General features: G+C 70.7%; 34 protein-coding genes, 1 tRNA gene and 4 pseudogenes. 21 read left to right on the top strand and 18 right to left on the bottom strand.

Annotation, left to right across the window (positions count from 1 at the left end):
- Positions 1-160 precede the first annotated feature (160 nt).
- The gene (locus tag AB0E67_RS28985; protein ID WP_362032024.1) at positions 161-1,033 is read right to left on the bottom strand and encodes a DUF6461 domain-containing protein; all 873 of its coding nucleotides are present in this window, start codon (positions 1,031-1,033) and stop codon (positions 161-163) included.
- A gap of 210 nt (positions 1,034-1,243) precedes the next feature.
- Positions 1,244-1,507, bottom strand: a pseudogene (locus AB0E67_RS28990) (winged helix-turn-helix transcriptional regulator); the annotation flags it as partial.
- Positions 1,508-1,576: 69 nt separating this feature from the next.
- On the opposite strand from AB0E67_RS28990, the gene AB0E67_RS28995 reads away from it, so the two are divergent.
- Positions 1,577-2,353, top strand: coding sequence for a methyltransferase domain-containing protein (locus AB0E67_RS28995; protein WP_362032026.1), 777 nt, complete (start codon positions 1,577-1,579; stop codon positions 2,351-2,353).
- Here AB0E67_RS28995 and AB0E67_RS29000 read toward each other — a convergent pair.
- Both AB0E67_RS29000 and AB0E67_RS29005 read right to left on the bottom strand, forming a co-directional pair.
- Entirely contained in the window at positions 2,329-2,757 is a 429-nt protein-coding gene (locus tag AB0E67_RS29000) for a hypothetical protein (RefSeq protein ID WP_362032028.1), read from the bottom strand. The two genes, AB0E67_RS28995 and AB0E67_RS29000, sit on opposite strands and share 25 nt — an antisense overlap.
- A 31-nt stretch (positions 2,758-2,788) precedes the next feature.
- Positions 2,789-3,514: a TnsA-like heteromeric transposase endonuclease subunit gene (locus tag AB0E67_RS29005; protein ID WP_362032030.1), complete on the bottom strand. Its 726-nt coding sequence runs from the start codon at positions 3,512-3,514 to the stop codon at positions 2,789-2,791.
- A gap of 331 nt (positions 3,515-3,845) precedes the next feature.
- Between AB0E67_RS29005 and AB0E67_RS29010 the strand changes: the two genes are divergently transcribed.
- The 3 genes from AB0E67_RS29010 (at position 3,846) to AB0E67_RS29020 (ending at position 5,644) form a co-directional block, all read left to right on the top strand.
- The gene (locus tag AB0E67_RS29010; protein ID WP_362032032.1) at positions 3,846-4,298 is read left to right on the top strand and encodes a helix-turn-helix transcriptional regulator; all 453 of its coding nucleotides are present in this window, start codon (positions 3,846-3,848) and stop codon (positions 4,296-4,298) included.
- 27 nt (positions 4,299-4,325) lie between these two features.
- Entirely contained in the window at positions 4,326-5,087 is a 762-nt protein-coding gene (locus tag AB0E67_RS29015; RefSeq protein ID WP_362032033.1) for a hypothetical protein, read from the top strand.
- Between the two features lie 224 nt (positions 5,088-5,311).
- The gene (locus tag AB0E67_RS29020; protein WP_073789351.1) at positions 5,312-5,644 is read left to right on the top strand and encodes a DUF2516 family protein; all 333 of its coding nucleotides are present in this window, start codon (positions 5,312-5,314) and stop codon (positions 5,642-5,644) included.
- A 239-nt stretch (positions 5,645-5,883) separates the two neighbouring features.
- Here the strand turns inward: AB0E67_RS29020 and AB0E67_RS29025 are convergent.
- The 4 genes and pseudogenes from AB0E67_RS29025 to AB0E67_RS29040 form a co-directional block, all read right to left on the bottom strand.
- Positions 5,884-7,227, bottom strand: a pseudogene (locus AB0E67_RS29025) (SpoIIE family protein phosphatase); the annotation flags it as partial.
- Positions 7,228-7,483: 256 nt separating this feature from the next.
- Positions 7,484-7,714 (bottom strand): hypothetical protein, encoded by a 231-nt coding sequence (locus AB0E67_RS29030; protein ID WP_362032035.1) that lies wholly within the window; start codon positions 7,712-7,714, stop codon positions 7,484-7,486.
- A gap of 68 nt (positions 7,715-7,782) precedes the next feature.
- A complete protein-coding gene (locus AB0E67_RS29035) occupies positions 7,783-8,919 on the bottom strand; it encodes an NlpC/P60 family protein (protein WP_362032037.1) in 1,137 nt (378 codons plus the stop codon).
- A gap of 340 nt (positions 8,920-9,259) precedes the next feature.
- Positions 9,260-10,039, bottom strand: a complete 780-nt coding sequence (locus AB0E67_RS29040; RefSeq protein WP_362032039.1) for a class I SAM-dependent methyltransferase — start codon at positions 10,037-10,039, stop codon at positions 9,260-9,262.
- 306 nt (positions 10,040-10,345) lie between these two features.
- On the opposite strand from AB0E67_RS29040, the gene mshA reads away from it, so the two are divergent.
- A complete protein-coding gene (mshA, locus tag AB0E67_RS29045; RefSeq protein ID WP_362032041.1) occupies positions 10,346-11,698 on the top strand; it encodes a D-inositol-3-phosphate glycosyltransferase in 1,353 nt (450 codons plus the stop codon).
- A 199-nt stretch (positions 11,699-11,897) separates the two neighbouring features.
- A complete protein-coding gene (locus AB0E67_RS29050; RefSeq protein ID WP_362032108.1) occupies positions 11,898-12,398 on the top strand; it encodes a YbjN domain-containing protein in 501 nt (166 codons plus the stop codon).
- Positions 12,399-12,486: 88 nt separating this feature from the next.
- Here the strand turns inward: AB0E67_RS29050 and AB0E67_RS29055 are convergent, their stop codons facing one another.
- The gene (locus tag AB0E67_RS29055) at positions 12,487-13,647 is read right to left on the bottom strand and encodes an aminoglycoside phosphotransferase family protein (protein WP_362032043.1); all 1,161 of its coding nucleotides are present in this window, start codon (positions 13,645-13,647) and stop codon (positions 12,487-12,489) included.
- 120 nt (positions 13,648-13,767) lie between these two features.
- On the opposite strand from AB0E67_RS29055, the gene AB0E67_RS29060 reads away from it, so the two are divergent.
- A complete protein-coding gene (locus tag AB0E67_RS29060; RefSeq protein WP_362032044.1) occupies positions 13,768-14,547 on the top strand; it encodes a hypothetical protein in 780 nt (259 codons plus the stop codon).
- Between the two features lie 118 nt (positions 14,548-14,665).
- Here the strand turns inward: AB0E67_RS29060 and AB0E67_RS29065 are convergent, their stop codons facing one another.
- Positions 14,666-14,908 carry a hypothetical protein gene (locus AB0E67_RS29065; protein WP_073789288.1) on the bottom strand — a complete coding sequence of 81 codons (243 nt, stop codon included), beginning with the start codon at positions 14,906-14,908 and terminating at the stop codon, positions 14,666-14,668.
- The gene (locus AB0E67_RS29070) at positions 14,905-15,153 is read right to left on the bottom strand and encodes a hypothetical protein (protein ID WP_073789286.1); all 249 of its coding nucleotides are present in this window, start codon (positions 15,151-15,153) and stop codon (positions 14,905-14,907) included. Before AB0E67_RS29070 ends, AB0E67_RS29065 begins: the two co-directional genes overlap by 4 nt.
- Before the next feature lie 176 nt (positions 15,154-15,329).
- Here AB0E67_RS29070 and AB0E67_RS29075 point away from each other — a divergent pair, with 176 nt between their 5' ends.
- Positions 15,330-15,926, top strand: coding sequence for a hypothetical protein (locus AB0E67_RS29075; RefSeq protein WP_362032046.1), 597 nt, complete (start codon positions 15,330-15,332; stop codon positions 15,924-15,926).
- Positions 15,927-16,122: 196 nt separating this feature from the next.
- Positions 16,123-16,506 (top strand): hypothetical protein, encoded by a 384-nt coding sequence (locus AB0E67_RS29080; protein WP_362032048.1) that lies wholly within the window; start codon positions 16,123-16,125, stop codon positions 16,504-16,506.
- 141 nt (positions 16,507-16,647) lie between these two features.
- Here AB0E67_RS29080 and AB0E67_RS29085 read toward each other — a convergent pair whose 3' ends face one another.
- Positions 16,648-17,409, bottom strand: a complete 762-nt coding sequence (locus tag AB0E67_RS29085) for a phosphoglyceromutase (RefSeq protein WP_362032050.1) — start codon at positions 17,407-17,409, stop codon at positions 16,648-16,650.
- 318 nt (positions 17,410-17,727) lie between these two features.
- Between AB0E67_RS29085 and AB0E67_RS29090 the strand changes: the two genes are divergently transcribed.
- Positions 17,728-19,167, top strand: a complete 1,440-nt coding sequence (locus tag AB0E67_RS29090) for an MFS transporter (protein WP_362032052.1) — start codon at positions 17,728-17,730, stop codon at positions 19,165-19,167.
- A gap of 264 nt (positions 19,168-19,431) precedes the next feature.
- Here AB0E67_RS29090 and AB0E67_RS29095 read toward each other — a convergent pair whose 3' ends face one another.
- Both AB0E67_RS29095 and phoU read right to left on the bottom strand, forming a co-directional pair.
- Entirely contained in the window at positions 19,432-19,581 is a 150-nt protein-coding gene (locus AB0E67_RS29095) for a hypothetical protein (RefSeq protein ID WP_351628438.1), read from the bottom strand.
- 242 nt (positions 19,582-19,823) lie between these two features.
- Entirely contained in the window at positions 19,824-20,501 is a 678-nt protein-coding gene (gene phoU, locus AB0E67_RS29100) for a phosphate signaling complex protein PhoU (RefSeq protein ID WP_073789282.1), read from the bottom strand.
- Between the two features lie 198 nt (positions 20,502-20,699).
- Between phoU and AB0E67_RS29105 the strand changes: the two genes are divergently transcribed.
- The gene (locus AB0E67_RS29105; protein WP_351525225.1) at positions 20,700-21,974 is read left to right on the top strand and encodes an ATP-binding protein; all 1,275 of its coding nucleotides are present in this window, start codon (positions 20,700-20,702) and stop codon (positions 21,972-21,974) included.
- Positions 21,971-22,651, top strand: a complete 681-nt coding sequence (locus tag AB0E67_RS29110) for a response regulator transcription factor (RefSeq protein ID WP_073789279.1) — start codon at positions 21,971-21,973, stop codon at positions 22,649-22,651. The genes AB0E67_RS29105 and AB0E67_RS29110 overlap by 4 nt, the downstream gene beginning before the upstream one ends.
- Before the next feature lie 135 nt (positions 22,652-22,786).
- Here the strand turns inward: AB0E67_RS29110 and AB0E67_RS29115 are convergent, their stop codons facing one another.
- The gene (locus tag AB0E67_RS29115; RefSeq protein WP_362032055.1) at positions 22,787-23,446 is read right to left on the bottom strand and encodes a DUF461 domain-containing protein; all 660 of its coding nucleotides are present in this window, start codon (positions 23,444-23,446) and stop codon (positions 22,787-22,789) included.
- Between the two features lie 866 nt (positions 23,447-24,312).
- On the opposite strand from AB0E67_RS29115, the gene AB0E67_RS29120 reads away from it, so the two are divergent.
- The 6 genes from AB0E67_RS29120 (at position 24,313) to AB0E67_RS29145 (ending at position 31,323) form a co-directional block, all read left to right on the top strand.
- Entirely contained in the window at positions 24,313-24,795 is a 483-nt protein-coding gene (locus tag AB0E67_RS29120; protein ID WP_006380568.1) for a CarD family transcriptional regulator, read from the top strand.
- Between the two features lie 471 nt (positions 24,796-25,266).
- Complete coding sequence (gene ispD / locus AB0E67_RS29125) at positions 25,267-26,013, top strand: 2-C-methyl-D-erythritol 4-phosphate cytidylyltransferase (RefSeq protein ID WP_362032057.1); 747 nt, start codon at positions 25,267-25,269, stop codon at positions 26,011-26,013.
- Positions 26,003-26,593, top strand: a complete 591-nt coding sequence (gene ispF / locus AB0E67_RS29130; RefSeq protein WP_362032059.1) for a 2-C-methyl-D-erythritol 2,4-cyclodiphosphate synthase — start codon at positions 26,003-26,005, stop codon at positions 26,591-26,593. The genes ispD and ispF overlap by 11 nt, the downstream gene beginning before the upstream one ends.
- A gap of 287 nt (positions 26,594-26,880) precedes the next feature.
- Positions 26,881-28,284 carry a cysteine--tRNA ligase gene (gene cysS, locus AB0E67_RS29135; protein WP_362032061.1) on the top strand — a complete coding sequence of 468 codons (1,404 nt, stop codon included), beginning with the start codon at positions 26,881-26,883 and terminating at the stop codon, positions 28,282-28,284.
- Between the two features lie 118 nt (positions 28,285-28,402).
- Positions 28,403-29,359 carry a 23S rRNA (guanosine(2251)-2'-O)-methyltransferase RlmB gene (gene rlmB, locus AB0E67_RS29140; protein ID WP_362032063.1) on the top strand — a complete coding sequence of 319 codons (957 nt, stop codon included), beginning with the start codon at positions 28,403-28,405 and terminating at the stop codon, positions 29,357-29,359.
- 254 nt (positions 29,360-29,613) lie between these two features.
- A complete protein-coding gene (locus AB0E67_RS29145) occupies positions 29,614-31,323 on the top strand; it encodes a DoxX family membrane protein (protein WP_362032065.1) in 1,710 nt (569 codons plus the stop codon).
- A gap of 202 nt (positions 31,324-31,525) precedes the next feature.
- On the opposite strand, the gene AB0E67_RS29150 is transcribed toward AB0E67_RS29145, so the two are convergent.
- The 3 genes from AB0E67_RS29150 to ugpC form a co-directional block, all read right to left on the bottom strand.
- Positions 31,526-32,236, bottom strand: coding sequence for a nucleotidyltransferase family protein (locus AB0E67_RS29150; protein ID WP_073789268.1), 711 nt, complete (start codon positions 32,234-32,236; stop codon positions 31,526-31,528).
- Between the two features lie 177 nt (positions 32,237-32,413).
- On the bottom strand, positions 32,414-32,827 hold the full coding sequence (locus AB0E67_RS29155) for a hypothetical protein (protein WP_362032067.1): 414 nt from the start codon (positions 32,825-32,827) through the stop codon (positions 32,414-32,416).
- Between the two features lie 371 nt (positions 32,828-33,198).
- Positions 33,199-34,335, bottom strand: coding sequence for a sn-glycerol-3-phosphate ABC transporter ATP-binding protein UgpC (gene ugpC, locus AB0E67_RS29160; RefSeq protein WP_362032069.1), 1,137 nt, complete (start codon positions 34,333-34,335; stop codon positions 33,199-33,201).
- A 177-nt stretch (positions 34,336-34,512) separates the two neighbouring features.
- Between ugpC and AB0E67_RS29165 the strand changes: the two genes are divergently transcribed.
- The 3 genes and pseudogenes from AB0E67_RS29165 to AB0E67_RS29175 form a co-directional block, all read left to right on the top strand.
- Positions 34,513-34,586: transfer RNA gene (locus AB0E67_RS29165), tRNA-Thr, on the top strand.
- Between the two features lie 609 nt (positions 34,587-35,195).
- Positions 35,196-35,336: pseudogene (locus AB0E67_RS29170) on the top strand (IS5/IS1182 family transposase); the annotation flags it as partial.
- Between the two features lie 437 nt (positions 35,337-35,773).
- Positions 35,774-41,381 (top strand): annotated as a pseudogene (locus tag AB0E67_RS29175) (hypothetical protein); the annotation flags it as partial.

A 41,381-nucleotide genomic window follows, 5' to 3' on the forward strand; every position in this document is an offset into this window, starting at 1 on the left:
CCACGACCACCTCCAAGATCGGATCTTGGAGACAGTCTGCTAGGCGGCGAGCAGAAGATCGATTACCCGGCCAAGGCTGCGTGACGAGCCACTAGCCGACCTCATGGCCGCCGCCGTCGCGGCCACGCGTGACGCGTGAGGGGGCGAGTACCAAACGAGCTCACAACGACATCCAGCAGTAGAGCCGATCACCGGCGTCGTGAGCCCGCCTGGCGAGCAGGACGAGCGATTCGACCAACGGCCGCATGTCCTCGGCGCGGGCTCCCGCCAACTCCTCCGCCTGCACCCACCTCGCGGCGATGGCCGGTATTTCGGAGTCGCGTACCCCAGCCAGGGCGTCCCGTACCAGGGGATCGAGCTGCGACACCCACGGTCCCGTCACCCAGGGATCGTCGTCGGTCTCGGGACCCTCCGGGCCCGGTGCCGGGGAGGTCGGCCACACGGTCGTCTCGCCCACCAGGTCCACCCGCCACTCGGTCTGCTGGACGGTCGCGATCAGCTGCCCCAGGACGACGGCCGGATCCACGCGCTTGGCTTCGACCCCGTCGAACACGGAGGGTTCCGCGTAGAGCGGGGACGCACCATCCGTCTGCTCAAGCGCCTGGACGACCGATGCGGCATCCACCGCGCGGAAATAGTCGGTCAGTACACCCATTGATCTTCTCCCGCTCTTCGATTCGTCGGCGGGCGGCGGGTCGGACACTGCCCGCCGGGACGGTCCGTACCGCCGGTCGGAGCATGTGTCATCGAAGCCGCCCCATGCCGTTCTGTGTTGTGTTGCGTCTCGCCGGATGTCGAGTGCAGGTGAACCTGCTGCGTCGTTCCTCATCCTGAACTCGCGCCAGGTGTCCGCCGACCCCGCCGCGGCGGCGGGGTCATGGACGACCCGGGCGCTGCCACAGTCCTCACGCCCTTCGAGGCGGCGCAGCACCTCGGCGCGCGACAGGCCGTGCACCGAGGTGAAGCAGTACGCCTCCGTGAGTTCGGGGAAACGCTCCTCGAACCACATGCAGGCGGCGGCGGTCGTGGCCATGCCGCGATCATCGCCGATGCCACTGACATCGACGTGTCGTCACTGGCGGCGCGGTGCACCCGCGCCACGGTCACCTGCGATGCGCTCACCTGTGGCGCGGGGCACCTGGGGTGCGGTCGTCCGGGGGCGGTCGCTCGGGCTGCGGTCGTCCGGGGTGCGGAGCAGCGCCTCGGGCCCGCCCGGCAGTCGCGTACGTGAGTGATCCAGCCGTCAGGCGTCGAAGTCGCGCCGGGCGTTCTCGATGTGACCGAGGTACCGGTGGGTCCAGTCGCACATACCGGCGACCGTCGCTCGCAGGGCCCGGCCCGGCTCCGTGAGGGTGTACTCGACCCGCGGCGGCACGGTGGGATGCACGCGCCGCTCGACCAGGCCGTTGCGCTCCAGCATGCGCAGGTTCTGGGTGAGCATCTTGTGGCTGATGCCTTCGACCTCGTCGCGCAACTCGGTGGAGCGCAGAGTGCGGTCACCCACCGCGCCTTGCCCAGCCCCGTGCCATGGGATCTGCTCTGTTTGGAGGCTCGGGGGTTTGGTTGACTGCTTGCCATGACCTCAACAGCGTTCGAGACCGCCACCCCTGATCCGATCGTCTACCTCGATCGGGTCGCTGCGACCGACCTCGGCCGCTCCTACAAAGGAGGCATGCTCGCCGAACTCGACATCCGTCCGGGCCAGACGGTGCTCGACCTGGGCTGTGGCCCCGGCACCGATCTCGCCTCGCTCGCTCAAGCTGTCACCGCGACGGGCACGGTGATCGGTGTCGATCACGACGAGACCGCGGTCGAAGCTGCCAGGAAGCGCACCACCGACCAGCACGCTGTCACCGTACGACTTGGCGACATCCACGACCTGCCGCTGCCCGACCACACCGCCGACCGTGCCCGTACCGATCGCGTGTTGCAACACGTCGCCGATCCTGCCCGAGCGCTGCGGGAAATTCGCCGCGTGCTACGACCCGGCGGGCGACTCGTCATGGGTGAGCCGGACTGGGAGACCCTGACCGTCGACCATCCCGACAGCAGCCTTTCGCGCGCCTACACCCAGTTCGTCACGGACAAGGTCGTCCGCAACGCCCGCATTGGGAGGCAGCTTCCACGGCTTGCGGCAGAGGCCGGCTTCGCTGTCCCCACCGTCATCCCGATTACCCCCGCGTTCCGAGATGCCCAGGCCGCCGACAAGATCCTTGGACTGGAGCGCGTCACACGACGTGCCGTTTCTGCTGGGTATTTCACCGACGAAGAGGCAGAATGCTGGCTGGATCACCTTGCCGGCGGCCCCTTCCTTGCGGCGGTAACCTTCTACATCGTCGTAGCCGATGTATAGCCGCCAACCTCCATTCCGACAGCAGGCGGGGAGCTGAACCCGGCATCATTAAAGTGACCAGCCGAATGCGCGAGTCCAGCAGCATCAAGCCCCCGGCTCGGAGCTGCGTCGGGTGGCAGGCCTGTCAGGATTTCGATGATGTGCGACTCCCGCCAGGCCGCATCCTCAACCACCTTCCTGGGCAGCCCGTGGAACCGGGCTGCTGGCAGACGCGGAACCGTCGGTGCGGGACCGGGCTCGATCTCTGCCCGCAGCATCAGATCCTGAAGGCTGACCACGCTTGCCCCGCCGTTCTCATCGGCGAGGTGGACCAACGTTCCGGCCAAGCCGGTCACCGTATGCCTCACCCCTGCCAGCCGCACCCGGTCCCCGATGCGCAACACGCCCGGACGCGCGTGGCTCATCGAAGCTCCTCGGTGGCCGTGCTGACCAGCGTCATTCGTGTAGCACACCTGCGCGTAAATCGGCGGTCAGAACGCCGGCCCACATCAGGTGAAAGAGCACCGGCAGCATCGCGATGGGACGCCCCACCTGGGTCGCCCCTGCCGGAAGGCACTTCGGCTCGGCAAACACTTCCTCCAAGGCCCGTCCCTCCGCCTGGCGGTGCACGCGCGGGTGCCGGTATCCCGCCAGCCACCGCACATTCGCCATGAACACCTGATCGGGAACTCCGACACGCTGGAATTCCCAGCCGACCTGGCGACATGCTTCCTTGGTTGCCGCGAACGCTTCGGCATCCTTGTCCTCGATCCGGTCATCGGCCCGTACATCGATGACGACCCCGGTGCCGTCCGCACGTCGCGCGAAGAAGTCGGGGGTATGGCGCCGTACGGTGCCGTTTGCCCTCCAGCTCATCCGGAACGGCTGCGAAGCGACTCCGACGACCCGCTGATCGAAATCCAGGAGCTTCAGGTGATCCCGCTCCAGCCACGACTCGTATCCCACGTGCCGACGCACCGTCGCTGACCAGTACAGACCGGTATGGTTCCGGGATCCTTTGGCAAAGCGGAACGACCGGACAGGTTCAACGTCCTCGAACCGGACGTCCCAATGATCCGCGAGGGAGCCGGCAACCCGCCCTTCCGCGGCGCCGGTGAACTCCAGACCGAAGTCGGCTCCAGGTCGACCTGATCGATCCGCTCTGAGCGCGGCGATCCCCATCCCGTCCTCCTGTTGCACGGCAGATGGACGACCGTAGGCACCTGAACGCCGTGACAAGGCAGATTCGCTGAGATGACCACCCGAACAAGGCGACCTCCCTGAGATGTGGAAGCGCGGGCAGGTAACGGGACGCGGGCACGGAGCAGCTTCGCTGACACCACCCTTCAGATATGTCCAGGTTCAGTGACATCGGAGCAGCTCGCGTGAGACGGGACATCGGTCGCGTCCAGTCACTCGTACGCGTCACGTTGGTGCCGGTCGTGCCGGTGACACGATGCACTTTTGCAAGCGGGTGCTTGCAAAAGTTAGCGAGTGGGCGCACCATCGGGGTATGGCATCGCTCAACGTCGGCAATCTCGGTGAGTACCTGCGCGAACAGCGGCGCAACGCGCAGTTGTCGTTGCGGCAGCTCGCCGATGCCGCCGGGGTGTCCAACCCCTACCTCAGCCAGATCGAGCGCGGGCTGCGCAAGCCGAGCGCCGAGGTCCTGCAGCAGGTCGCCAAGGCGCTGCGGATCTCCGCCGAGACCCTGTACGTACGGGCCGGGATTCTGGAGGAGCGGGAGCGGGAGGAGTCGGAGACGCGGGCGTCGATCCTGTCCGATCCGTTCATCAGCGAGCGGCAGAAGAGCGTGCTGCTGCAGATCTACGACGCCTTCCGCAAGGAGAACGGCTTCGAGCCCGGACCTGGATCCGGTGACGGCACCGACGGCCCGCACACGGGCGACTACGGGGAGGACGCCGGCCCGGCTTCGAAGTCGAAACCCTCAAAACCCTCACACTGAGTCTGATGATCCGGGAGGACCACAGTCATGCCCATCACCGATGACCTGCGCAAGACCCTCACCGACCCGACCCCCCTCTACTTCGCCGCCGGTACGGCCGACCTCGCCGTCGAGCAGGCGCGCAAGGTTCCGGCGCTGATCGAGCAGCTGCGTGCCGAGGCGCCGGAGCGCATCGAGGCGATGCGCAACACCGACCCCAAGGTCGTGCAGGAGAAGATGGCGGCCCAGGCCAAGGAGGCACAGGCCACCGTGCAGGCCAAGGTCGGCGAGGTGATCGGGGCGTTCGACAGCGATCTGCGGAAGCTGGGCGAGAGCGCCCAGGACCTCGCGATGCGCAGCCTGGGCGTGGCGGCGGAGTACGCGGTGCGGGCCCGGGAGACGTACGAGAAGGTCGCCGAGCGCGGCGAGCGGACCGTGCGGAACTGGCGGGGCGAGACGGCCGACGAGATCGTCGAGATCGCCGTCGTCGTCGAGCCGCGCAAGGAGTCCAAGCCGACCGGTACCAACGCGACCGGGGCCAAGGCGAACGGCGCCAACGCCACTGCGACCGGGTCCGCGGGCGCCAAGCCGGCCGGGGCCGCATCTGCGGGGACCAGGCCCGCGGGTACCAGGTCCGCCGGGACCACGGGCACCTCACGGACGGCATCGGCCGGCCGGGCGGGACAGGCCAAGGCGGCGCCCGCCCCGAAGGCCGCGGGGGCGGAGGGCAAGGCTCCGGCCGCGTCCGCCAAGAAGGCGCCCGCGCGCAAGCCCGCTGCCAAGCGGACGCCTCCGCCGAGCGCGAAGTAGGGCCCCTGGGGGCGAGGCAGGACTTCCGGGGCGAGGCATAACCCCCGGTACGAAGCGGAACCCCGGCGTGAAACAGGACCCCCGGTGCCACGGGCCGCAGGCTGCGGTGCCGTGGCACCGCCGCGTGTACCGGCGGCCGGGGCGGGCATTTTTCGGGGTGCCCGGCACGTTGCCCCGGTACCTTGGCCGCGAGGGGCTCATCCATCGACTAGGCGGTGCACACCATGTTGCTCACAGGATTCAGCACACTCATCTGGCTGCTTTACATGGCCATGCTCGTCCTGGCCGTGGTCGCGCTGGTCATGGCGGCGATGGCCCGTGAGGACGCCTACCGGGCCGCCGACAAGCAGCAGAAGTCCTTCTGGCTCATCATCCTCGGTGTCGCCGTCGCCGTGAACCTCTTCGTGCCCATGCTGTTCCTCCAGCTCGCCGGTCTGGTCGCGTCCATCGTGTTCCTGGTGGACGTGCGGCCCGCGCTCAGGGCGGTCTCGGGTGGCGGTAGGCGCGGTGGTTCCAGCAGCGACGGGCCGTACGGGCCTTACAACGGCGGGCGCTGACCGGACGCGGCGCCCGCCGCGTTCGTGGGTGAGGCCGATCCGGGGCGGGGGCGCGGGATGTTCATGGCCCGGCCCCCGGCCCCGTTCGGGCCACCGTTCGGACTCCGGTCACCGTTCAGACTCCGGTCACCGTTCGGACTCCGGCCGTTCCGTCCGCCGCCAGGGCCGTGGTCGGAACAGAGGTCGGAGTACGGGGCCGGGCCACGGCTGGTGTACGCGCCCAGGCCGGATCCCGCGTACCGGCGGATCCGTTCCTGGTCGCGGTCGAGCAGCAGGACCGCCACGTCGTCGGTCAGCTCGTCGCCGTTCAGCTGACGCACGCGGGTGACCGCGGCCTCCAGCAGGTCCTCGCCGGTGAGTCCCTCGGCCAGCTGCTGGTTGATCATCGCGACCATGCCGTCCTGGCCGAGCCGTCGGGTGCCCTCGCCGACGCGTCCTTCGATCAGCCCGTCCGTGTACATCATCAGGCTCCAGGAGCCGCCGAGGTCCACCTGCCGACGCGGCCACCGGGCCCGAGGCAGCAGGCCCAGGGCCGGTCCGCCGTCCTCGTACGGGAGCAGATGCGCTGCTCGTCCGTGCCGGGCGAGCAGCGGGGCGGGATGGCCCGCGATGCAGAGACCGGCGCGCCGGCCGTCGGGGGCGATGTCGACGGCGCAGAGCGTCGCGAAGACCTCCTCACTCTGCCGTTCGTGCTCCAGGACCTGCTGGAGCGTGGCGAGCAGCTCGTCGCCGCAGAGTCCGGCCAAGGTCAACGCCCGCCACGCTATGCGCAGTTCGACACCGAGCGCCGCTTCGTCCGGGCCGTGGCCGCAGACGTCGCCGATCATCGCGTGGACGGTTCCGTCGGGGGTGCGGACCGTGTCGTAGAAGTCGCCGCCGAGCAGTGCGCGGCTGCGGCCGGGGCGGTAGCGGGCCGCGAAGCGCAGGTCGGAGCCCGCGAGTAGCGGGGTGGGGAGCAGGCCGCGTTCGAGACGGGCATTCTCCTGGGCGCGCAGCCGGGACTCGGTGAGCTGGTGCTGTGCGAGGTCGGCACGCTTGCGTTCGACGGCGTACCGGATGGCGCGGCTGAGCAGCCGCCCGTCGAGTTCGCCGCGGAAGAGGTAGTCCTGGGCGCCGACCCGTACCGCCTCGGCGGCCAGCTCGGTGTCGTCCCGTGCGGTCAGGGCGAGGACGGCGTGGCGCGGGGCCAGTCGCAGGACGTGCCGGAGCGTGGCGAGCGCGTCCACGCCCGCGCCCTCGGCTCCTGCGGCCTCCGCGGGTCCCGTCGCTCCCTGGGCGGACCCGGTCGTTCCGTGGACGTTCCCGGCGCGGGCGGCGCGGGCGGCGCGGGCGGCGCGTGCCTCGGCGCCGGTCGGCAGGGCCAGGTCCAGCAGGATGCAGTCCACGTCGTCCGTGAGGAGCCGGCCCGCCTCGGTCAGGTTGCGGGCGGTCCGGACACGTATCCGGGTGCTCGCCGAGGCCGGGAGCTCGGGAACGGTGAAGGTGCCCGCGGGGTCGTCCTCGATCACCAGAAGGGTGAGGCCGGTGGCGGGGGAGGTCTCCGCAGCGAGCGGGGTCTGCTCCTGCGGTTCGGGTACGGGCATCGGTTCGGGTTTCCTTCCCTCCCCCCGAGGGTGCGGCGGGACGACGAACGACGAACCGCCAGACCGGGACGATAGCGGGCCGCGGCGGGGAAACGGAATGGCGTACCGCGACCGCCCGCCGTCATGCGCCGGTCGTGTCCGGTCGTGCGCCGGGTCACGGGCCGCGTCCGCCCCGGCCATAAGCCGCGTCCCGTCACGGATCCGGCGGGGAGCGCCGGGGCGAGGGCCTGGGGAGGGCGACCGCGCATGAGAAAGCTCACGTGGGCGCGGAGGTGGCGCGCGTCACCGCGGAACATGTGAGTCGCTCGGTGGCCCAGCCCGCCACGAAGCGCGTGAGCACCCTGGTGGCGTACGTCACCCCGGTGAGATGGGTCACCGGAGCGAGGCACGCGGTCCCGGGCCGGTGGGCCGCTTCGGCGTGATGGCGCAAGCGGGCGGGGTGGTGCAAGCGGGCGGGGTGGCGCGCCTCGGGCATGACCGTGCACACGGGTGCCACCGTGCACATGGGCGGGGCGGTGCGGCGGCTCTCGTCCCTCTCCCGCCCCGGGCGGCGTCCTACTTGTCCGGGCGGACCACGCCGAGGATCCGCATCGAACCCGCGCCCGCCAGTGTGACGTCGCGGCCGGGGCGCGGGGCGTGGACGATGGCGCCGTCGCCGACGTACATCCCCACGTGGCTGGCGTCGTCGTGATAGATGATCAGGTCGCCGGGGCGCATGTCCTTGATGGCGATGCGCGGCAGCAGCCGCCACTGCTCCTGAGAGGTGCGCGGGATCGGCCGGCCGGCCGCGGCCCACGCCTGCGACGTCAGTCCCGAGCAGTCGTAGGAGTCGGGGCCCTCGGCGCCCCACACGTACGGCTTGCCGATCTGCGCGGTTGCGAAGGCCAACGCCTTCTTCCCGCTCGCGCTCGCCTCGCGGTTGATGTCCTTCAAGGCGCCGGAGCTGAGCCACGCCGTCTGCATCTTGTACGCGGCTTCCTGCTCCAGCTTGAGCAGCCGGGCCCGCTCCTCCTTCTCGAGCCGGGATTCCAGCTTCTTCGCCGCCGCTATCTGCTCCTTGATCTCTTTCTTGGCCTCGGCCTGCTTCAGGCGGTTGGCTTCGAGCTTCTCCCAGTTGGCGCTCGCGTCCTTGCTGTACGTCTCCAGGTTCTGCTGGGTCCTGGTCAGTTCACCGAGGACGCCGCGGGCGGCCTGCTGGCCCTCCCGGACCCGGTTCACCCCGTCCAGGAACAGCTGTGGATCGTCGCTCAGCATCAGCTGCGCCCCGGGCGGCAGCCCCCCGCTGCGGTACTGCTCGCGGGCCTGGGCGCCCGCCTGGTTCTTGAGCTCGGTGATCTTCGCCCGGCCCACGACGATGGCCCGGGCCAGCCTGACGATCTCGTTGGACTGCTTCTTGGCCTTCTCGGCGGCGAGGTTGTACGCGTCGGTGGCCGCACCCGCCTTGTGGTAGAGGGCCTCGATCTCCTCGCGTACCTCTTCGAGGCTCTTCTTCGGCTCCGACGCCTTCGACTGCTTCTTCGTCTTCGCCTTCGCCCCGGTCCCGGGCCCGACGGGGTTTCTGGGGTCCGACGCGTGCCGCGATGCGGCGGGGGACGGCGGGGAGGGCGCGGCGAACGCCTCGACCGGCGCGGTGAGCACGGTCAGCGCACAGACCAGAGTGATCGCGGCTGCGGCACAGTGACGTCGGTTCACGTGATCCCCCTCCGAAAGTACTTGATTAACCGTCAGTAACTTTTCGTCGACGGCGTGATCGTGCCACGCCGTCCCGAAAAGCAACAGAGGCCCACACATGCTGTTCCGACCATCACACAGATCGGGCCGAAATGTTGGCAATACGCGCACGCGCCGGGGGCGCTCGGTTGCGAATTCGGTACGCGCCGGGCCGCGGAGGCGGACCCCCGTGCATACCGGCCTGCCGGTTCAGTACATGTCTCAGTACGCGCGTCTCAAGCGCTCGCGTCTCCGTCCTCGCGTCTCAAGCGCTCGCGTTTCAGAACGCGTGTCTCAGTACGCGTGTCTCAGTACGCGTGTCTCAGTACGCGTCGGGCCGGAGCGCGGCCCACCGCACCGTGACCTCGCCCTGGCGCCAGCGCCGTACCCCGTCCGCCAGCGGCCAGTCGGCCGACAGCGCCCGTACCGCCGTGATCCAGCGCTGCCGGGCGCCGAGCGTCGCGTACGGGGCGGCCGCGGCCCACGCCCGGTCGAAGTCGCGCAGGAAGGCGTGGACCGGTTCGCCCGGCACATTGCGGTGGATCAGCGCCTTGGGCAGGCGTTCCGCGAGGTCGGAGGGGCGGTCCAGGGAGCCGAGCCTGGTCGCGAACGTCACCGTGCGCGGGCCCTCCGGCCCGAGCGCCACCCATACGTGCCGGCGCCCGATCTCGTCGCAGGTCCCCTCCACCAGCAGCCCGTCCGGCGCGAGGCGGGCGCACAGCAGCCGCCAGACCTCCGCCACCTCGCCCTCGTCGTACTGGCGCAGCACGTTCGCCGCCCGGATGAGGTCGGGGCGCCGGGTGACCGGGATCTCGAAGCCGCCGTGCAGAAAGGTGAGGCCCTCGCGTTCGTACGGCTTCGCCGCCGCGACCCGTTCCGGGGCGATCTCGATGCCGGCCACCTCGGTGCGCGGTTCGGCGGTGCGCAGGCGCCGGAGCAGTTCGACGGCCGTCCAGGGGGCGGCCCCGTACCCGAGATCGACGGCGAGAGGGGCGTCGGCGCGGCGCAGGGCCGGGCCGTGGGCGGCGGCGATCCAGCGGTCCATGCGGCGGAGCCGGTTCGGGTTGGTGGTCCCGCGGGTCGCGGTGCCGATGGGGCGCATGACAGCGAGCGTAACGACTGCCGGGCGGTGGGTGGCGGGGGAGTAAGGGGACAGCGGGTGAGCAGGGGGGCCGGGGTGGCGGGCGGCAGCGGGAGGTGCCCACGCGCCTTGAGTGCGCGGTGCGTGGCGTGAGGCGCGCGGCGCTTGGCACGAGGCGCGGGGCACGGGCATGTGAATGCGGGCCCGGGCGGCCAAGTTCGTAATGATTTGGTAAAGCGGAAATGAAAGGAGAGGTTCCGCTGTTTCCGCCCGCGGGAGGGGCTCGGTCCCTCCGTGTCGTGCTCTGAGTGAGGAGGACCGGACGACGTGAGTCAGTACGTCTCCCGGCTCGGCAGCAGTCGTGTGGCGCCGCGTCTCAGGTTCCCCGCGGCCTTCCCCGGCGGTCACCGCAAGCCGCGCCGTATCGCGATGCTCTCCGTGCACACCTCGCCCCTGCACCAGCCCGGAACGGGCGACGCGGGCGGCATGAACGTCTACATCGTGGAGCTGGCGAGGCGCCTGGCCGCGATCAACATCGAGGTCGAGATCTTCACCCGCTCCACCACCGGCGGACTGCCCCCGGTGGTCGATCTGGCGCCCGGTGTCCTGGTCCGGCACGTCGACGCGGGACCGTACGAAGGGCTCGCCAAGGAGGAGCTGCCCGCTCAGCTCTGCGCCTTCACGCATGGAGTCATGCAGGCGTGGGCCGGCCAGCGCCCCGGCTACTACGACCTGGTCCACTCCCACTACTGGCTTTCCGGCCACGTCGGCTGGCTCGCCGCCCAGCGCTGGGGCGTCCCGCTCGTCCACGCCATGCACACCATGGCCAAGGTCAAGAACGCGGCACTCGCGGAGGGCGACACACCGGAGCCGACCGCCCGCGTCATCGGCGAGACCCAGATCGTCGACGCGGCCGACCGGCTGATCGCGAACACGGCCGAGGAGGCGGAAGAACTGATCCGCTTCTACGCCGCCGATCCCGGTTCCGTCGCCGTCGTCCACCCCGGGGTCAACCTGGACTGTTTCAGCCCGGCCGACGGGCGCGCCGCGGCCCGGGCCCGTCTCGGACTGCCGCAGGAGGCCCTGATCCCGCTCTTCGCGGGCCGCATCCAGCCGCTGAAGGCCCCGGACGTGCTGCTGCGGGCCGTGGCGGTGCTGCTGGACCGGGACCCCTCGCTGCGTACCCGAATGGTCGTACCGATCGTCGGCGGTCCGAGCGGCAGCGGGCTCGCCAAGCCGGAGGGGTTGCAGAAGCTGGCGTCGCGGCTGGGCATCGCGGACGTCGTACGGTTCCACCCGCCGGTGCGGCAGCACGAGCTCGCCGACTGGTTCCGGGCCGCGTCCGTGCTGGTCATGCCCTCGCACAGCGAGTCCTTCGGGCTGGTCGCGATCGAGGCGCAGGCGGCGGGCACCCCGGTCGTCGCGGCGGCCGTGGGCGGGCTCCCGGTGGCGGTGCGGGACGGGACCACCGGCTTCCTGATACCGGGGCACGAACCGGGGGCGTACGCGGAGGCGTTGGCCCGGTTCGCGGACGCGCCGGACCTGGTCGCCCGGATGGGCGCGGCGGCGGCGGCCCACGCGCAGGGCTTCGGCTGGGACACCGCCGCGTCGGCGACCGCCGACGTGTACACGGCCGCGATGCACGCGCGCCGCCGTCGCGTACGCTCGCACCATGGCTGACGCACCCGAGGAACCGACGACGGCTGATGCGACGATGGCCGACGTGACGGCGCGGGACGGGCGGCCGCAGCAGGACGAACGGCAGGAGCGGACCGGCCGGCAGGAGCGGGCCACGCAGACCACGCCGTCGGAACGGACCGCGCGGGCCGCACAGCCGGGAGGGACCGCGCGGCTCGCGGAGGCCGCACCGGTCGCGCGGATCATCGAGGCGGCGCTGAAGGACGCCGAGCTCGAATGGGAGAGCCCGGAACCCGGAAGCTACGTCGTCAAGCTGCCCGGCACGCGCAAGCTGTCCACCACCTGTTCGCTGCGGGTCGGCAGGCACTCGCTCTCCCTCAACGCCTTCGTCGTCCGGCACCCGGACGAGAACGAGCCGGCGGTCCACCGCTGGCTGTTGGAACGCAACCTCCGCCTCTTCGGCGTGAGCTACGCGGTCGACGGGCTCGGCGACATCTACCTCGTCGGCAAACTGCCGCTCTCCGTGGTCACGCCGCAGGAGCTGGACCGGCTGCTCGGCACGGTCCTGGAGGCGGCCGACGGCTCGTTCAACACCTTGCTGGAACTGGGGTTCGCGAGCGCGATCCGCAAGGAGTACGCATGGCGGGTGTCGCGCGGCGAGTCCACGCGGAACCTGGAAGCGTTCAGGCACCTGACCGAACGTCCGGAACGCCGGCGCCCGGCGGAACGGCCGTCCGGCTGACCGCTCGACCGGCCGGCTGCCCAAATGTCCAACCGGCTGACCAATTGACCGGCCGACCGCCCGACCGGGCGGACCGGGCCCGCTGGGCTCAGGCCCCCGACCGCAGCGCCGATTCCACGTCGCCCAGGGCCCGCACGAGTTGTGGACCGACCTCCCCCCACGTCCAGTCCAGTTGCTCCCGGGGGACTCCGCGCGGGACGGTCTCCACCAGCATGATCAGGTAGAGGTAGCAACGGTAGAGCGCGAGCCGCAGTCGTGCGGACGCGTCGAACACCATCGGCTGTCCGCCGCCCTCGGTGTACCCGGTGAGGAGATCCTCGTCGTCCTCCGGGTCAGCGAAGAGGGAGAGGGACACGAAGTCGGCGACCGGGTCGCCCCAGAACATCCGCTCGCCGTCGACGATCCCGCCGAGGGAGCGGGCGCCCGGCTCGCCGTCGACGAGGAGGTTGCCCCGCCACAGGTCGAAGTGGACCGGGGCGGGCCGGGCGACATCGTCGAGGACGGGCGACGCGGCGGCGAGCAGCGCGCGAGTGTCCGCCGTCGGGCGCGGCAGCCGGGCCCGGTACGCGTCCGCGTCGGCGAGGACGGCGTCGGTCATCGCGGTGAACGCCTGCCGCCAGGTCGCGGACAGCGGGCCCAGCGCCTGCCCCGGGTAGCCGAATCCGCCGGAACCCGTGAGGGAGTGCGTACGGCCGACGATCCTGCCCAGCTCGTTCCTGAGCCGACGTTCCTCGGCGCCCGGAGCGGAGGTGCCTGGAACAGAGCCTCCCGGCGCGGCGACGCCTGGACCGGAAGCGTCCGGCGCCGCGGAGCGCGTGGCGGCAGCGTCATGGGCGGCGATGTCGTCGGCGACGTCACTCCAGGGGCGTCCCGGCAGTGCCGACACGATCAGGTACGGGCCGGTCGGCGATGCCGGGTCGAGTTGGCTGTGGAGCACGCGCGGCACCGGTGCCGTACCGGCTGTGCAGGTGTAGAACTCGATCTCGTTGACCAGTAGATCGCGCTCATGGCTCATCAAGGTCCCGTCGATCGCGGGCGGTGGGACCTTGACCACCCAGTCGTCGCCGTTGGTGAGGGTGACCCGGGTGACGGTGTTGAAGGTGCCTCCGGTGAGACGTGTGAGGGCGGAGATCCGGTCCTCCCCCAGACCGACCGCAGCACGACGGAGGTCACGTCGTCGTTCGCCATGAGTGGTTTTGCCCCCTGAGTCGTGATTTCTGTGCATCGCGGTGAGGAACAGCTCATTCACAGCGTGATCACAGCGCCGTCACGATCGCACCGCTTTCCCAGCTTGATTGATCAACAAACGAAATGTGCTTCTAAGGTGAGTCGAATCCCCAAGTTCTGCACAGAGATACGGATCCGGATCATGCGACCCACCGCCATACGCCGTACCGCCCTTGCCGCCACCGCGGTGTGTGTGGCCCTGCTCGCCACCGCGTGCGGTGGGGGCTCGGACTCCGGTTCCGGCTCCGGAGACAAGGGGGCGGACAAGGGCAAGGAGTCGGCCGCCGCGAAGCCGGCCGCCAAGGCGCTGACCGCCGCCGAACTGGAGAAGGCGGCGCTGGCCCAGGGCGACGTCGAGGGCCACAGGATCGCCAAGGCCGCGGCCAAGGACACGGTCTCCAAGAACGACGTCAAGTCCGCGAACGCCGCCTGCACCCCGCTCGCGAACGCGCTGATGGGCGCGGAGGTCGGCGAGCCCGCGGCGTTCACCAGGCGGACGGTCGTCAGTGAGCCCAAGAAGAAGGAGGGCCTGAAGCCCGAGGAGATCCTCAAGGCGGCGATGGACATCACGACCACGCAACTCGCGCTCGGCTCGTACGACGGCACGGGCGCGGCCGATTCGGTCGCCGCGCTGCGCAAGGCCGCCACCGAGTGCGCGGGCGGGTTCGAGTTCACGGCGGCCGGTACCAAGAACAAGGTCACCAAGGTCACCGAGGCGCAGGTCACCGGCGGCGAGGAAGCGGCCGCCTGGACCGTGGAGATGGCTGCTGACGGGGAGAAGATGCAGCTCAAGCTGGTGGGCATGCGTCAGGGCGCCTCGTTCGCCTCGTTCTCCTCGATGAACCTGGCCGCGATGGGCAGCGGTGGCGACTTCGAGCTGCCGACCGCGGTGGTCGAGGCGCAGGCCAAGAAGCTGGCCTAGCCGGTCGGCCCGCGGCCGGTCGAGCCGTGGCTGCTCGGGTAGTGGTCGCTCCTTCCACGGCTGCCCGGATCCGACCGGGCGGGGGGGCGGAAGGAAGGGCCGGGGCCGGTCCGGTCGTTCACGGCAGCGGGACGAGCCTCACCACCGTGACGATCAGGACCGACCCGGACACGTAATAGAGCACGATGGCCCCGGCGACCGTCGCCTCGCGGCGATCGCGCTCGCTCTTGACGGCGGTGGACCCGTGCCCGTACGGGTCCCGGCCCAAGGTGCGGGCCATCTCGTCCCGGAAGACCTCGCCGTCGCGCATCTTGGCCAGGGTGTCGTCGGCGGGCGGGGCGTAGGAGATGCGGAAACTCAAGCGACGGTCCGCCTCTCGGCCTCGTCCTGCGCCAGTCGGTCCAGGATCTTCTCGGCCTCCGGATCGGGTACGGCCTCCAGCATCCAGTGGCGCATGACCGCCTGGATCTCGCCCACCCCGGCGTCATTGATGGCGCGGTCGAACTCCTCGCGTCTCTCCTCGGGCAGCGCGGCACGGATGGCCGGAATGCTGTTGGGCACGTCGACTTCGGCGCCGCCGACGAAGGTCTTCAGGGGCTCGCCCATGGTTGCTCTCCCCGCTCTCCTTGCTCTCCGCGCACGGCCCGCCCGGGGCCCGTGTCGACCCCGCACGGCTACGACCCCGCACGGGTGGACGCCCGTCCGCACACGGACCGTTGCTCGGCCTCACGGTAGCGCCAGGCGCCGGGTAGGGCCCGGAGACCGCACGGTACGTTCGTTCCGTGACAGGAACATCATGGGACATATTGCTGATTGGCGGGGCGTCAGGCATCGGCAAGAGCCGACTGGCCGCGCGGCTCGCGGCCGAACACACGGCGTTCGTGGTCGAGTTCGACGACGTGGTCAGCGCCGTCGAGGCGATGACGACGGCCGAACACCACCCCGCCGTCCATCACTTCGATGACATCCCCGACACCTCGGGGCTCGCTGTCGACGAGGTGCTCGGCCTCCAGATCGCCACCGCCCGTGCCCTGGAACCCGCGGTGCTGGGCGTGGTCGACAACCGCCTGACCGTCGACGCCCCCGCAGTGATCGAGGGCGACTACCTCACCCCGGCCGTGGCCGCGACGGCGATCAACCGCGGCGCCGGCTCCGGTCGCCGCGTACGGGCGGTGTTCCTGCACGAGGAGGACCTGGACCGGATCACCGCCAACTACGCCTCCCGGGAGCCGGGCAACGGCGAGCAGCGGCACCGGGCTCAGGTCAGCGCCGCGTACTCGCACTGGCTCGCGGCCCAGGCGACCCACCACGGACTGCCGGTCGTCCCGTGCCGCCCCTGGAACACCCTCGCGGCGCGCGTGGGACAGGCGTTGGGATAGGAGCGAAGACCCCCGCGGCCGGGGCGCGACCACGCGGCCACCGGCCGGATCCACCACCGACGTGCCCCGCACCCCCGCCCCGGCCCTGGAACCGCTCCCGGTCCAGTAGCTGCCCCCGGCCCCGGAGCCGCCCCGGTCTCTCTCTCCGCCCGTTCGCCCGCCCGGCGTTGTCACACCCCCGTCGTACGCTCGGACCATGAGCGTTTCCGTCTACTACAGCGCCCGTCGGTCAGAGCCGTTGACCGGCCCCGAGACCGCCGCGGTCGAGCGTGTCGTCGCCGCCCGCACGGCGTCGTTCCCGTACGACGACGAGGAAGACCTCTATCTCTACGACCTGGGCGGCGACGAGGACGACGAGATCCTCGCGGGATCCACCAAGCTGCCGAGCGATCCGGACAGATGGCTGCCGGTGCTCACCCACGTGCTCGACTCCGTCACCGAGCTGCGCCGCGCCGTGGCCGGAGCGGAGTGGCACGTGCACATGGACGACGTCGACGTCCCGTGGGACGAGAACGAGGGGTACGCCCTGCCGGGCATGCGCGACGCGGAGCTCGCCGCCGAGCTCGGCGGCCTCGACTGACTCCCGGACGGGGACGGGCGGAGGTCCGACGGAGAACCGGAGGAGACGCCACGCGCGACGCCTCCCGCCCGGGCCGGCCGCGTACGACAACGAGCCCCCGCCCGCGGCGAACCACGGACGGCGGCTGTCGGAGCCCAGCGGCTACTTCTTCTTGCCCTGGTTCTTCACGGCCTCGATGGCGGCCTTCGCGGCCTCCGGGTCGAGGTAGGTGCCGCCCGGCTTCACCGGGCGGAAGTCGGCGTCCAGTTCGTAGAAGAGCGGGATGCCGGTCGGGATGTTCAGGCCCGCGATGTCGGCGTCGGAGATGCCGTCGAGGTGCTTGACGAGGGCCCGGAGGCTGTTGCCGTGGGCGGCGACCAGGACCGTGCGGCCGGCCAGGAGGTCCGGGACGATGCCGTCGTACCAGTACGGCAGCATGCGGACGACGACGTCCTTGAGGCACTCCGTGCGCGGGCGCAGCTCCGGCGGGATCGTCGCGTAACGGGCGTCGTCGCTCTGGGAGAACTCGGTGCCGTCCTCAAGGGCGGGCGGCGGGGTGTCGTACGAGCGGCGCCAGAGCATGAACTGATCCTCGCCGAACTCGGCGAGCGTCTGCGCCTTGTCCTTGCCCTGGAGGGCGCCGTAGTGGCGCTCGTTCAGGCGCCAGGAGCGGTGGACGGGGATCCAATGGCGGTCCGCGGACTCCAGCGCGAGCTGCGCGGTGCGGATGGCGCGCTTCTGGAGGGAGGTGTGCAGCACGTCGGGGAGCAGACCGGCGTCCTTCAGCAGCTCACCGCCGCGGACAGCCTCCTTCTCGCCCTTCTCCGTGAGGTTGACGTCCACCCAACCGGTGAACAGGTTCTTCGCGTTCCACTCGCTCTCGCCGTGACGGAGGAGGATCAGCTTGTACGGTGCGTCGGCCATGGCTCCGAGCGTAATCGAAGCCCCGCGAGCGCCGCGCGGACGGTCACAGGGCGGACGGCCGGGGGTGGGGCAACACCTGTCCAGGCCCCTGACCAGGGCGGACTCGGTCCCTGGCCGGGACCGGGCCGGAGTCCCTCGCCGGGTTCGGAGCCGGGGCGGACGGGGGCGGTGCGCGCTCGGGGCGGGGCGGGAGCGCGTCGATTGACGGGGCGCGTCAATCGACTGGCGATCCGGAATCCGATGACCGTAATGTTCGGATCGCTGCCGGGCCTCTTACCGGTGGTGTTCGCTCCGTCGTACTTCCCTGGGGGATTCCGTATGTCTGTCACCGGTGTCAGACGGGCTCTACAGGAGTCCGTGTCCGGGCTCCCCCGGGAGTTCTGGTGGCTGTGGACCAGCACGCTGGTCAACCGTCTGGGAGCGTTCGTCGCCACGTTCATGGCGCTCTACCTCACCCTGGAGCGGGGCTACTCTGCCTCGTACGCCGGTCTGGTGGCCGCGCTGCACGGGCTCGGCGGGGTCGTGTCCGCGCTCGGGGCCGGGGTGATGACGGACCGGCTGGGGCGTCGGCCCACCATGCTGATCGCACAGACCTCGACCGCCGTGTCCGTGGCCGTGCTCGGATTCATGGTCGATCCGGTGGCGATCGCCGCCGTCGCCTTCGTCGTCGGCATGGCCAGCAACGCCTCGCGGCCCGCCGTCCAGGCCATGATGGCCGACATCGTGCGGCCCGAGGACCGGGTGAGGGCCTTCTCGCTCAACTACTGGGCGATCAACCTCGGCTTCGCCGTCTCGTCGGCCGGGGCCGGATTCGTCGCCGAGTACAGCTATCTCGCCGGGTTCCTGGGCGAGGCCGCGATGACGCTGATCTGTGCCGTCGTCGTCTTCGTCAAGGTGCCCGAGTCGCGGCCCGGGCCCGAGACGTGGCCCGGGAAGGACGGGGCTCCCGGCCGGACGGTTGCCGGCGGGGCGGCCGCCGGGCGTGCGGGCGAGGTGAGGCTCTCCACCGTGCTGCGCGACGGCCGGTTCATGAGTGTTGTCGGGCTGTCCTTCGTCATCGCTCTGATCTTCCAGCAGGGATATGTGGGCCTGCCGGTGGCCATGGGTGCGGACGGGTTCTCCAGCTCCGACTTCGGCACCGCCATCGCCGTCAACGGTGTGCTGATCGTGGTGCTCCAGATCCCGGTCACCCGTTTCATCGAGCACCGGGACGCCCGTCGGCTGCTCGTCGTGTCCTCCCTGTTGGCGGGATACGGATTCGGGCTGACAGCGTTCGCCGGGTCCGTCGCCGTCTACGCGTTGAGCATCTGCGTCTGGACGATCGCCGAGATCGTCAACTCGCCCATCCAGACCGGCCTGGTCGTCCGGCTCTCGCCGGCCCAGGGCCGCGGCCGGTACCAGGGCATGTACACGATGTCCTGGTCCGCCGCAGCGCTGGTCGCGCCCCTGATGTCGGGCCAGGTCATCGACCGCTTCGGGGCGCAGTGGCTGTGGGGGGCGTGTGCGGTGCTGGGCACCGGTGCCGCGCTCGGGTACTGGCTGCTGATGCGGAACCTTCAGGAGGAGCCCCCGGCGACGCTCGACGGCGGGGCCGCGGCGGCGGGCGTCCGGGCGGGGAACGGCAGGAGCGGGAGCGCCGGGAGTTCCGAGCGTGTCGAGAGCGTCGGGCGTGTCGAGTGCGTCGGGAGCGAGGGAGGCGCGCGAAACGGGTCGGCCGCCCCGTCGGTGTCCGAGCACACGTCCGTGGAGAGCGGCTGAGCGCGTGCCGCACAGGGCGCGACGCGGCACATGTTTTGTGACGCATGTCCCATGACACATGCGGGGCGTGCGTACGGCCACGGCCCATGAAGTCACGGCCCACATGCCCACGGCGCACAGGCCCACAGCCATTCGCCCCCCCGGCGCACGCGGCCCCGACTCGCACGGCTGTGACACACGGTTGTGGCACACACAGCGGCGCCCCGCGCGGAGACGTAATCACTCCGCGCGGGGCGCGCGCCCGTCACTGCTGGGCGGCCTCGGTCAGCCGCAGCAGCCGCCGCACTGGCACGGAGCGCCGGACTGGCAGCCGCAGCCGCAGCCCGAGCCGCAGCCACAGGCGCCGAGCAGGGGCAGGTGCACCACGTCGGCGGGGGTTTCCTGCCGGGGGTCGGTCGTGGGGGAATCGGCCATGGTTCCTCCTCAAGGCGTACGACAAGGCCGTGCGCCGACAGCGACGACGTACGCACGGCCGGGGCGTACGGACAAGGCGCGCCGCCCCATCCCATTGGACGCCCACAGGGGCGGGCGCATCAACGGCGCACACGTGCAGAACGCGTGTGCGATCGAAATGCGACCGCGCACGCCGCCCCGCATCCGGACCTGTTCGCTCCTCGGGACTTCCGCCGGGCACCCCGTCCGGTTGCGCGCCCTCCTTACGCGCCCTCCACCGGGGCCTGCTGCTGGATCTCGTCGGCGTGCTCGCCCGTCACCAGATAGACCACACGCTTGGCGACCGACACCGCGTGGTCCGCGAAGCGCTCGTAGTAGCGGCCGAGGAGCGTCACGTCGACGGCGGTCTCGATGCCGTGCTTCCAGCGGTCGTCCATCAGGTGCTGGAACAGGGTGCGGTGCAGCAGGTCCATCTCGTCGTCGTCCTGCTCCAGCTGGAGGGCCAGATCGACGTCCTTCGTGATGATCACCTCGGCCGCCTTGGCCATCAGGCGCTGGGCCAGCTGCCCCATCTCCAGAATCGTCGCGTGCAGGTCGTGCGGCACCGGCGACTCCGGGAACCGCAGCCGGGCGAGCTTCGCGACGTGCTGGGCGAGGTCGCCCGAGCGCTCCAGGTCGGCGCTCATCCGCAGCGAGGTCACCACGATGCGCAGGTCGGTCGCCACCGGCTGCTGGCGTGCGAGCAGGGCTATGGCCCGGGCCTCCAGGTCGTGCTGGAGGTCGTCGACCTTCTGGTCCGCGGCGATCACGCTCTCCGCGAGCTTGAGATCGGCATCGAGCATGGCCGTCGTCGCCCGGCCGATCGCCGACCCGACGAGCCGGGCCATCTCGACCAGCCCTTCGCCGATCGAGTCGAGTTCCTCGTGGTAGGCGTCACGCATGGAAGTCCCTCTCCAGTCTTCTGTGCAATACCGGGGCAGGCTGTGAGCCCCACGTTGCCACCTTGGGCGGCGTACGCGTCCGCTTCCGGCCGCCCAAGTGAACCGTCCCTTGCTCCTCGGTGAACTCTGGGCGACGAGTGTTCGGACAGGCACCCGGATGGCTGGGAGAGACCTCCCGGACCCGCATAACCTTGACGTATGGACGTGAACGCGGCAGTCGCCGCAGCTGCGGCGATCGGCGGTGCGTGTACCGGCGTGATCGCCATGCTCGCGTTCCGCTGGAGCGAGCGCGACCAGAAGAAGCCGACGCGAACCTCTCTGCGGCCCGACAACAACGCGGCTCTTCCTCCCGGTGTGGACACGGTCCTGTCCGTGCTCAGTTCCTCCGCCGTCGTGCTCGACGAGAGCGACAGCGTGGTCAAGGCCAGCTCCGCCGCCTACGCGCTGGGGCTGGTCAGGGGAGGACGGCTCGCCGTCGACGCGATGCTGAACATGGCCAGGGACACCCGCAGGGACGGCGAGATAAGGCAGGTCGAGCTGGACCTGCCTCGCCGCGGCACCGGCCGCGGCGAGGCCCTCGCGGTCTCCGCCCGGGTCGCCCCGCTGGGCTCCCGGCTGGTGCTGCTGCTGGTCGAGGACCTCACCGAGGCCCGCCGCATAGAGGCGGTACGGCGCGACTTCGTCGCCAACGTCAGCCATGAGCTCAAGACCCCGGTCGGTGCGCTCTCGCTGCTCTCCGAGGCCGTGCTGGACGCCTCCGACGATCCGGAGGCGGTCGAGCGGTTCGCCGGGCGGATGCAGATCGAGGCGACCCGGCTGACCAACCTCGTGCAGGAGATCATCGACCTCTCCCGGGTGCAGAACGACGACCCGCTGGAGGACGCCGAGCCGGTACGCGTGGACGAGTTGGTGGCCGAGGCCATCGACCGCTGCCGCCAGCAGGCCGGCTCGAAGCAGATCACCATGGCCGCGGGCGGCACCGCGGAGCTCCGTATATGGGGCAACCGCGGTCAGCTCGCCGCGGCGCTCGGCAACCTCGTCGAGAACGCCGTCAACTACAGCCCCGCCCGTACCCGAGTGGGCATCGCCGCCCGGCGTGTGTCCGTACCCGGCGGGGACCAGATCGAGATCGCGGTGACCGATCAGGGCATCGGCATCTCGGAGAAGGACCGCGAGCGGGTCTTCGAACGGTTCTACCGCGTCGACCCGGCCCGCTCACGGGCCACCGGTGGCACCGGCCTCGGCCTCGCCATCGTCAAGCACGTGGCCGCCTCGCACGGCGGGGAGGTCACGGTCTGGAGCTCGGAGGGCCAGGGCTCCACCTTCACCTTGCGGCTGCCCGAAGCGGGCCCCGCACGGGAACGGGACCGCAGCTCGGGCGGACCGCTCGTCGCCGACGGCGACGAGGGCCCTTACGGACCCGCTCACCCCGACACCCTTGAACCCATCCCTGCCCCGGAGGTCCTTCCGTGACCCGAGTGCTTGTCGTCGAGGACGAGGAGTCCTTCAGCGACGCCCTGTCCTACATGCTCCGCAAGGAGGGTTTCGAAGTCGCCGTCGCGGCCACGGGACCGGACGGTCTTGACGAGTTCGAGCGCAACGGCGCCGACCTCGTACTGCTCGACCTGATGCTGCCGGGCCTGCCCGGCACCGAGGTCTGCCGTCAGCTGCGCAGCAGGTCCAACGTCCCCGTGATCATGGTCACCGCCAAGGACAGCGAGATCGACAAGGTCGTCGGCCTGGAAATAGGAGCCGACGACTACGTCACCAAGCCCTTCTCCTCGCGGGAGCTGGTCGCCCGCATCCGCGCCGTGCTGCGCCGCCGGGGCGAGCCGGAGGAGGTCACCCCGGCAGCGCTTGAGGCGGGCCCGGTCCGCATGGACGTGGACCGCCACGTCGTCACGGTCGCGGGCGGCAAGGTCGACCTGCCGCTCAAGGAGTTCGACCTGCTGGAGATGCTGCTGCGCAACGCGGGCCGTGTGCTGACCCGCATGCAGCTCATCGACCGGGTCTGGGGCGCCGACTACGTGGGCGACACCAAGACCCTCGACGTCCACGTCAAGCGCCTGCGGGCCAAGATCGAGCCGGACCCCGGCGCGCCGCGCTTCCTGGTGACGGTCCGCGGCCTGGGGTACAAGTTCGAGCCGTAGACCACGGCGGTACACGACGGCGGAGGGCGCCCCCCGATTCGGGGGGCGCCCTCCGCCGTTCACGTTCCCGTGCGACTGCCAGGGACCGGCACCCATCAGCTGCGGGTGCCGACGTGTCCCTGTGAGCCCGTCCGGTCAGTCGCCCGACGGGGCGTCGGCCTCGGCGTCGTCCTGGGCGGGCGTGTCGTTCTCGGAGTGGGCCTCGCCCGGGGCGCCCGGCGTCGTGGAGCCGGTCGGCGTGGTGGCCGGCGAGGTCGGCTTCTCCGAGGGAGCCGTCGGCAGTGAGCTCGGGCCGAAGTCCGTGAAGTAGCTGGTCGCCGGGACGACGAACACGCCGAGCGGGACCTCGCCGGTCGAGCTGAACTTGAAGACGACGTTCTGCACGCTGCCGTTCGGGGCGGCTTCGCGGCCGTTCTCGATCACGGCGGACGCGTTGCCCTTGCCGCCGATGATCACCCTGCCGCCGGCCGGGACGACGACGGGGCCGCTGCCCTCGGCGGCGTGCAGCTTCACCGTGGCGTTCGTGCCCGGGAGGGTGACCGAGTCGAGGGTCTGCTGCTTGGTGCCGTTGTTGAAGAGCGTGGCGGAGACCACGGCCGGTCCCTCCGCGTTTCGCTCGGGCTGGGTGATCAGGTTCGCGTTCTGGATGCTGATGTCACCGGAGGTGGTGGCGGCGCTGTCCGGCTTGATCTGGAGCGTGGCTGCGTCATTGCCCGCACCGCACGCGGTGAGCGAGGCGATCGAGAACACGATGGCTGTGGCGGCGAGGGCGCCGTGTCGAAGGCTGCGGCTCACGGCGGCGGCAACTCCTTGAACGATCGGACTGCGGACGGGTGGTCGAGCGACGCGGGGTCGCCCTGCGAGCGGCGTAAAGCCGCCCTAAGTGTGTGTCAGCGGCCTTAGGCTATCGAGCCGCCTCGCCCGCCCCGCACCCGACCCGCCCCTTACCCGCTCCGCACTTCCGCCCCCGGCGCTCCCGAGGCGTGTCCCCGGGCCGACGGTGCCGTTGCCGGCACCGCCCTCGGAGCGGCGCGTCCGCTCGCGGCGAGGGGAAGCCGCGAGCGGACGTACCGGGCGGCCGTGCCCGGCTGCGCGGGGCGGACGCAACCGGGCTGCGGGGCGGTCGCATCGGAACGACGGGCATCTGCGTCGGAGCAACAGGCACACACATCCGGTCGCCGCATCCGGTCATCGCGTGCCCCCGCATCCGATCACCGTGCGCGGTCCGCATGCGCCGACACATGGCGTTCACATATTGCCGGTGATCAATTCATGAGGGTGGCGCATTCCGTGCGCATAAGTGATCACGGCGCAGTGTCGATCAATTCCATTGAACGACACCACTTACCTCCGCTTACCTCCGCGCATACATCTGTACGGGTGAGCGATCTTCGAACGAAGTGGGGAAAGTTTGGCATCGAGAACCCGACAAAACGGGACGTTCGACCACTTCAGAGTGGGGTTCCGGGGTGCGTGAGGTGCACGTTTCGTCCCGCCTGCGCAGCCGCTCCGACCTGCGAATACCGGCTTCCGTGAACCTTCCGCAGCACGTACGTGTCGCTGTTGTCAAGCCCCGAGATATGCCCTGACCTGCGAAAACGCCATTCAGGAGAAGCTGTTCTCGTGTTACCCTTGATAGCCACGGAAGGGGTACCTGTCACATGACGTTCAAGGTTGGCGACACCGTGGTCTATCCCCATCACGGGGCCGCGCTGATCGAGGCTATCGAAACTCGCCAGATCAAAGGCGTGGACAAGACCTACTTGGTGCTCAAGGTCGCCCAGGGCGACTTGACGGTCCGTGTGCCGGCGGACAATGCGGAGTTCGTGGGTGTGCGCGACGTAGTCGGGCAGGAGGGGCTGGACCGGGTCTTCGAGGTGCTGCGTGCGCCGTATGCCGAAGAGCCGACGAACTGGTCCCGGCGCTACAAGGCAAATCTGGAGAAGCTCGCTTCCGGCGATGTCATCAAGGTCGCCGAAGTGGTTCGCGACCTGTGGCGTCGCGAGCGCGAGCGCGGACTCTCCGCGGGCGAGAAGCGAATGCTGGCCAAGGCCCGCCAGATTCTGGTGAGCGAGCTCGCTCTCGCGGAGAACACGAACGAGGACAAGGCCGAGGCTCTGCTCGACGAGGTACTCGCGTCCTGAACCGGCTCGTGCCGGTCATGAAAATGTGCTGCGGTGCCCGCTGACAACCGTATTCACGGTACGTCGGTCGGGCGCTGCGGCATGTCCGCATGCATGCCGATTCCGGCGCGCGGTTCCCGGTATCCGGGTGGGCGCTCCGGTATCCGGTGCGGTCGTCGGGCACGCAAGGCAGGTACGGCGAGCGCCGGGTACGGCGAAGGGCGGTGCAACCCATCTGGATTCAGCCAGGACATGGCTGAATAGCGACGATTATGTTCCGTCGCACCCTTGCGTTGGCTTCAGCGGCGATCCCCCCGGTACTTTGCTCGCGATCTTGCGCAGCCGATCCCGAGCGGCCGGTGCGGTTCGTCCGGCTTCGACCGGGTGTCACGGAAAGGGCCCGGTCGAGTCGCGGCTCGGCGCCCGACTCGCTTGTGGCCATACCCACGCCGGCCGTGGAAACAAACATGCCGAAGCTCCGGAGTGCAACCGATGTCTGATCAACCGCGCCTCTCCCGCACCGCCGCCGTGATTCCCGCGGCCGGCCGCGGTGTCCGGCTCGGCCCGGGCGCCCCCAAGGCGCTCCGAGGGCTGGGCGGGACGCCGATGCTCATCCACGCGGTACGGGCCATGGCGGCGTCCCGTTCCGTCTCGCTGGTCGTCGTCGTGGCGCCGCCGGACGGTGCCCCCGAGGTCAAGAACCTGCTGGACGAGCACGCCCTGCCCGAACGCACCGACTACCTCGTCGTGCCCGGTGGCGACACCCGCCAGGAATCGGTGGGCCTCGGCCTCGACGTCCTGCCCGAGGACGTCTCCGTCGTGCTCGTGCACGACGCGGCGCGTCCGCTGGTTCCCGTCGACACGGTGGACGCGGTGATCGAGGCGGTGCGTGACGGCGCGCCCGCCGTCGTCCCCGCGCTGCCGCTCGCCGACACCGTCAAGGAGGTGGAGCCCGGGGCGCCGGGCGAACCGGAGCCGGTGCTCGGCACGCCCGAGCGGGCCCGGCTGCGCGCCGTGCAGACCCCGCAGGGCTTCGACCGCGACACGCTCGTGCGCGCGCACCGCACCGTCGTCGTCGGCGGCGAGGGCGCCACGGACGACGCGGGCATGGTGGAACGGCTCGGGGAGCCGGTCGTGGTCGTCCCCGGGCACGAGGAGGCGTTCAAGGTGACCCGGCCGCTGGATCTGGTGCTGGCCGAGGCGGTACTCGCGCGCAGGAGGGCGAACGATGGCTTCTGAGGAAACGGTTCCCGGGACGGTGGCGGCCGGGAACGAGTCGGCGGGGCAGCGGTCCGCGGCGTCTGCCGACGGGGACGCGGCGCAGGTCCGGACGGCCGGGCCGGTGATCCCGCTCGTCGGGATCGGCACCGACATCCACGCCTTCGAGGAGGGCCGTGAGCTGTGGTGCGCGGGCCTGCTGTGGGAGGGCGAGGGCCCCGGCCTGGCCGGGCACTCGGACGCCGATGTCGTCGCGCACGCCGCGTGCAACGCGCTCTTCTCGGCCGCCGGGCTCGGCGACCTCGGGCAGCACTTCGGCACCGGGCGGCCCGAGTGGTCCGGCGCCTCCGGGGTCACGCTGCTGACCGAGGCGGCGCGGATCGTACGGGCCGCGGGCTTCGAGATCGGGAACGTCGCCGTCCAGGTCGTCGGCGTGCGGCCGAAGATCGGCAAGCGGCGCGAGGAGGCGCAGCGAGTGCTGTCGGACGCCGTGGGGGCGCCCGTCTCGCTCTCCGCCGCCACCTCCGACGGGCTCGGTTTCACCGGGCGGGGCGAGGGCATCGCCGGGATCGCGACCGCGCTGGTCCACCGCACCGGCTGACCCGCACCCGCGGCACTCCCGCACCGCCGGCGCGGGACGACCCCGGGAGCGGTGCGGGAGCGCGGGAGCTCGTCGACGAGCTGGCCGTCAGGTACACCGACGAGCCGTACGCGGAGTTCGACCCGTCGGCCCCACCGCCACCGAGCACGTGATCGTCCGGATCACGCCGCGCAAGGTCCTCTCGCGGATCTGAGGGACTCTGCCGGCGTACACCGCTTCCCGCGAAGAAGACCCCGCGACCCCCGAGGGGGCGCGGGGCACTGGTGCACGCCCACTACCCTTGAGGCGTGACTATTCGCCTGTACGACACCAGCGCCCGGCAGATCCGTGACTTCGTCCCGCTCACGGCGGGCTGTGTCTCGATCTACCTGTGTGGTGCCACCGTTCAGGCGGCCCCGCACATCGGGCACATCCGGTCCGGTCTGAACTTCGACATCATGCGCCGCTGGTTCGAGTACCGCGGCTACGACGTCACGTTCGTCCGGAACGTGACCGACATCGACGACAAGATCATCGCGAAGTCCGCCGAGCAGGGCCGGCCGTGGTGGGCCATCGGCTACGAGAACGAGCGGGCCTTCAACGCCGGGTACGACGCGCTGGGCTGCCTGCCGGTCACGTACGAGCCGCGCGCGACCGGGCACGTCACCGAGATGGTCGAGATGATGCGAGGCCTGATCGAACGTGGTCACGCCTACGCGGCGGACGGCAACGTCTATTTCGACGTGCGTTCCTTCCCGGGGTATCTGTCGCTGTCCAACCAGGACCTGGACGATCTGCGCCAGCCGTCCGGCGAGGGCGAGACCGGCAAGCGCGACCCGCGCGACTTCGCGATGTGGAAGGCGTCCAAGCCGGGCGAGCCCAGCTGGGAGACCCCGTGGGGCCGCGGCCGGCCCGGCTGGCACCTGGAGTGCTCGGCCATGGCGCACAAGTACCTCGGCCGGGCCTTCGACATCCACGGCGGCGGGATCGACCTGATCTTCCCGCACCACGAGAACGAGATCGCCCAGGCCCAGGCGTTCGGCGACGAGTTCGCGCGGTACTGGGTGCACAACGGCTGGGTCACCATGTCCGGCGAGAAGATGTCGAAGTCGCTGGGCAACTCGGTGCTGGTCAGCGAGATGGTCAAGGCGTGGCGCCCGATCGTGCTGCGCTACTACCTCGGCACCCCGCACTACCGGTCGATGATCGAGTACAGCGAGGAGGCCCTGCGCGAGGCCGAGTCCGCGTTCGCGCGGATCGAGGGCTTCGTGCAGCGGGTCGTCGAGAAGGCGGGCGGCGTGGTCGCCCCGGCCCGTGAGGTGCCGCCCGCGTTCGCGGAGGCGATGGACGACGACCTGGGCGTCCCGCAGGCGCTCGCGATCGTCCACACCACGGTCCGGCAGGGCAATTCCGCGCTGGCCGCCGACGACAAGGAGGCGGCCGTCGCCCGGCTCGCGGAGGTACGGGCGATGCTCGGCGTCCTCGGGCTCGACCCGCTGGAGGAGCACTGGGCGGGCGAGAGCGACCGCGGTGACGATCTGCACGGGGTCGTGGACACGCTCGTACGCCTGGTCCTGGACCAGCGCGAGGCGGCCCGCGCCCGGAAGGACTGGCCCGCCGCCGACGCCATCCGCGACCAGCTCAGCCAGTCCGGGCTCGTCATCGAGGACAGCCCGGCCGGACCGCGCTGGACCCTCGGCCCGCGCCCGTAGACAGCCCGTAGGCATCCCGTGTGTGCCGTCCGGAGTCCCGGACGGCACACTCATGGGGGCACACTTCATATACGTACGCAACGCACGCTCGTCCGAGCAGCAACGAAACAGGTAGGTCATGGCCGGGAACAGCCAGCGCAGGAACCGCCGCACCGCCAACAAGAAGGGCGCGCAGGTCGGCAGCGGTGGCCAGCGACGCCGTGGCCTGGAGGGCAAGGGCCCGACGCCGCCGGCCTCCGCGCGCAAGGGGCACGTGAAGAACCGGATCGCCAACGCCAAGGCCAAGCAGGCCGCGCACCGCCGCCCCGCGCCGCGCCGCGGCGGCGTCAAGGGCACGTCCGAGATGGTCGTCGGCCGCAACCCGGTCTACGAGGCCCTGCGCGACGGGGTGCCCGCGACGACCCTGTACGTCCAGCAGTACATCGACAACGACGAGCGGGTCCGCGAGGCGCTCCAGCTCGCGGGCGAGCGCGGCAACATCAACCTGATGGAGGCGCCGCGCGCCGAGCTGGACCGGATGACGAACGGTCTGAACCACCAGGGCCTCGTCCTCCAGGTCCCGCCGTACGAGTACGCGCACCCGGACGACCTGGTGGTCGCCGCGCATGACAACGGCGAGGAGCCGCTGATCGTCGCCCTCGACGGTGTCACCGATCCGCGCAACCTGGGCGCGATCGTCCGTTCCGTCTCCGCGTTCGGCGGGCACGGCGTGGTCGTGCCGGAGCGTCGCGCGGCCGGGATGACGGCCGGTGCCTGGAAGTCCTCGGCGGGCACCGCGGCCCGTACGCCGGTCGCCCGGGTGACGAACCTGACCCGGGCCCTGGAGGGCTACCAGAAAGCGGGCCTCACGGTCGTCGGCCTCGCCGCGGACGGCGAGCACACCGTCGAGGACCTGGAGGCGCTCGACGGCCCGGTCGTCGTCGTCATCGGCAGCGAGGGCAAGGGACTCGGCCGTCTCGTCGGCGAGACCTGCGACTACCGCGTCCGCATCTCGATGCCGGGCGGCGCCGAGTCGCTGAACGCCGGTGTCGCGGCCGGGATCGTCCTCTACGAGGCCGCGCGGCGCCGGGCCTGAGACACCCTCGGGCGGGGTCGGCCGTCCGGCCCGGTCCCGCCCGTCCGCCCCGGTCCCGCCCGGTTCGGCGGTCCGGCCCGGCCTCGTCCCGTCAGCCGCCCCGTCGGTAGTCCCGTCCGACCCGTCAATCGTTCCGTCCGGTCCGTTCCCGTTCCTTCCCGGAGCCTTCGTTGACGGGTCTCGGACATGATTGACGGGTCTCGGACACATCGGGCTCGTCAAGGCAGTGTCCTAAACACTCATCACTCGGTTAGATGAGTGTGGACACCAGAACGCCTCGGTTCGACGAACTACCCGCCCTGAGCATGACCAAGGTGGACTGCGACCCTGCGCAGGTCATCGTCAACCACGCCAGCTTCCGGGTGCAGCTCGCGCCCGGCCAGCGCGCCCGGCTGCGCGGGCTGGCCCCCGCGGGCGTGCCCAGGATCCCCGCCATGAGCGGGTCCCCCGGAACGGCGCGCGGCAGGCGTGCGCCCGTCGTGTGGAGCGGCAGGTCCGCCCCCGGCGACCCCGGAGCCACCGGACTCCTCCAGGCCGTGCGGAACTCGGCCGCAGGCCCTTCGACGGCCGCGTACGACGCCTACGACTCCCGTGCCCACCGCGGTGACTCCGGGCGCCCCGGCGAGTTCGACGGCGGGCTCGGCACGGGCAGCACCCAACTGATCGACTGCCTGGAGGAGACCCAGCCCAATCCCGTCGTCACCGCGCCCCAGCAGCCGGGACCGCACGGCAACGGTCCGCTGCTGCCGCCGATGCGCCAGGCGGTCGGTGCCTACGACCCCGTCGACCACGGTCCGTACGGCCGCGAGGGGTACGGCCGCGACACCGGATACGACGGGTACGTGGACGCTGCCGGTGACGAGGACGGGGCCGGGGCCGGGGCCGCGTACGACGGCATGGAGGCCCGGAGCCGCCGCCAGGCTCAGGACGCCGTGCGGCACGCGTACTACCCGGGACGCCGGATGAACCTCGGCGTGGTGCTGCTGCCCCTGCGGGTCTTCCTCGGCTTCATCTCCATCTACGCCGGCATGGGCAAGCTGTGCGACCCGGTGTACTTCGACGGCGGCGAACGCGGCTCCATGGTCACGTGGCTGAACTCGCTGCACCCCTGGGCACTGGCCGAGCCGCTGCGCGACTTCGCGCTCTCGCACCCGGTGGGCGCCGGGCTCACCGTCGCCTTCCTCCAGGTCGTCGTCGGCGTCCTCACCGTTCTCGGCCTCTGGCAGCGCGTCGCCGCGTCCGTCGGGGCCCTGCTCTCCGCCGCCCTGCTGGTCACCGTGAGCTGGCGCAGCGTCGCCGTGTACGACGCGCCCGACATCATCTACCTCGCCGCCTGGAGCCCGCTGATCATCGCGGGCGCTCCGGTCTACTCCGTCGACGGGCGGCTCGCCGGCGAGGCGTGGCGCACGCTCGGCCCGCGCTCGGCGATCTGGGACCTGCGCCGCCGGGTGCTGCGCCGGGGCGCCGCCGTCGCGACCCTCGTCGTCGGACTCACGTTCCTCGTGGGCTCCATCCTCGGCGGGGCGGTCCGCTCCTCCGGGGTCGTGACCGTGCCGGGTCCGAACGGCAACCCGACCAACCAGCTGCCCGGCTCCCCGCTCCCGGAGAAGTCCCGTACCGGCGAGGCCTCGCACACGCCCGAGGGGCGGCGCCCGTCGCCGACCCGCAGCGGCGCCCCCACCACCCCGTCCACGCGGGCGTCCACGCCTCCCTCGGACTCCGTGCGCGAGCCGGGCCGTGCGACGACCGGTGCCGGGCAGCCCAGCCAGACCCAGGGCACCGTTCAGCAGGTCCCGCGGCAGACGGCTCCGCAGCAGCCCCCGGCAAGCAGCTCCGGCCCGAGTTCCTCGGGCTCCACGGGCACCGGCGGCGGCCCCACGGGCGGCAGCGGCCCGGACGACGGCGGTTCCACCGGAGGAACGTCGGGCGCCGGGCAGAACCCGATCGGGGGCCTGCTCGGCTGAGCCGGGCGCCCGTCCGCCTCACCCCGTCCCGAGGCGGGCGGGGGAGGCGGACGGGAACGACGGACGAAGAAGGGGCGGTCACCGGTGGGATCCGGTGACCGCCCCTCCGCGTGCGCGGTGCACGCGCGGACGCGGCGACCTCAGCCGCAGGTGCTCACGGAGGTCTTTCGGAACCACCGGAGTCACCGGCCGTCGAGCGGAGTCACCCGCCGTCGAGTTCCTTGGCGGCCTCGGTCAGGTCCTTCGCCGTGTCGATGGCCCGCCAGTACGCCCCGTGCGGCAGCGGGTACCCGGCCAGCCTGCGCTCGCGCGCCAGCTTCGGGAACGTCGTCCGCTCATGGTCGCCGCGGTCCGGCAGCAGGGTGGTGAAGGCCGGCGAGAAGACGTACACACCGGCGTTGATCAGATACGGCGACGGCGGCGCCTCGATGAAGTCGGTGATGTGCCCGAACGCGTCCGTCTCCACGGCGCCCCACGGGATCCGGGGACGGGCCAGCGCCAGCGTGGCGGTCGCGTCGCGCTCGGCGTGGAAGGCGGCCATCTCACGCAGCGAGAAGCGCGTCCAGATGTCGCCGTTGGTGGCGTACCAGGGCTGGTCCGGGTCGGGCAGCCGGGCGGCGGCGTACTTCAGGCCGCCCCCCCGGCCCAGGGGCTCGGACTCCACGACGGTCGTCACGCGCAGCGGCAGCACCGCCGAGTCGAGCCATTCCTGCAGTACTTCTGCCAGATGACCGCACGACACCACGACGTCGGTCACGCCCTCGGCGGCCAGCCAGGAAAGCTGATGGCCGATGATCGGGGTCCCGGTGCCAGGGATCTCGACCATCGGCTTGGGGCGGTCGTCGGTGTACGGGCGCAGCCGCGATCCCTGGCCACCTGCCAGGACCACGGCCTGCGTCGGATACGTATGCATACCAGGCACGATATGTGGTGCCTGGTGTCGTGTTGTGCGGGGCCGATGGGTCGGCCGGTCGAGTGACGGGCCGATCGGTGCCGGGACGGTCGGTGTCGGGACGGTCGGTGTCGGACGGACCGGGTGTCGCGCCGGCCGATGTCGGGCCGACCGGTGCCGGGCCCGCGTGCCGGGGGGTCAGCTGAACTGCGCGACGCCGGAGGCGAACGACGTGTCGCAGACCGGGCGGGAGAACCGGTGGGCGCGCGTCGGTCCGTACTGCTCGACCGCCGCCCGGCCCAGCGCCTTCGCGATCGACATGCAGTGCCGGGCGAGCGTGGGCCGACCCTCGACGGAGCGCTGAAGGTCCGTCAGCGCGACGCCCGGGTCCTTCTCGCGGAGCTCCACGAGCAGACGGTCACGGAGGATGTCCTGCGGGGCACGTGCCTTGGCACGCTTCGATACGTCCTGGGCCGATGCGGCCAGGACCTGCGAATCGGAGCTGTGCGCTGCCCATGGCACGCTGGTGACGGCGAGGGTCCCGGACAGGACCATCACGACGGGCAGTACGAGAGCGAGGGAACGGCCGATACGGCGAGCGGTGTGGGTCACGCAGCGAGCGTAGCGGTCGGTAATGACATGGCGACATCTTGTCACCCTTGTGAGCGATGGTTCGAGGGCGCCTTTCGAATTCGGTGTTGACCGGGAGCGGCGAAACGCCCGGTGCGCAGCGGGGAGTCGGTGCAGCTCGGTTCAAACCCGTTCCCGCCTCCGCGACACGCGAACGGCCCCCGTACGGCTTTCCGGTGGGCTCCCAGCGGCTTCCGGCTCCCGGAGTCTCCTGGAGGAATGCCCGCGCACACGAACGGCCCCGCACGGGGAAGCGTGCGGGGCCGTCGTCGTGCGCGGGCGTGCGGGCCGTACGGGGCACGCGGGCGTGAGCGGCGTGCGAGGTACGGGTCCGTGCGCGGGCGTGCGTGGCGTCAGTCGGTGAGGCGGGCGCCCGTCGAGGTCGAGAAGACGTGCAGCTCGTCCGGGTGCGGCACGACGTGCAGCTTGGTGCCCTTCTCCGGGACGGAGCGGCCGTTGACGCGGACGACCAGGTCCTTGTCCTCGCCGCCGACCCGCGCGGAGCCGTAGACGTAGCCGTCGGCGCCGAGCTCCTCGACGACGTTGACCGAGACGGCCAGGCCGGCGGGGGAGTCGGAGCTGTCCTTCGTGAGGGACTTCGCGGCGGCGCCGCCGTGCTCGACGATGTCGAAGTGCTCGGGGCGGATGCCGACCGTGACGGTCGTGTCGCCCCTGTCCGTGGCGGCCTTGAGCGCCTCGCGCGAGACCGGGACGACGCTGTTGCCGAACTTCACGCCGCCGTCGGTGATCGGGACCTCGACCAGGTTCATGGCGGGGGAGCCGATGAAGCCGGCCACGAAGAGGTTCGCCGGCTTGTCGTACATCTTGCGCGGTGAGTCGACCTGCTGGAGCAGGCCGTCCTTGAGGACGGCGACCCGGTCGCCCATGGTGAGGGCCTCGACCTGGTCGTGCGTGACGTACACGGTCGTGATGCCCAGGCGGCGCTGGAGCGAGGCGATCTGCGTACGGGTGGAGACACGGAGCTTGGCGTCGAGGTTCGACAGCGGCTCGTCCATGAGGAAGACCTGCGGCTCACGCACGATGGCACGGCCCATCGCGACGCGCTGGCGCTGACCGCCGGAGAGCGCCTTCGGCTTGCGGTCCAGGTACTGCGTGAGGTCCAGCATCTTGGCGGCCTCTTCGACCTTCGCCCGGATGTCGGTCTTGTTGACACCGGCGATCTTGAGCGCGAAGCCCATGTTGTCCGCGACGGTCATGTGCGGGTAGAGCGCGTAGTTCTGGAACACCATGGCGATGTCCCGGTCCTTCGGCGGCAGGTGCGTGACGTCGCGGTCACCGATGCGGATGGCGCCGGCGTTGACGTCCTCGAGGCCCGCGAGCATGCGGAGGGAGGTCGACTTGCCACAACCGGAAGGACCGACGAGTACGAGGAACTCGCCGTCCGCGATGTCGATCTCCAGCTGGTCCACGGCCGGCTTCGTCGAGCCGGGGTAGATGCGGGACGCCTTGTCGAACGTGACACTGGCCATGCTGAATCTCTCCTCCACCGGCAGGAACGTGCCGGACGATCCGAGTAGGGAGTGGTCTGGTCCACTTGAGTGAATCCTGAGCGACGCTACCTGGACATGCGGAATATGTCAGTAGTTCGAGGGTCGTGAAATTCCGGGACCGTGCGCGGGGCGAGGTTGGTTACACTGCTCCGGCACGCCTCCTTAGCTCAGCTGGCCAGAGCAACGCACTTGTAATGCGTAGGTCGTCGGTTCGAATCCGACAGGGGGCTCCGCGAAGGCCCAGGTCGGACAGCGTCTGACCTGGGCCTTTACGCTTTTCAAGATCATCCTGTGGCGGCAGGTCACCCTTACTGGGGCGCCGTGAACGCCGCCGTTGGACAACCGGTGGGCAGGCGTGCAGCGAGCGTGCGGAGCGATGGACAAGCGGGTGGTTGCCGGCAGGCGATGAGTGGCTGGTGCCTGGGGCGCGCATGCGCTTCACCGAGGGCACGTGGCCGGGAGAGCTCTTGGGGAGTTCCCGTGATCCGGGCGACCCGCGGCGGCTGATGAAGGACCGGCAGGCCGGGACATTGCTGCGGAGGAAGCAGCCGTGACCGTGATGCGTTTCGACGCGGAGGCAGAGGAGTTCGTCCTCGGTGTCCGGGAGGTGAACGTACGGCCCTGGCGTTGCAGACCGGCCTTTACGCCATCCGAAACTCATACGAGCGGACATTGATCGGGCAGGCGACGGAGATGCTCCCGTCCACTCCCGAGACCGGCATCGAGCGCCCGGTCTTGAAGTTCCTCATCGTCTCGGCTCTGCTCCACGCCGGCGATGAGGCTCGCGACGGAGACCTCCGGATGAAGCCAGATTTCACCGGCACCCGCCTCATCGTCGCCGACCAGTCGTCGATATCCGCAACGACTGCGAGGCGTGGGCGGAATCCGGCGCCAAGGCCGCCGTCGGCAAGCCCCTCACGATCGCGGATGGCGTCTACCCCGGCACCGGACTCATCATCCCGCACCGCCGCAAGCGTGGCTAACTCGCCCGCCCGCTGGCGGCGGACCTCCGCAGACCGTGGGAGAAACAGGGGTGGCCTCTGCGCGCCTCGCCCCGCACCACCCTGCGGGCTGGTTCATAGCGCTTCTCACAGGAGGTGACGAAGACACGCCGACCGCCAGTCAGAAAGCTGCCTGAGGCATGACAGGTGATATCGATAGAGCGTCACATACATGTTGAATACTTGATGTTGTCGTATTTGTCCTGATACGGTCTCGCGCACCGAACCACCATCGGAATCGCAGACCAGCGGCTCGCACCACGTCGCGTGCCGCTGGTCGCCATGCTCACGGACGGGCCGAACACGGCCTGCTGGATGTGCAGTCATTGGGGCTTGACCCGGCTCGAGGCGCTGTCGACCGAAGGCTCTTCGTCAAGGCGGCCCTTCTCCTCATATGACCCTCCAAGGGGGAAACGGTGACACACCGAATAGCCGCTGTGGGGGCACTGGCCCGCCGCAGAGGCGCGCTGGCCCTTGTGGCCGCCTTCGCCATGCTGGCGGGACTTCTCGGGACGGCGACGGTAGCGGGGGCGGCCGGCAATGCCGTGCTCGATGTCTCGATCCAGCCCGTCGACTCCCTCACCGGCCAGCCGCAGACGGACGCTTCCTTCGGGGAGCACAACGACCAGCTCGCCTACAAGGTGGGGTACTCCTGCGCGGCCGCCGACTGCGCGGACGCCACCGTGGAGCTCTCTCCGGCGCCGCCGAATCCCTACGGGCTGGCGACCGAACCGATCCTGAGGTACGCGAACTGGACGGCACCGGCCGGGGTGTCGGGCGCGTCGATCAGCGGCACGGCCACCACGGGGATCACGGTCAAGCTCGGTGACCTGTCCGCCGGTACGTCGGGCACGTTCCTGGTCGTCTTCAACATTCTTCCGGACGAGACTTACACCACGCCCCGGCCGGCCCAGTTCTACCCGTCCGGTTTCCAGATCATGATGTCGGCCACCATGGACGCGACCAGCGCCACCAAGAAGGCCGTAGCCGATGCGCAGCCGGTGACCTGGACGAGCAAGGTGCCGGAGCCGAGCATCTTCGTATCGAGTCCCAAATCGGTGAAGCCCGACACGAATGTCACCTGGCAGGTGTACATGGGGTCGGGCTCGTTCCCGCGTACTGCCAGCAACCGCATCGCGGGGCTCTCGCAGTGGGTCGCGGCGGGCAGTTACACCGTTACCGAGAAGCTGGATCCGCGGGCGCAGTACGTGGCGAGTTCGGGCGGCGGTGTGTACGACGAGGCGACGCACAGTGTGAAGTGGTCGCTGGGTACCAAGGAGGCTCCGGACGTGAACGCCGCAGGCGGTTGGGGTTCCAGCAGCACGTCCGGCTGGGCCGAGCGCGGGCCCTACTACCCGCGCAAGGTCACGGTGACCTACCCGGCCGCCAAGTTCACCTCCGACCCGGGCGGTTGCAACTTCGAGGAGACCGTGACGACCGGGACCAGCGTGTCGGTCACCTACCTGGACGAGGCCCGGACCACGAAGACGGCCACGAACGAGATGGAGCACACCGTCTCGTGCTACGACCCCTTCGCCCGCGCGGACTTGGCGAAGGACAGCACCAACAACGCCTCCAGCGGTGCCGTCCGGCTGGTGAACGTCCCGCCGGATGTGACGGGCATGACCTGCCCGGCCAGTGGCCGTGACGACTGGAATCGCACCTGCACCCCGGGCGCGGCCCTCGCCCCGTTCGCGGACAACGCCTTCTACTGGGCCGTAGTGGCGCGCAACCAGTCGAACGTCGCCGGTGTCGCGGTGATCGAGGACGACACTCTCGACCTGGCGGACGCCAAGGTCAACAAGATCACGACAACGGCCACGACCCCGGCCGCCACCGTGGAGTGGACGCGCAACGACGGCGAGACGGGCACGGCGAGCGGGACGGCCACTGCCCCGGCCGGTACCTGGTTCACCAAGGCGAAGATAACGAGCGGTGCCATCGCGCCGTCGAACGTCAGGCCGAGCGACACCGGATCGACCCCGTTCAGCGCTGCCTTCCACTACAGCGTGTCGGCGGGCGCCCCGGTCGGTGAGCGGCGCACCAACACGGCGAAGGCGACGATGTCCTGGCCGGACAGCGGGCTCGACTCGATGGACCTCGGCACGGTCTCCCGCACGATCCAGTTCCGGGCGACGCCGGGGCAGCCGGGGGCGAAGCCCGCCTTCGCCGCGGCGTTCCCCTCACCTGCCGCGGTCGAGGGCGGCGGCAACGCCGTGCCGGGCAAGAAAGTGACCTTCAGCGTGAACGGGAAGACGGCGAACGTGCCGGGCGAGGCGCACATCACCCCGCAGTACGTGTTCATCGCCCCGGTCGGCTGGACGATTGACAAGGGCTCCGCGGCGTTCCCGCCCGGCAGCGTGCCGGACGGTGTGAGCTTCAACTACTCGACGAAGACCATCGGGGGCGCGTCCCGCGAGGTCGTCGTGGCGTCGTGGCCGAACACCGTCGCGTTCGGTGAGAACACCACCTGGCCGACGATGACGGTCGTGGCGCAGCCGACCTTCTCGGTCGCCGCCGGCACCACGAGCGTGGCGACGGCGTGGATGGGCGACTCCCGGAGCAACTGGGACAACACCGAAGCCGTCTACGCCGGCCCCGTCCAGAACACGCCGGACGTCAACGACGACGGCAACACGAGCGCGTGGTTCTCCAGCGTGACGCAGAACGTGGTGGTCTCCTCGGCGGACGCGCTGATCGCGGTCAAGGAGATCTGCCAGCCGACGCCGGGCGCCGCTGACGGCTGCACCTGGCTGTCCGACCCGGACGAGCTCGTCGGTGTCTCGCCGACGGCGACCGACATCAAGTACCGGATCACGCTGAAGAACACCGGCAACACGACGCTGAACAGCGTGGTGGCGTACGACGTGCTGCCGTACGCGGGTGACAAGGGCACCAGCGCCGGGACGGCGGACGTGCCGCGCGGCAGCACCTTCGACGAGTCGCTGGCCAGTGTTTCCGACGTGTCCGACAACCTGTCGCTGTCCTACTCCGCGTCGACGAACCCGAAGCGTGACGAGGTCTATCCGTCCGCGCCGGGTGCGGTGGACGACTGGGGTCAGGGCGCGGCGGGCAAGAAGGCGATCCGTGCGACGGTGCAGGGCTCGCTCGCGCCGGGCAAGTCGGCGAGCTTCACCTACTCCGCCTCGGTCGAACCGGGTTCGGCTGCGGATGCGGTCGCGTGCAACTCGGTGGCCACCCGGAGCGCGCAGACGCTGGCGGCCGAGCCGCGTCCGGTGTGCGCCACCACGCAGGAGGCGGACCTGAGCGTGGCCGTGCCGGACCGCCTGCCCCTCCAGGAGGGCCGCCCCGGTGTCGTGCCCTTCACGGTGAAGAACGGTGGTGGGTCGGAGGCGTCCCCCGCGAAGGTGTCGGTTTCGGTGCCGGCCGGTCTGACGGTGACCAGCCTGAAGCCGAAGGGCTGGGCGTGCACCGCCTCGCCCGAGAAGGCGCCGTACGAGGGGCCCCTGTCGCTGACGTGCACGCCGATGGACGGCGATGCGCCGGGCGAGATCCAGAAGGGCGTTGACGTCAAGCTCGGCATCCCGGTCGTGGCCACCGCGCAGGGCAAGGCCTGTGTGAAGGCTGCGATCACCGGGCCGATGCACGACCCTGACCTGTCCAACAACGAAGCGACCGGCTGCACGACGGTCCAGGAGGCGACGGCCGGACTGTCGCTCTCCAAGTCCGACGGGCTGACGTCCGTGGCACCGGGGCAGAAGTACACCTACACCCTGGACGTCGCGAACCTGCTGCCGTCCGAGAAGATCACCGGCGCGGTGCTGACGGATGTGCTGCCCGCCGACGTGACGTTCGTCTCGGCGACCCAGGGCGGCCAGGTCACCGGCCAGGGTGAGCCGGACGCGTACGGCAACCGGCCCGGTGGCGTGGTGACCTGGGCGCTGGACGACTTGGGCGGTGCGGCAGCGGCGTCCCCGGGTGGGGACAAGACCGACGGTGGCACCGACACCACCGCCTCCGTCAAGGTGACTGTGCTGGTCATGCCGGACGCCAAGGGCGACATCGTGAACACCGCCACGGTGACTGCCCCCGATCCGGCCGACGACACCGCGCGGTTGAGCGCGGAGGCGAAGGACACCGACGGGCTGCGCTCGCTCTCCGTCGCGAAGAAGTCGGACGCCAAGGCGGCCGGCGTGAGCGAGGGCGACACGGTGACGTACACGGTGACGGTGAAGAACACCGGCACCGCCGACTACACCGATGCCGACCCGGCCGTGGTCACCGACGACCTGGCCGGCGTGCTGGACGACGCCGACTTCGTCAAGGACTCCGCTTCCGTGACGGTCGGCGGCGGCTCCGCCACCAAGGTCGACGACCCGGCCGGCGGTCTGCTGTCGTGGGAGGGCGCGCTGAAGGCGGGCGCGACCGCGACGCTGACCTACAAGGTGACCGTCAAGGAGGGCGGTGACCACGTGCTGGCCAACACCGTCTACGGCGGCCTCGCCGGAACGGTGTGCGACAAGGAGACCGGCCGCGACGGCAGCGGCGTTCCGTGCGCCGCGACCAGTGACGGCTTCGCCCCGGAGCTGACCAAGTCGGTCCGCTCCACGAGCCAGGGCGACGACGGCCGCTGGACGGTCGAGTACGCGATCGACGTGGTCAACCCCAGTCCCGGGCACAAGGCGACCTACGACCTCTCCGATGATCTGCGCTTCGGCAAGGGCATCGACGTGGTCGACGCCGAGGTGACCACAGCACCCCAGGGGGCTGAGGGGGCCGACGCGTGGCACGGCTCCGGCACCATCGCCAGTGATGTGGAGCTGCCGGGCGGGAAGACTCACGAGTGGGTCGTGACCGTGACGGCGGACGCGCACGGCACCGCGGGGACGGAGGCCGGGCAGTGTGCCGACGGCTCCGTCGGCGGCTTCGCGAACCGGGCCGTGCTGACCCTGGCGGGCGATGTGCAGCGGACCGCCGAGGCCTGCGCGGCGCCGATCACGCCGGCGGTCGCCAAGACCGTCGACGGGGCGCCGAAGCAGAACGACGACGGCAGTTGGGACATCCCCTACCTGATCACCGTCGGTAACGCTGCCCGCACTCCGGCCGACGGCCTGAGCTACGGGCTGCGGGACGCGCTCGCGTTCCCCGAGGGCGTGGAGGTGAAGGCGATCACCGCCACCAGCAGCGGTGGCGCGGATATGAACCCGGAGTTCAATGGCGGTCTCGACCGTGTCGGCGGCAAGGCCGTCACGCCCGATGACGCCCTGCTCACGAAGAACGCCCGGGTCCCGGCGGCGACGGACGAGGGGCCGGGCACGGACACCTACCGTGTGACCGTCACGGCTCGTGCCGACCGCGCCGAGCTGGACGTGCGGGACGCGCAGTGCTCGAAGGACGGCGGCCGGGGCTGGGCGAACACGGTCACCCTGACCTCGACGGACGCGGTGATCGCGAAGGCCGACGCCTGCGCGGACATCGCCCTGCCCGAAGTGCGGTTCACGAAGTCGGTGGACAAGACGGGGCCGGTGCGTCCCGGCGACGTCCTGACCTACACGATCACGGCCGAGAACACCGGCGACGCGGACTTCACCGCGGGCGACCCGGCCGGGATCGAGGACGACATGAGCGACGTCCTCACCCACGCGACCTACCAGGACGACGCTCAGGCGAGCGCCGGCACGGTCGAGGTCGAGAAGTCCCGCCTGCTGTGGACCGTGCCGATCAAGCGCGGTGAGACGGTCACGCTCACCTACTCGGTGGTCATCGGCGAGGTCACCGACGAGGGCACCCGGATCAGCAACGGCGTCTTCGCCGCTGGAACCACGCCCAGTGGTGACCCGCAAGCCTGCCCGACGGACCCGTCCGTCGAAACGGGCAAGGCCTGCACCGTGACCACGGAGCTGGAGCCCGAGCCGGAGCCCTCGCCCTCGCCCACAGAGGAACCTTCCCCCACAGGGGAACCGACCCCGACGGTGGAGCCTTCCGAGACGGGGGAGCCTTCCCCGACGGCTTCTCCGACTGAGACGGTGACGCCGGAGCCTTCCGCGACGGTGGAGCCTTCCG

It is taken from the genome of Streptomyces sp. NPDC032161 (genome assembly GCF_040636995.1).
Classification (GTDB): domain Bacteria; phylum Actinomycetota; class Actinomycetes; order Streptomycetales; family Streptomycetaceae; genus Streptomyces.

Excerpts from the sequence above, each read along its gene's own strand:
- AB0E67_RS29105 (WP_351525225.1), top strand. The coding sequence starts at position 20,700 with ATGGACGTGAACGCGGCAGTCGCCGCAGCTGCGGCGATCGGCGGTGCG.
- rlmB (WP_362032063.1), top strand. The coding sequence starts at position 28,403 with ATGGCCGGGAACAGCCAGCGCAGGAACCGCCGCACCGCCAACAAGAAG.
- ispF (WP_362032059.1), top strand. The coding sequence starts at position 26,003 with ATGGCTTCTGAGGAAACGGTTCCCGGGACGGTGGCGGCCGGGAACGAG.
- AB0E67_RS29070 (WP_073789286.1), bottom strand. The coding sequence starts at position 15,153 with ATGGGCGAGCCCCTGAAGACCTTCGTCGGCGGCGCCGAAGTCGACGTG.
- AB0E67_RS29085 (WP_362032050.1), bottom strand. The coding sequence starts at position 17,409 with ATGGCCGACGCACCGTACAAGCTGATCCTCCTCCGTCACGGCGAGAGC.
- ispD (WP_362032057.1), top strand. The coding sequence starts at position 25,267 with ATGTCTGATCAACCGCGCCTCTCCCGCACCGCCGCCGTGATTCCCGCG.
- AB0E67_RS29040 (WP_362032039.1), bottom strand. The coding sequence starts at position 10,039 with ATGCGCCCCATCGGCACCGCGACCCGCGGGACCACCAACCCGAACCGG.
- AB0E67_RS29120 (WP_006380568.1), top strand. The coding sequence starts at position 24,313 with ATGACGTTCAAGGTTGGCGACACCGTGGTCTATCCCCATCACGGGGCC.
- AB0E67_RS29150 (WP_073789268.1), bottom strand. The coding sequence starts at position 32,236 with ATGCATACGTATCCGACGCAGGCCGTGGTCCTGGCAGGTGGCCAGGGA.
- AB0E67_RS29005 (WP_362032030.1), bottom strand. The coding sequence starts at position 3,514 with ATGGGGATCGCCGCGCTCAGAGCGGATCGATCAGGTCGACCTGGAGCC.
- AB0E67_RS29000 (WP_362032028.1), bottom strand. The coding sequence starts at position 2,757 with ATGAGCCACGCGCGTCCGGGCGTGTTGCGCATCGGGGACCGGGTGCGG.
- AB0E67_RS29090 (WP_362032052.1), top strand. The coding sequence starts at position 17,728 with ATGTCTGTCACCGGTGTCAGACGGGCTCTACAGGAGTCCGTGTCCGGG.
- AB0E67_RS28985 (WP_362032024.1), bottom strand. The coding sequence starts at position 1,033 with ATGGCCACGACCGCCGCCGCCTGCATGTGGTTCGAGGAGCGTTTCCCC.
- AB0E67_RS29015 (WP_362032033.1), top strand. The coding sequence starts at position 4,326 with ATGCCCATCACCGATGACCTGCGCAAGACCCTCACCGACCCGACCCCC.
- AB0E67_RS29020 (WP_073789351.1), top strand. The coding sequence starts at position 5,312 with ATGTTGCTCACAGGATTCAGCACACTCATCTGGCTGCTTTACATGGCC.
- AB0E67_RS29060 (WP_362032044.1), top strand. The coding sequence starts at position 13,768 with ATGCGACCCACCGCCATACGCCGTACCGCCCTTGCCGCCACCGCGGTG.
- AB0E67_RS29080 (WP_362032048.1), top strand. The coding sequence starts at position 16,123 with ATGAGCGTTTCCGTCTACTACAGCGCCCGTCGGTCAGAGCCGTTGACC.
- ugpC (WP_362032069.1), bottom strand. The coding sequence starts at position 34,335 with ATGGCCAGTGTCACGTTCGACAAGGCGTCCCGCATCTACCCCGGCTCG.
- AB0E67_RS28995 (WP_362032026.1), top strand. The coding sequence starts at position 1,577 with ATGACCTCAACAGCGTTCGAGACCGCCACCCCTGATCCGATCGTCTAC.
- AB0E67_RS29095 (WP_351628438.1), bottom strand. The coding sequence starts at position 19,581 with ATGGCCGATTCCCCCACGACCGACCCCCGGCAGGAAACCCCCGCCGAC.
- AB0E67_RS29010 (WP_362032032.1), top strand. The coding sequence starts at position 3,846 with ATGGCATCGCTCAACGTCGGCAATCTCGGTGAGTACCTGCGCGAACAG.
- phoU (WP_073789282.1), bottom strand. The coding sequence starts at position 20,501 with ATGCGTGACGCCTACCACGAGGAACTCGACTCGATCGGCGAAGGGCTG.
- AB0E67_RS29145 (WP_362032065.1), top strand. The coding sequence starts at position 29,614 with ATGAGTGTGGACACCAGAACGCCTCGGTTCGACGAACTACCCGCCCTG.